A 54,397-nucleotide genomic window follows, 5' to 3' on the forward strand; every position below is an offset into this window, starting at 1 on the left:
CGCACTGGGCATCGCCTCGGGCGTGGTAGCCGGTCTTGTGGCGATCACCCCGGCTGCCGGCACCGTCGGGCCGATGGGCGCCCTGGTGATCGGCCTGGTGGCGGGCGTGATCTGCTACTTCTGCGCCACCAGCCTCAAGCGCAAGCTCGGCTACGACGACTCGCTGGATGCCTTCGGTGTGCACGGCATCGGCGGGATCGTCGGTGCAATCCTCACCGGCGTGTTCGCAGCCCCGGCACTGGGCGGCTTCGGTACCGTCGAAGACATCGGCGCGCAAGTCTGGATTCAGGCCAAGGGCGTCGGCTTTACCGTGATCTACACCGCGATCGTCACCTACGTGATTCTCAAGGTGCTGGATCTGGTCATGGGCCTGCGGGTCAACGAAGAAGAAGAGTCGGTCGGTCTCGACTTGGCGCAACACAACGAGCGCGGCTACAACCTGTAACGTCCTCGAAAAAATCTTGCCCGGCTTGCCGGGCATTTTTTTGCCCGGATTTTGTCCGTTCGTTCAAGCGCAAACGGTTTCTTGCCGAGCTTTGATGGCTGCATGTGGCGTGGGTAGAAAACTTACAGCGTTCAGTGAAATTTAGGCACTTTGCTTTTTCTCTGAGCACGCTAGAATGCGCGCCGAAGGGTGCTGACGAGCTGTCCGCAAACTTCCATACCCTTTGCTAGGCTTGCCAATAAGCGAGTCGATCACGCCAGGGTATGTCGGCGCATTAACGCCGCCCGCTCTTTATTTGTACAGACCTCGCCCGTGACGTGGGGTTTGCCCGGTTCTCGCCATTCGTTGTGGCGCAACCACGGTCTGCGGCCAGTCCGCGGACATTGAATTTTTTCTGGCAGCTGTCGATTTTCGACGTTGCTGGTCTATAACTAATCTGCTTTTCGCAAGTCATGAGGTAGAACATGAGCGACGACGATCTGGAAAATGACGACCTCGAAGTAGGCGACGAAGACGAAACTGATGACGGTCTTGAAGCGGCAGCCGATGATGCGGCTGACGACAGCGGCGACGACAGCCCGGCTCCCGTAGCCAAAGGCAAGTCGAAGTCGGCGGCAGTCTCGGTAGACGACATGCCGAGCATGGAAGCCAAGCAGAAGGAGCGTGATGCCCTGGCCAAGGCCATGGAAGAGTTTCTCTCCCGCGGTGGCAAGGTGCAGGAAGTGGAGGCCAACGTGGTCGCCGATCCGCCCAAGAAGCCGGACAACAAGTACGGTAGCCGCCCTATCTGAGTGGCCCCGTCAGCAAAAAAGCCCGCCGTCGCTGCGGGCTTTTTTGTGTGTGCTGTAGGAGCGGGCTTGCCCCGCGATGCGATGTGGCTGACAGTCCGCAATCGCGGGTCAAGCCCGCTCCCACAGATTTAGCGCCAGCTGTTGAGCAGTTCAGGCAGCTGCGACAGCCGCTGGATCTCGGCGTCAGGGCGGTTCTCAGCCTCCCAGGTCTTGCCCTGGGGGTTGAACCAGATCGCCCGCAGGCCGGCCCGTTGGGCGCCGGCAATGTCATCACCGGGGTGGTCACCGATATGCACCGCCGCATGCGCTTCGACCTCACCCTGACGCAGGGCTTCGAGGAAGGGCTGCGGATCGGGTTTGCCAACGCCTAAGTCTTCGGCGCACAGCGCAAACTTGAAGTAGTCGGCCAGGCCCAGGCGACGCACATCGGCGTTGCCGTTGGTGACCACGCCCAGCGTGTAGCTGTGGCGCAGGATCTCCAGCACCGGCTGCACTTCGGGGAAGATGTCGATCTGGTGGCGGGCATGCAGGAACACTTCGAAGCCTTCGTTGGCCAGCTCACGGGCCTTGTTTTCGCTGTAGCCGACCTCTTCCAGGGCGCGGAACAGCACGCGCCGGCGCAGGGCGCTGATGCGGTGCTTGAGCCCGGGCTCAGCCTGCACCAGGCGCTCACGGATGGCGTACAGGTGCTCCACGGGTACTGCGCCAAGGTCCGGCGCATTGGCGGCCAGCCAGTCGCGCAGGATGGCCTCGGCGCTGACGATCACCGGCGCGGTGTCCCACAGGGTGTCGTCGAGGTCGAAGGTGATCAGCTTGATGCTCATGAGTCACTGCCCTTACTGCGTTTGGCCCGAGGGTGGGCGCTGTCATAAACGGCGGCCAGGTGCTGGAAGTCCAGGTGAGTGTAGATCTGCGTAGTGGCGATGTCGGCATGGCCGAGCATCTCTTGCACGGCGCGCAGGTCCTGGGACGATTCCAGCAGGTGGCTGGCGAAGGAGTGTCGCAACATGTGCGGGTGCAGGTTCTGGCCCAGCTCGCGGGCGCCAGCGGCCTGTACGCGCAGCTGAATGGCCCGTGGGCCGAGGCGTCGGCCCTGCTGGCTGACGAACACCGCGCCGTCCTGCGGGCCGCTGCCGGCGCGCAGGGGCAGCCATTGCTCCAGCGCCTCGCGGGCCTTGCGGCCGACCGGCAGCACGCGGGTCTTGCTGCCCTTGCCATGCACCTGTACCAGGCCGCCTGGCAGGTCGAGCTGGTCGAGATTGAGGCTGGTCAGCTCGGACAGGCGCAGGCCGGAGGAGTAGAACAGCTCGAGCATGGCCTGGTCGCGGCGGGCGAGAAATTCATCTTCGACCGCGCCTTCCAGCAGTTGCAGGGCACGGTCGGTGTCGAGGGTCTTGGGCAGGCGCCGCTCGCCCTTGGGCGCCGACAGGCCGTTGGCCGGATCGTGGCTGCAATGGCCTTCGCGGTTGAGGTAGCGGTAGAAACCACGCACTGCCGAAAGCAGGCGGGCGAGGCTACGTGAAGACTGGCCCTGGTGATGCTGGCGGGCGATCAGTTGGCGCAGATGCTGGATCTGTAGCGCGTTCCAGCTGTCGATACCGCTCTTGGCGCAGAACGCCAGGACACTCTCCAGGTCGCGTCGGTAGGCCAGCTGGGTGTGTTCGGACACCTGGCGCTCGTTGCGCAAGTGCGCGCAGAAGGCCTCCAGCTGGCGTTCCACTAGCGCACCGGACGCAGGGTCTGGGTATGGCGCGGCACTACTCGGCCGAGCACTTCGGCGATGTAGCTGAGGAACAGGGTGCCGACCGTGCTCTTGTAATGCTGCGGGTCGCGGCTACCAATCGCCAGTACGCCGTGCAGGCCCTGATGATTGAGGGTGGCGACGGCGCTGGAGCCGACTTCCTTGCGCTGCTCTTCGCCGAACAGGAAGTCCAGCTCATGATCGCGCAGGTTGCCGCTGACCGTCTTGCCGGCACACAACAGGCCGCCAATGGCTTGCTGGGCGTCGGCGCTGTTGACCCAGCGACCGACCGGCGCGGCGGTTTCGCCGAACAGGATCAGGCTGACGAAGGGCACCTTGAACTCCTGGCGCAGGCTGTCTTCGACGGCCATGACCACGTTTTCCAGGCTGTCGGCATCGAGCAGGTCGAGGATCAGCCGGCGGGTCTTGTCGAACAGCCGGTCGTTGTCGCGGGCCACGTCCATCAGTTGCGAAAGGCGGTGACGCATCTCGATGTTGCGGTCGCGCAGCAGCTTGAGCTGGCGCTCGACCAGCGACACGCTATCGCCACGCTGATGGGGAATGTGCAGTTCGCTGAGCAGCTCGTCGTGCTCGGCAAAGAACGTCGGGTTGTCGCGCAGGTAGGCAACCACGGCCTCAGCCCCGAGGGTGGGCGTCGAGCCCTCGGCACTAAGGTCGCAGGGCTGTTCGGCGGGAGCCTGGGGCTGATCGGTCATGGCTGGTACTCACTCATAGACGAACCTGTCCTTCAAACACGCGTACGGCGGGGCCGGTCATCAGCACCGGTGTGCCCGGGCCTGCCCATTCGATGGACAGGCGCCCACCCGGCAGGTCGATCAACAGCGGTGAATCCATCCAGCCCTGGCTGATCGCCGCCACGGCAGCGGCGCAGGCGCCGGTTCCGCAAGCCTGGGTTTCGCCAGCGCCACGTTCCCACACCCGCAGTTGGGCGCGGTGGCGGTCGATGACCTGGATGAAGCCGACATTGACCCGCTGCGGGAAGCGCGGGTGATGTTCGATCTGCGGGCCCAGCTCGTGCACCGGGGCGGCGTTGATGTCGTCGACCCGCAGTACCGCATGGGGGTTGCCCATCGATACGGCGAAGAGTTCCACGTTGCGCCCGGCGACCTCGAGCGGGTAGCTCAGGGCCTGGGCCGGCGCCTCGAACGGGATCTCGGCCGGCACCAGCCGCGGCGGGCCCATGTCGACGCTGATCTGCCCGTCGTTGCGCACGTCCAGCTCGATGATGCCGCCCTTGGTTTCGACGCGGATGCGTTTTTTAGCGGTCAGGCGCTTGTCCAGCACGAAGCGTGCAAAGCAGCGCGCACCGTTGCCGCACTGTTCGACCTCGGAGCCGTCGGCGTTGAAGATCCGGTAGCGGAAATCCACTTCCGGATTGCTCGGCGCCTCGACGATCAGCAACTGGTCGAAGCCGATACCGGTGTGGCGGTCGCCCCATTGCTTGGCGTGCTTGGGCAAAATGTGCGCATGCTGGCTGACCAGGTCGAGGACCATGAAGTCGTTGCCCAGCCCATGCATCTTGGTAAAACGCAGCAGCATGGGGTTACTCCGGCAGCAGGCTTTCGCCGGCGAACAACTCGGCCACGGTTTCGCGACGACGCACTTCGAAGGCCTGGTCACCATCGACCAGCACTTCGGCACAACGACCACGGGTGTTGTAGTTCGAGCTCATGACAAAACCATAGGCGCCCGCCGAGTGCACCGCCAGCAAATCGCCTTCGGCCAGGTTCAGTTCGCGCTCTTTGGCGAGGAAGTCGCCGGTTTCGCAGATTGGCCCGACGATGTCGTAGGTACGGCCTTCACCGGCACGTGGCTGCACGGCGGTGACGTTCATCCAGGCCTGGTACAGGGCTGGGCGGATCAGGTCGTTCATCGCCGCATCGATGATGGCGAAATCCTTGTGCTCGGTGTGCTTGAGGTACTCGACCTGGGTCAGCAGCACGCCGGCGTTGGCAACGATGTAGCGGCCCGGCTCGAACACCAGGGCCAGGTCGCGATCACCGACCCGCTCGCGGATGGCCTTGATGTAGTCGCCGGCCAGCGGCGGCTCTTCGTCGCGATAGCGCACGCCGAGGCCGCCACCCAGGTCCAGGTGACGCAGGAGGATGCCGCAGTCGCCGAGGCGGTCGATCAGCGCCAGCAGGCGGTCGAGGGCATCGAGGAAGGGTTCCAGGGTGGTCAGCTGCGAACCGATATGGCAATCGACGCCGACCACTTCCAGGTTCGGCAGCTGCGCGGCGCGGATGTACACCTCTTCGGCATCGGCGATGGCGATACCGAACTTGTTTTCTTTCAGGCCCGTGGAGATGTACGGGTGGGTGCCGGCATCGACGTCCGGGTTGACCCGCAACGAAACCGGCGCGCGTACGCCCATTTCGGCAGCCACGACCTGCAGGCGCTCGAGCTCGTCGGTGGATTCGACGTTGAAGCAGTGCACGCCGACTTCCAGGGCGCGGCGCATGTCTTCACGGGTCTTGCCGACGCCGGAGAACACCACGCGATCGGCCCGCCCGCCAGCGGCCAGGACACGCTCCAGCTCACCGCCGGAAACGATGTCGAAACCTGCGCCCAGGCGGGCCAGCAGGTTCAGTACGCCGAGGTTGGAGTTGGCCTTGACGGCGAAGCACACCAGGTGCGAAACACCCTCCAGGGCATCGGCGTAGCTACGGTACTGGGCCTCGATGTGGGCGCGCGAGTAGACGTAGGTCGGCGTGCCGAAACGTTCGGCGATGGCCGACAGGGCCACGCCTTCCGCGAACAGTTCACCGTCGCGGTAGTTGAAAGCGTCCATGGGTTACCCTTACTGGTGCTTGTGCGATTGCGACTTTTGACCGTCTTTGCTGTCGTCTGGCAGGTACAGCGGGCCCTTCTGGCCGCAGGCGGAGACGAGGCAGGCAACCGCGACGAGCGCCGCGAGGGTGGAGATCAGGCGCTTCATGGCGTAATCCTTTGTAATAAGCAGTATTGCGCCCGAGTATACCGAGCGCCCGGCCCCTTGCCTATGCAGGCAGCCCGCCGTCGGGCGGGGTGGTGGCTGCGCTGCCTGGCACAGGTCGGTATCCTTTGCATTCGGCGCGCCGCGCTCGTATCTTGCCCGGCTTGCGTGTGTGCAGACATTTTTGAGGTTCTTGCAATGAGTTTGACCGAAGCGCGTTTTCACGACCTGGTCGACGCGACCCAACAGGCGCTGGAAGACCTGTTCGACGAGACGGACCTGGATCTGGACATGGAGAACTCGGCAGGGGTCCTGACCATCAAGTTCGACAACGGCAGCCAACTGATCTTCAGTCGCCAGGAGCCGCTGCGCCAGCTGTGGCTGGCCGACAGGTCCGGTGGCTTCCACTTCGACTATGACGAGCAGAGCGGCAAGTGGACCTGCGAAAAGACCGAAGAGCTGCTCGGTGAAATGCTCGAGCGCATCGTCTGGGAGCGGGTCGGTGAAAAGCTCGACTTCGACGAAATCTGATGAGCAGTGCAGCCAAGCCGGCCAAGCCGCTCTACAGCAATGTCAGCCCGGCAGTGCCGTCGCCGTGCATCAGCACCTGCCGGCTGGATGAGCACAAGGTCTGCATCGGTTGCTTTCGCCATGTCGAGGACATTCGCCAGTGGCGTGCGGCCGACGATGAGCAGCGCCGGCAGATCTGCCGTGAGGCGCTGGCGCGTCGCCAGCTGGCCGGGTCGGCATAGACCCTGCGGGTATTGTGTATTTACTTGGCTGTGGTAGTGTCGAACCTGTTTCGGCTGTGCCGAATTCCTGCAAACCCCGCCCTTGGGCGGGGTTTTGCTTTATATCGCCCAGAAAAAGGAGTCTGACCGGATCATGAGCACCAAGCCTTCCATTATCGTCACCCGATTGGACGTACAGCGTCTCGAGCGTCTTATCGACAGCCTCGATGAGAAGATGCAGGATTCGCCGGGTGTGCTCGCCTTGCAGGACGAGCTGGACCGCGCCGATCAGGTCGGTCACGAGGAAGTTCCGGCCGGTGTCGTGACCATGAACTCCCGGGTTCATTGCCGCGAAGAAGCCAGCGGCAAGGACTACCACCTGACTTTGGTCTATCCGAAAGACGCCAATGCCGACGAAGGCAAGATCTCCATCCTCGCACCGATCGGCAGTGCACTGCTGGGCCTGTCGGTGGGCGAGAAGATCGACTGGCCGGCGCCGGGTGGCAAGACCCTCAAGCTCGAGCTGCTGGCAGTCGAGTACCAGCCAGAAGCGGCGGGCGACTTCGACCTCTGAGCCTCAAGCCTGCGTCAGGGCCTCGTTGAGCGCCCGCTCCAGTTCACCCTTGTAGCGCAGGTAGAGGATGCTTGAGCCCAGGCCGTCGGCCAGCAGGCCCGACAGGTCCAGGTCGGTGATATAGCAGCGGTAGCGCTCGGCCTCACGGCGCTGCTCGATGATCTCGCGGGCGACCACCGCGTACAGTTGGTCGCCATGCTCGAGCTGGGAAAACTCCCGCTGATTGCAGTACAGCGTCACTTGTACGTCGTCGCTGGCGCCTGCTTGCAAAATCGCCTGCACTTCGTAGTACGGTCGGTCGATGGCCTTGACCTCGACCTGGCGCGCTTCCACCTGGCGGACCTTGCCAGGGCCTGACGGCAACAATTGGTAATAAAGAATATCCAGTGAGCCTTGGGCCTGCAGGCTGTCCAGGGGCAGCCGTGCTTCGCGACGAAACACGATCGATTGCAAAAAGCGCTGCAGGGGCAGCAACAGGCTGTTTTCATCGTGGAACGGCAGGCGTTGCTGCCACAGGGCATTGTGCTCATCGAGCACGTAGACATCGGCGAAGGCCTCTTGCACCCGATAGAACAGCTGGATGCATTGCGGTTGGCCCAAGGGTAGTACCTGCGCCAGGTCCAGCTCCTGCAGGGCGTTGGCGTCCAGGTGCAGGGGGCTGTAATCGCTGCGTTCTTCGCCGAGGTAGCGCAGTACTGCGTCCTGATCGTCGAGGGTCACCAGGTTCACGGCGCCAGGGTGCAGCTCCAGCACATGGGTGTGCTGCTCAACCTGCAACAGGTAGCGGTGGTTGAGGTTCTGCGCCAGCAGCCCCTGAGTGGTGGCGAATACGTCTTCGACCCGCAGGGCAATGGCCTGGGCACGGTTGTGGCAGAAGCAGCGCACCCGCAGCCGAGGGATGTGCTCGCTGCCCAGACCATTGAGGTAATCACGCAGGCAGCGCAACAGCGCATGTTCGCCGTCGTAGCGGTGCACCTGCACTTCGTTCCAGCTGTTGAGCGTGACCTGGTCGAGGGTCAGCACCAGGTTTTCGCGCACCCCGGCATAGCTCAGCGAGTCGGTGCGTTCGGTGGTCATCAGGATGTTCAGGTCGCGGTGGTGTTGCAGCGGGTCGACGCCGACGTTGACCAACAGCAGAATCTCGTCGGCCACACTGGGCTGCAGCAGGCGCTGTTCGCTGACCAGCGACAACGGCAGGGCGACGCTCTGTTGCAGGCTGCCGAGCAGGTTGAACAGCTCGTACTCGCTCAGGTCGCTGCTGCCCGGGTGCAGGGCCAGGCGCGTGCTGCTGTCGATCACGCCGTTGCGGTGGGCCCAGGTCAGGAGCTCAAGCAGCTCGCGGCAACGCTTGATCGGAGCAAAATGCTCCCACTCGTGTACGCCCAGGTTGCCGTTGTACAGGCCCCAGTGGTGTTGCCCGGGCTCCTTGCGGTTGGGTGACTGGACCAGGGTCAGGGTATCTTCGGCCAAGTCCGGGGCGATCCCCGGGTTGATGAACTCGACCTTGCCGGCGCGCCGTTCGAAAGCGGCATACAGGCGCCGGCCGAGCACGCTGAGGTCGCGCTGGTCGATGCGGCTGATGGCGTTCTGGCTGCGGGCGAACTGGCAGAGGAAGCGGTAGCTGTAGTTCAGCTCGGCCACCAGCTCGCGACGCTCAAGCGCCACCTGGCGGACTTTCCACTGGCTGCGGCTGTCGAGCAGCGTCAGTTGACGCTCGTCCCAGCCCCATTCCCGGCTCAGCCGTTGCAGCAGTTCGCGCTGCCAACTGGTGCTGCGCGAGCGGGCCAGGCCGCTGAGCTTCTTGTTGACCTTCAGGTACAGGCTGCGCCGCACCAGTTCCAGCCGCTCACGTTCGCCCCGGCCTTGCAGGTACTGCTCGATGCGCCGGTAGACCATCATGTAGGGGTCGAGCTCGTCGAGGTCGAGGTGATTGCTGAACACCGCCTGCTTGAACTGCAGGCTCAGGCACTGCACCTGTGGGTGTTCACTGGCATAGACCTCGGTCAGCAGCAGCTTGAGCACCGACTTGTAGGGCGATTCGATGCCCTTGAACAGCTGCCAGAGCCCGGCGCCGACGAACTCGCCTGGCGGGATGTGCGCCAGGTGGCCGAGGTCGAGGTTGTCTTCGGCACGCACGAAGCGTTTGCACAGCAGGGTCTCGATGTATTGCCGGTAGCGTGTTTCTTCGTAGACCGGTACCAGCCACCACAAGGGCGTGCGCCCGGCGAGCCAGATGGCGGTGCGGTAGAACTCGTCGAGCAGCAGGTAATGCTGGGTGGTGCCGCAGTCGTCGGAGCTGAGCTGGCCGTCGCGTTCGCCCTGGACGAAGCTTTGCGGCTCGATCAAGAACAGGTGGGCCTCGGCGCCCTGGCTGGCCGCCCAGATTTCCAGCAACAGGCACTTCTTGCGCAGCTCCGCCAGCTCGCTTTCGCTGAGGTCGGCGGCGTGGCAGACCCAGACGTCCATGTCGCTTTGCTCGGCCTGGGCCAGGGTGCCCAGGCTGCCCATCAGGTACAACCCGTGAATCGGCTGGGGCGGGTTGCCGCGCCGGGCCTTGTACGAGAACGAGCGGGTCAGGCGCTGGGCTTCGGCCAGCAGTGGGGCATCAGGCTCGAAATTGGCCACGCCCGCCGGTGTGTTGCCGGATACATAACCGGGCAGCAGCGGGTGATTGACGTGCAAGAACAGCGGCAGCAGGATCAGCACCTGCTGTTGCCGGCTCGACAGCCCGTCCATGGCCCGCCCCAGGCGCCCCTGGTTGAGCGTCAGGAAACGTTGGCGCAGCTGGCTGAGCACCTTGCGGTCAATGCCCTGATCGAGGTCGGGGCGAATTTCGTGGGGGTGGTTCATGGCGAGCTAAAACCGGCCGTCTGGGGAGCAATGGCGAGTTTAAGCTATTTTAATTTTGACGCCATTTTATTAGCGTTGGTGTGGATACGACCGCTAGCAAGGCCAGCCCCCACTGTGGGAGCCGGCGTTGCCGGCGATGGACTGCAAGGCAGTCCCGATCAGGCAGGTTCGACGACATTCAGAATGTTCAGCAACACCTGCACGTTCTCGGCAGCATCGTGACCAAGGCTGGTCAGATAACCGCCATCGGGCTGGTCGGTGAGCTTTTTCTCGTACAGGCGACGCGCAGCGGCGATCACCTCCTTGGAGGCAGTGTTATGGACCTTGATGCCTTCCTGGCTGCTATCCAGGTTGAACAAGGCAAGGACTTCCAGCTCGGCAATCAGTTCGGGGGTAAACGACATAGAGACTCCGACTTCCAGACAAGGAGGGCAGCACCGTCGCCGGTGCCTGGTTTTGCAGTGTAGTCAGGGAAATCCTGCTTTGCTTCAGACCTTTTCCGGCGGCAGCTCGGGCAGAGCGCGCAAGGCGGTTTCGTACCATTCGGTGTTGAACGCGCGGTCGTCTTCGAGCATCGCGTCAATCTCGTAGGCCAGCACATGGGCCATGAGGTTGAGGATGTCGTCACGCTCGTAACCCACCAGGGTCAACTTGTTGAACGTGGCTTTGGCCGCTGGCGGGTTGTCGCTTTCGATCTGGTTCTCGATCGCTTCGATCAGGGTCGACTCGGCGAACTCTTCTTCGTCGTTGTCGATATCGGTTGGTTCGCTCATGGGCGCTTTCCTCTTTTGGGGTGCCCAGTTTGCCATGAGCCGGGCACCGATGCCTTGCTATCGACAAACTCCATGATGCTGGTCAGTACCCGGCACTTGGGTCTATAACAACCCGGCCAACCCCTTTACGGCCTGGAGGCTGTTTCATGCTCAAGCTTCATGGATTTTCGGTCAGCAACTACTACAACATGGCCAAACTGGCGCTGCTGGAAAAGGGCGTGCCGTTTGAAGAAGTGCTGTTTTTCGGCGGCCAGAGCCCCGAAGCGCTGAAGCTCAGCCCGCGCGGCAAGGTGCCGGTGCTGGAGACCGAAGAGGGCTTTATCAGCGAAACCAACCTGATCCTCGACTACATCGAGCGGACCCAGCCGGGCAAGGCGCTATTGCCTGAAGGGGTTTTTGCCCAGGCCAAGGTGCACGAGCTGGCCAAGGAGATCGAGCTGTACATCGAACTGCCTGCCCGCGCCTGCTACCCCGAAGCATTTTTCGGCGCACGGGTCGATGACGCCATCAAGGCCAAGGCCAAGGCCGAATTGCTGGCCGGTATCGCCACCCTCAAGCGCAATGGCAAGTTCAGCCCATTTGTGGCCGGCGACAGCCTGACCCTCGCCGACATGCTGTTCTGCTTTAGCGTCGACCTGGCCTATGCCGTGGGCAAGAAGGTCTTCGCCATCGACGTGCTGGAAGACTTCCCGCAAGCGCGTGAGCTGTTGGAGCGCTTCAAGCACAACCCGAACGTGCAGAAAATTGCCGCCGACAAGGAAGCGCAGATGCCTGCTTTCCTGGAGATGGTGCGCTCAAGCAAGCCTTGAAGGCCAAGTGCTGCCACCCAGTCAGAACTGGCCGGGTAGCAGCACGCGACAGGGCTTAGCGCGCGGCAAGCAGCGCCTTGCCGCGGGCTACGGCAGCGCGTACTTGCGCAGGCGCAGTACCGCCGATGTGGTCACGGGCGTTGACTGACCCTTCGAGGGTCAGGACGGCGAACACGTCCTGTTCGATCTGGTCGCTGAACTGGCGCAGCTCGTCCAGGCTCATTTCCGCCAGGTCCTTGCCGGTATCGACGCCGTACTTCACCGCATGGCCGACGATTTCATGGCAATCACGGAACGGCAGGCCACGGCGTACCAGGTAGTCGGCCAGGTCGGTGGCGGTGCTGAAGCCGCGCAGGGCTGCTTCACGCATGATGGCGTGACGCGGCTTGATCGCCGGGATCATGTCGGCAAAGGCGCGCAGCGAGTCGCGCAGGGTGTCGGCGGCGTCGAACAGCGGCTCCTTGTCTTCCTGGTTGTCCTTGTTGTAGGCCAGTGGCTGGCCTTTCATCAGGGTCAGCAGGCCGGTGAGGGCGCCGAACACGCGGCCGGTCTTGCCGCGCACCAGCTCGGGCACGTCCGGGTTCTTTTTCTGCGGCATGATCGAACTGCCGGTGCAGAAGCGATCAGGCAGGTCGATGAACTGGAACTGGGCGCTGGTCCACAGCACCAACTCTTCGGAGAAGCGCGACAGGTGCATCATCGCCACGCTGGCGGCCGCGCAGAATTCAATGGCGAAGTCACGATCAGAGACACCGTCGAGCGAGTTGCCGGCTACCGCTTCGAAGCCCAGCAGCTGGCAGGTCAGTTCGCGGTCGATCGGGTAGGTGGTGCCGGCCAGCGCGGCGCTGCCCAGGGGCATGCGGTTGGTGCGCTTGCGGCAGTCGACCAGGCGCTCGTAGTCGCGGCTGAGCATTTCGAACCAGGCCAGCAGGTGGTGACCGAAGGTCACCGGCTGGGCGGTCTGCAGGTGGGTGAAGCCGGGCATGACGGTTTCGGCTTCGCGCTCGGCCTGCTCCAGCAGGCCCTGCTGCAGGCGGGTGATCTCGGCCAGGATCAGGTCGATTTCGTCACGCAGCCACAGGCGGATATCGGTTGCGACCTGATCGTTGCGGCTGCGGCCGGTGTGCAGCTTTTTACCGGTGATGCCGATGCGGTCGGTCAGGCGTGCCTCGATGTTCATGTGCACGTCTTCAAGGTCGACGCGCCAGTCGAAGTTGCCGGCCTCGATTTCGCCCTGGATGGTCTTCAGGCCGTCGATGATGGTGTCGCGCTCGGCGTCGGTGAGGACGCCGACCTTCGCCAGCATGGTGGCGTGGGCGATCGAACCCATGATGTCGTGGCGGTACAGGCGCTGGTCGAAATTGACGGAGGCGGTGAAGCGGGCGACGAAGGCGTCGACGGGCTCACTGAAGCGGCCGCCCCAGGACTGATTGGTCTTGTCGGTGCTCATGGATTCACTCGTTGAAGGCGTGAACGGAAAAAGTGCTGCCGATCATAGCAGGATTGGTGGCCCTGCCGGAGTGCGGCGGTCGGCGTAAATGCGGGTTTATGTCGCAGCACAGGCCCGCGACAGCGCGCTTGCAACAGGATATTTATCGATTGAACGGCAGTGTTGCGGCAACCGTCTACAGTTGGACAGAGGCTCGGCATGTTTCCTGCCGAGCCAGTGAATCTTTAGCCATCGTGCGAGTCTGAGCGTGGATCGCCGTGACGGTCGTCACCTCACCTGTCTACGCTATCCTTGTGCGAGACTCACGCAGGAATCCAGCGCAATATGAATGTCCTGATCGTTGATGACGAACCCCAAGCCCGGGAACGCCTGAGCCGACTGCTCGGCGAACTGGAGGGCTATACCGTGCTGGAGCCCAGCGCCACCAATGGCGAAGAGGCTCTGGCCCTGATTGACAGCCTCAAGCCCGAGGTCGTCTTGCTCGACATCCGCATGCCGGGGCTCGATGGCCTGCAGGTCGCTGCGCGGCTGTGCGAGCGCGAAGCACCGCCTGCAGTGGTGTTTTGTACCGGTGACCATGAGTTCACCGTCGAATCGTTCAAGGACAGCACCTTGGGCTATGTGCTCAAGCCGGTGCAGCCCGATAGCCTGCGTGACGCCTTGAAAAGGGCCGAACGCCCCAACCGCGTGCAGTTGGCGGCGCTGACCCGGCCGGCGGCCGAGAGTGGCAGCGGGCCGCGCAGCCATATCAGCGCCCGCACGCGCAAAGGCATTGAACTGATCCCCCTCGACCAGGTGATCTATTTCATCGCCGATCATAAATACGTGACCCTGCGGCACGAATCCGGCGAAGTGCTGCTCGACGAGCCACTCAAGGCCCTGGAAGACGAGTTCGGCGAACGTTTTGTCCGTATTCACCGTAACGCGCTGGTCGCCCGTAACCGCATCGAGCGCTTGCAACGCACGCCGCTTGGGCATTTTCAACTGTTTCTCAAGGGCCTCAATGGCGATGCCCTGATCGTCAGCCGCCGGCATGTGGCCGGTGTCCGCAAAATGATGCAGCAACTGTAAGGACGAAGACTATCGAGCAGTCGAGGGCCAGGGATGGTCGGCACCTAGCATGATTTAGATCTGCTAGCGGTCTGGACTGAGCTGTTATCATCGAGCGAATCTATCTCGTACGGATCGTTCCATGTCCACTCGCGAAATCCGCATTGCCACCCGCAAAAGTGCCCTGGCCCTGTGGCAGGCCGAATATGTCAAAGCCCGTCTGGAACAGGCCCATCCTGGCCTGGTCGTGACCCTGGTGCCGATGGTCAGCCGTGGCGACAAGTTGCTCGACTCGCCGCTGTCGAAAATCGGCGGCAAGGGCCTGTTCGTCAAGGAACTGGAAACCGCGCTGCTGGAGAACCAGGCCGACATCGCCGTGCATTCGATGAAAGACGTGCCGATGGACTTCCCGGCAGGCCTGGGCCTGTTCTGCATCTGTGAACGCGAAGATCCGCGCGATGCCTTTGTTTCCAACACCTTTGACAGCCTCGAGGCGCTGCCGGCCGGCAGTATCGTCGGTACCTCCAGCCTGCGCCGCCAGGCCCAGTTGCTGAGCCGTCGCCCCGACCTCGAAATCCGCTTCTTGCGTGGCAACGTCAACACCCGCCTGGCCAAGCTCGATGCCGGCGAGTACGACGCCATCATCCTCGCCGCCGCCGGCCTGATCCGTCTGGGGTTCGAAGATCGCATCACCTCCAGTATCAGTGTTGACGACAGCCTGCCCGCAGGCGGCCAGGGCGCAGTGGGTATCGAGTGCCGCAGTGCCGACAGCGAAATCCATGCGCTGCTGGCTCCGTTGCATCACGTCGACACCGCTGACCGGGTTACTGCAGAGCGCGCCCTGAACAAGCACCTCAACGGTGGCTGCCAAGTACCGATTGCCTGTTATGCGGTGCTAGAAGGCGATCAGCTCTGGTTGCGCGGGCTGGTGGGCGAGCCCGCCGGTGGCAAGTTGCTCACCGCCCAGGCCCGCGCACCGCGCAAGGATGCCGAAGCGCTTGGCATCAAGGTCGCCGAAGACCTGCTCGGGCAAGGTGCCGAGGATATTCTCAAGGCGGTCTACGGCGAGGCCGGGCATCCGTGAGCCGCTGGCGCCTGCTGCTGACCCGGCCGGCAGAAGAATGCACGGCGCTGGCCCAGACGCTTGCCGAACAGGGGGTGTTCAGCAGCAGCCTGCCGTTGCTGGAAATCGAACCGCTGGCGCTGACGCCAGCGCAGCTTGGCCAGGTGCAAACGCTCGATCAGTACTGCGCGGTGATTGTCGTCAGCAAGCCAGCTGCGCGCTTGGCTATAGAACAGCTGAATGTGCACTGGCCGCAGCCCCCCGCGCAGGCCTGGTTTACCGTCGGCGCAGCCACTGCGCAGATTCTTGACGACCACGGCCTCAACGTCAGTTATCCAGCCCAAGGCGACGACAGCGAAGCATTGCTGCAGCTGCCGGCGTTGAGCGAAGCGATCAGGCGCTCACAGCCACGGGTGTTGATCATCCGCGGCGAGGGGGGGCGTGAATTGCTCGCTGAGCGCTTGGCCGCATTGGGTGCCCGTGTCGATTACCTTGAGTTGTATCGCCGCTACCTGCCGCATTACCCTGAGGCCACCCTGGCCCGGCGTATTGCCGGGGAACGCCTGAATGGCCTGGTGGTCAGCAGTGGGCAGGGTTTTGAACACTTGCGCGAGCTGGCAGGTGCAGACTGGCCGCAGTTGGTGCAACTACCGTTGTTCGTGCCCAGCCCGCGGGTAGCGGAACTCGCCCGCGCCAGTGGCGCACAGAATGTAGTGGATTGCCGTGGTGCAAGCGCCGCGGCTTTGCTGGCAACATTGCAGGAAACTCCTGCACCAGCCCCCTAAGGCGCTAAGCTGATTGGCGACGTGCCGTAAAGCAAAGGATGGATACGTGAGCGAAACTGTCTTGCCCAACGATGAACTGAAGGTCCCAGAGGCTCCTGCACAAACCCCCGTCGAACCTGCCAAGCGGTCCGGCAATGGTCTGGCAATCCTGGCCTTGCTGCTGGGCGCGGCAGGTGTCGCAGTTGGCGGATGGGGCGTATGGCAGGTTCGCCAGCTCCAGAGCGCCGAGCAGGGCCAGGCACAGAACCTGCAGTCCCTGAGCGAGCAAACCCAGGCCCTGCAGCAGCGTGAACAGCAACTTTCTGCGCAGTTGGCCGTTCTGCCGCCCGCTTCCGAACTGGAAGACCGTCGGCGTCTGGTCGCTCAATTGCAGGGTGACCAGCAACGCTTGAGCCAGCGCCTGGAGACTATCCTTGGCGCCAGCCGCAAGGACTGGCGCCTGGCCGAAGCCGAGCATCTGCTGCGCCTGGCCAGCCTGCGGTTGTCCGCCTTGCAGGACATCGTCAGCGCGCGTGAACTGGTCAAGGGCGCTGATGACATCCTCCGTGAACAGAGTGACCCGGGCTCCTTTGCCGCCCGTGAGCAACTGGCCAAGAGCCTGGCTACGCTCAACAGCGTCCAGCAGCCCGACCGCACCGGCTTGTTCCTGAAGCTCGCGGCCCAGCGTGAGCAAGTGCTGCAGCTCAGTGCCCAGACACCGGAATTCAACAGCGATGCCAATGCGCTGGGTGCCCTGACCGCCGATGGCGATGGCGCCAGTCGCTGGTCACAATGGTGGGCGGAGCTGTCCAAGTACTTCCAGATCGAATTTGACGCCGACGAAAACATCCGGCCATTGCTGGCGGGGCAGTCGCTCAACCAGTTGCGCCTGGCCCTGAGCCTGACCATCGAGCAAGCCCAGTGGGCCGCACTCAATGGCGAAGCCAAGGTGTACACCCAGGCCCTGGATGACGCCCGCAGTGTGCTGCTGGCCAACTTCAACGCCGACAACCCACAGAGCAAGGCCATGCTCGATAGCCTCAACGCGCTGGCTGAACAGCCGGTCGCGGTGGTGGTGCCGGACCTGGCGGACAGTATCAGTGCCGTTCAGGCCTACCTGGAGCGCCGGCACTTGCCGGTCGAGGAGGCCAAGCCATGAGGCGCGTTTACCTGCTGGCGGTGGTGGCGATTATCGTTGCCGCCGGGCTCGGGATCGCGATTGCCAAGCACAGCGGCTATGTGCAGATCGCCTACGGCACCTTTCGCTATCAATCGGGCCTGTGGGCAGCGCTGGCGGCCCTGACCGCGATCATCCTGGCCGTGCTGCTGGTGCGCTACCTGGTCGGCCTGGTGCTGACATCCGGCGGGGTGGTAAACCCTTGGTCGCGGCGTAATCGCAGCCGTCGCACCCAACTGGCCATCGAGCAGGGCCAACTGGACCTCGCCGAGGGCCGTTGGGCCAGTGCCCAGCGTCACCTGCACCGGGCTGCCGAAGCCGAGCGTCAACCCTTGCTGTATTACCTCGGTGCCGCGCGTGCAGCCAACGAACTGGGCCGAACCGAAGACAGCGACAACTTGCTCGAGCGCGCCCTGGAGCGTCAGCCCGAGGCGGAGCTGGCCATCGCCCTGAGTCACGCCCAGTTGCAGATGGACCGTGGCGACAGCGATGCGGCCCTGATTACCCTGCAGGCCATGCAAGAGCGCCATCCGCATAACGTTCAGGTACTGCGCCTGTTGCAGCGCCTGTATCGCGAGCGTGGCGACTGGTCGGCGCTGATTCGCCTGCTGCCGGAGCTACGCAAGGACAAGGTGCTGCCGGTGAGTGAACTGGCCGAGTTGGAGCGCCGAGCCTGGGGTGAGAACCTGAGCCTGGCCGCCAGCCGTGAAGGCGATGAACAGACCGCTCGTCAATCCCTCGAGCGCGCCTGGCAGCAGCTTACCGCTGCGCAGCGCCAGGAGCCGCAGTTGGTGCTGGCCTATGCCGAGCAACTGCGCCAGCTGGGTGCAGAGAGCGAAGCCGAGCAGGCCCTGCGCACGGCGCTCAAGCGCCAGTACGAAAGCCATCTGGCTCGGCTTTATGGGCTGGTGCGCGGTGGCGACCTGGCACGGCAGCTGCAAACCGCCGAAGGCTGGCTCAAGGAACATCCCGACGATCCCAGTCTGCTCCTGACCCTGGGCCGGCTAAGCCTGCAGAATCGCCTTTGGGGTAAAGCGCGGGATTATCTGGAAAGCAGCCTGCGGGTGCAGCGCAATCCCGAAGCCTGTGCCGAGCTTGCCCGGTTGTTGGCCAGCTTGGGTGATGCCGAGCGCAGCAATCAGCTATTCCAGGAAGGCCTGGGTATGCTTGATCAGCGGTTGCTGGCGTTGCCACTGCCTGAGGCTATTCGAGCTTGATATACCCATGGGCGCACCGCAAATCGCGCGCTCATGGGCTTGAGTCATCTTTCTGCGCCTTGCTGGTAAGTTTTCCTGCAAATTGCTAAGCATTTTTCTTGTGGCACTCGGGATGCTTCCCTTGTCGATCAGCGACTTGTCCCGACTGTCTTGCCTTGATACAAGCCGCGCCTTTCCTCTACCGTTATCGCCTGTCTATCCCGCTTCTGGACTTGCCATGCTGTTGGCCCGCTTGCGTACATTGTTCTTTCCGGCGTTGCTGGCATCGGTGCTGGTCCAGGCGGCCGCTGTCTATCTGGAATTCGGCTTGGGCCTGGTGCCATGCCCGTTGTGCTACAGCCAGCGCTTGTTTTTGGGGGCCTTTGCCTTGGTCTGCCTGTGTGCGTTGGTGCATTCGCCGGGGCGTCTCGGCACCCGCGTCTATGCCGCCCTGGCGCTGTTCTGTGCAACAGGCGGGGCATTGCTGGCGGCCCGGCATGTCTGGCTGCAGGGCAATCCGGCGTTGTCGAGCATCGAGTGCCAGCCGGCTTTCGATTACGTGATCGAGAGCATGCCCATGGTCCAGGTGATCAAGGTGATGGTGATCGGCAGTGCTGACTGCGTGCCAATCAACTGGAGCTTCCTGGACCTTACCCTGCCCGAGTGGAGCCTGTTGTCCTTCGTGTTGCTGGCGACTTTGCCGATCGTTCGCCTGCTCGGTCGCGGCTGCCCGCTGTTCAGTCGGGCAGGTAAAAGCTGAGGCGGTTTTTTAACGGTGCAAGCGACCGACGGCAAAGAATGGTCGGATTAAACGCTTGTATGAACATTGTCGTCTGCGTACCTTGAAGGCAAGGGCGCACGGGAATAATCTCCCTGCACGCATACCGAAAACACAGCTGCTCGATGCCGCTCTGCTGACTTCACCTTTGCTCTGCACATTTGCGGCGCGGGGGCAGGGGCATTACCCAGAAGGGAAGAGATCGCCATGCTAGATAGTTGTCAGAATGCTCAGGAACGCTGGGGTGGGGTTCATAAGCTCATTGACCGCTGGTTGGACGAGCGTGCAGAGCTGGTGAAGGCTTTCCGCGAGCTGCGTGATGCCAAGCCGGCCTTTGCCGACAAGGACAAGAGCCGGGACTTCTGTGCGGTGCTGATCGACTACGTGTCAGCCTGGCATTTTGAAGTGAGCGAGCAACTGGTCAGCGAAGCCAAGGCGTTTGGCGACACTCGCGGGCTGGAGCTGGCCAAGCAGATCAGCCCTCGCATCGACGCCATCACCGAAATCGCTTCGGCGTTCAACGATCATTGCGACAAGGGCAACTGTAACGACCCTGAACGTTTCGCGGAAAAGCTGGGCAAGCTCGGCAGCTTGTTACATGAGCGTTTCGAACTCGAAGACTGCCTGATCGAAGTGCTGCACACCGCGCACAGCGAAGAAGGCGCGGTCCAGGCCTGATGGTGCTGCCGACCCTCAGTCGGCAACCCCGAGCAACTCGATTTCGAACACCAGTGGCGTATAGGGCGCAATCAGGTCGCCCGCGCCTTCGGCGCCGTAAGCCTGCGCCGAAGGGATCACCAGTCGCCACTTAGATCCTGTCGCCATCTGCGGCAATGCGACTTGCCATCCCTCGATCACACTGTCCAGATTGAACCATTGCGCTTGCTGGTTTTGATCGAACACTGTGCCATCCGGCAACTTGCCAACATAGCGAACCTGGACTTTGCCACCCGCTTTTGGCTTGCTTCCAGTCCCGGCCTGCAACTCGCTGACGAGTATGCCTTCGGCCAGTTCGCGAACTCCGGCTTTAGCCCGTTCAGTGGCCAAGAAACGTTTTTCCGCTGTCAGCAATTGCTCGGTCTGTGCTTGAACCGCAGCGTCGTTGGCCTGGGCATCATGTTCGCCGAGTATTGCCGTCATGCGCTCTTTGCTCAGTGCCAATGGCTTGTTCTGATAAGCCTGGCGCAATCCTTCAATCAAGGCATCGAGTTGCAGTCCGGGCACTTCCGTACGCAGACGCTCACCCAAGCTGGCGCCCAGGCTGTACGCCAGGTCATGGTCGCTGGCAGGTTTGGTTTCAGGCGCTGCAATTAACGATGTCGGCAATAGCAACAGGGTAAGGATTAGATAGCGCGGCACAGGCTCGCTCCTGCTTCAGAGGAAATAAAGTATGCCAGCCTTCGCTCGTCACTTCGTGTAAATATCAGCAACACTTTGTGCAGCATCTACACTTGTTTCCAGCTGCAGCGATAACAACTTTGCCCAGGCATGCAACGCGGCGCATTTAATACTGTCAACATGCCCTAGCGGCGGTAGCAGCAGAAGCATAGTATGAGCCGCAATCTCGTCAGCCAGGAGGTAAACCATGTCGGCCAATAAGAAGCCAGTAAGTACGCCGTTGCACCTGCTCCAGCAACTCTCGGGCAGCCTGCTCGATCATTTGGAAAATGCCTGCTCGCAAGCGCTGGCTGATGCTGAAAAACTGCTCGCCAAGTTGGAAAAACAACGGGGCAAGGCGCAGGAAAAACTGCACAAGTCCCGGCTGAAACTGCAGGATGCGGCCAAGGCTGGCAAAGCCAAGGCACAGGGCAAGGCCAAGGACGCTGTGGCCGAACTGGAAAAGTTGCTCGACAATTTGAAGGACCGTCAATCGCAAACGCGCACCTACATCCTGCAACTCAAGCGTGATGCCCAGGAAAGCCTGAAGCTGGCCCAGGGCGTTGGCAAGGTCAAGGAAGCTGCCGCCAAGGCGCTGACCCTGCGTTCGGCCAAACCTGCCGCCGCCGCTGCGGCCAAGCCCGCCGCCAAACCAGCGGCCAAGGCGCCGGCCAAAGCAGCGAGCAAACCTGCTGCCAAGCCAGCGGCCAAGCCCGCTGCTAAAGCTGCCGCTAAACCTGTGGCCAAGCCTGCGGTTAAAGCTGCCGCCAAACCAGCTGCCAAAGCACCCGCCCGTACCGCTGCCGCCAAACCTGCTGCCAAGCCTGCTGCTGCCAAAGCACCTGCCAAGCCTGCTGCCAAAGCGCCTGCCAAACCAGCCGCTAAAACTGCAGCGGCAAAACCTGCAGCCAAGCCTGCGGCCAAACCGGCAGCAGCGAAAGCGCCAGCCAAACCAGCGGCCAAACCTGCGGCGGCAAAACCCGCTGCCAAGCCAGCGGCCAAGCCTGCTGCTGCGAAAGCACCGGCCAAGCCTGCTGCAAAACCTGCAGCCAAGCCAGCCGCTGCCAAACCAGCGCAGCCTGCGGCCGCCAAGCCTGCGACTCCAGCAGCACCGGCAGCACCAGCCGCCGCCCCGTCGCCTGCACCAGCAGCTTCGGTAGCACCGGCTACTCAGACCCCGTCTTCGGCGTCCTGAGTCGTCAGCATCACGACGCGCAGCGTGTGCAGCGCGTCGTGATGCGCACCGGCGCCTTTGGGTGCCAGCCAGCTTATCCAGTCCAATCCCGTTTCGGGCGTCGCTGCCCAGTCCTTGCAAATACCCTCGAGACGCTCCAGCAGGACGCGTTCAGCCGCTAACTCCAAACCTTTGACCTGCTCTCGCAGACCCGCCAATTGCGAGTCTTGGGATGCCTTGTCGCGCCAGGCCTGGCGCAGCGTGCGTAACGGTTTCACCACATCGGTTTGCCAGGTATCGGCCAATTCAGCGAGCTGTCGTGCCCGCTGTTCGTTCGGGGCTATGCCGCGGGCACTGAGCCACATGCCGCACAGCAGCAGGCAGACGTCGCCACCCAGGTCCTGCCATTGCAGGCAGGCAGCCTCCACGCCTGGTCGGGCGTAAAGCTTCAGGGCAAAATTCCACAGGTCGGTGTGCATGGTCCCACTCGCGCCAGTTGCCGACGAAGCTGGTAGACTCCGCGGCCATTATGATCAGACTATCGAACCTCACTTTACAGCGTGGTCCACAGCGCCTGCTAGAAGGCGCCGAGATGACCCTGCACGCCGGTCATAAAGCCGGCCTGATCGGTGCCAACGGCGCCGGTAAATCCAGCCTGTTTGCCTTGCTGCGTGGCGAGTTGACGCCCGACTCCGGTGACTGTCAGCTGCCGGCGGACTGGCGCATCGCGCACATGCGCCAGGAGGTCGACACCCTCGAGCGCCTGGCGGTTGATTATGTGCTCGACGGTGATGCCCGCTTGCGCAAGGTCCAGGCCGATCTGGCCGCTGCCGAAACCGCCCACGACGGCACCGCACTGGCACGCCTGCACATCGAACTCGACAGCGCCGACGGTTATACCGCCGACGCCCGGGCGCGCAAGTTGCTGGCGGGTCTTGGCTTTACCAACGAGCAGATGGACCGCCGGGTAGGCGACTTCTCCGGTGGCTGGCGGATGCGCCTGAACCTGGCCCAGGCACTGATGTGCCCGTCCGACCTGCTGTTGCTCGATGAACCGACCAACCACCTGGATCTGGACGCCATCCTCTGGCTGGAAGACTGGCTCAAGGGCTACCCGGGCACGCTGCTGCTGATTTCCCACGACCGTGATTTCCTCGATGCCGTGGTCGATCATGTCGCCCACGTCGAGCAGTGCAAGCTGACCCTCTACCGCGGCGGCTACACCGCCTTCGAGCGCACTCGTGCCGAGCGCCTGGCGCAGCAGCAACAGGCCTACGAGAAGCAGCAGGCCCAGCGCGCGCACATGGAAAAATACATCGCCCGGTTCAAGGCCCAGGCCACCAAGGCCCGTCAGGCGCAGAGCCGGATCAAGGCCCTGGAGCGCATGGAAGAGCTGTCGGCGGCCCATGTCGATTCGCCGTTCGACTTCGTCTTCCGCGAGTCGGAGAAAATCTCCAGCCCGCTGCTCGATCTGTCCGAAGGCCGTTTGGGCTATGGCGACAAGACCATCCTCGAGAAGGTCAAGCTGCAGCTCACCCCGGGTGCGCGGATCGGCCTGCTTGGCCCCAACGGTGCCGGCAAGTCGACCCTGATCAAGAACCTCGCCGGTGAACTGGAGCCGCTGAGCGGGCGCCTGGTGCGCGGCGAGAACCTGTCGGTGGGCTACTTCGCCCAGCACCAGCTCGACTCGCTGGACAACAAGGCCAGCCCGTTGCTGCACCTGCAACGCCTGGCACCGACCGAGCGCGAGCAGACCCTGCGTGACTTCCTCGGTGGTTTCGACTTCCGTGGCGGGCGCATTGACGAGCCGGTGGTGAATTTCTCCGGTGGCGAAAAAGCCCGTCTGGCCCTGGCCCTGATTGCCTGGGAACGGCCGAACCTGTTGCTGCTCGACGAACCGACCAACCACCTGGACCTGGAAATGCGCCTGGCGCTGACCATGGCCCTGCAGGAGTTCAGCGGTGCGGTGCTGGTGGTCTCCCACGACCGGCACCTGCTCAAGAGCACCACCGATGATTTCCTCTTGGTAGCCGACGGCAAAGTCGAAACCTTCGACGGCGATCTGGACGATTACACCCGCTGGCTGGTCGAGTACCGTCAGCGCAACGCACCGGTCAGCAGCACCCCGGTCAATGCCGACAAGACCGACAAGAAGGCCCAGCGCCAGGCGGCGGCAGCCCTGCGCCAGCAGTTGGCACCGCACAAGCGCGAAGCCGACAAGCTCGAACGCGAGTTGGGCAGCGTGCATGAGCAACTGGCCAAGGTCGATGCCAGCCTGGGTGACAGCGCCCTGTATGAGGCGGCGCGCAAGGATGAATTGCGTGACTTGCTGGCCCAGCAGGCCAAGCTCAAGGTCCGTGAAGGGGAGCTGGAAGAAGCCTGGATGGCAGCCCTGGAGACGCTCGAGAGCATGCAGGCGGAGCTGGAGGCGATGTCCTGATGGAGTCCTTGCAATGGCCATTGCCGGTGGAATGGATCGCACCCTTCTGGCTGGGTTTGCAGATCCTGCTGATCCTCTCGGCGGCCTTCATCCTGCAGCGCGTGGTTGCACGCTGCCTCAAGCGCCTGGGCGAGCGCTACCCGTTGCCGCCTGAGTTGCTGATGCCGCTGCGTGGTGGCTTGCGCTGGCTGATCATGGGCAGCGCGCTGATCTTCGTGCTCGAGCGCCTGGGTGTTTCTGCCACGGTGCTGTGGACCGCCTTGTCCGGTTTCGTCGCCGTGGCGGCGGTGGCCTTCTTTGCCATGTGGAGCGTGCTGTCGAACCTGCTCTGCGCGGTACTGATCTTTACCGTCGGACCGTTTCGCATCGGTGATGTGGTCGAGTTGGTCGAAACCATCGACAAGCCGGGCGTGAAGGGCCGTGTGGTGGCGATCAACCTGTTGTTCACCACCCTGATCGAGCTGCCGGAAACGGGTGGCGCATTGGTGCAGGTGCCCAACAGCCAGTTCTTCCAGAAGTCGGTACGACGCTGGCGCGGCGCCGAAGTGCTGCCGCTGGTGAGTGAGAGCAAAACCCCGGGCAATTGATCGGTCGCAGAAAAAAATCGTGGTGATTTTTTCGCCAGGGCACTAGCTTAGAGGTTTATAACAAGTCAGTGCCGAGGTGCGCGATGTCATTGGAAACATGGTTGGCATTTTTTGCCGCTTGCTGGGTGATCAGTCTGTCGCCGGGTGCCGGGGCCATTGCCTCGATGTCCTGTGGCCTGCAATACGGTTTCTGGCGCGGCTACTGGAACGCGCTAGGCCTGCAGCTGGGCCTGGTGCTGCAGATTGCGATCATTGCCGCCGGCGTGGGGGCCATCCTCGCGGCTTCGGCCACTGCCTTCCAGGTCATCAAGTGGTTTGGTGTGGCTTACCTGGTCTACCTGGCGGTCAAGCAGTGGCGTGCGCTGCCGGCTGACATCACCGACGATTCCGCCGTACGACCGATCGGCAAGCCGCTGAGCCTGGTACTCCGTGGCTTTCTAATCAACGTCAGCAACCCCAAGGCGCTGATCTTCATGCTCGCGGTGCTGCCGCAGTTCATCAACCCGCATGCCGCGCTGCTGCCGCAGTACCTGATCATTACGCTGACCATGGTCACGGTCGACCTGATGGTCATGGCCGGGTACACCGGGCTCGCTGCCCAGGTGCTGCGCCTGCTGCGTACGCCCAAGCAACAGCGGCGGATGAACCGGACCTTTGCTGGGTTGTTCCTGGGCGCGGCTACATTGCTGGCGAGTATTCGCCGGGCGCCGGTGTAGACGCCTATCGCAGACAAAAAAGGCGACCCGAAGGTCGCCTTTTTTGTGTCTCAACGCAAAATCTGCGCAGGTTCATCGGGCGGCAGGTTGTTGCGCGCTGGCGCACGTTCGTGCCCCGGTACGCTACCACCCAGTTGCTCGGCCATCTGCCGGGCAACGTCCATCCCCAGTTCCTTCGACACCTCACGCACCACCCGTGGGCGGTTCAGGGTCACGCGCACATCCTGGCTGTTGACCAGCTTGGTGTCCTGGCCTTCGCCCATGGCGGTGAACGCCGAGGTGATCTCGTAGGTCTTGGTGTTGATCAGGCTGAAATCGGCCACCAGGCTCAGGCCAAGGATGGCCGAATAGCTGTTGGTGTTGTCCAGCGAGGTAATGTCGCGCTGGAAATCGATATCCGACAAGGTGCCGAACAGCACATAGTCGGCGCCCTTGAAGTTGCCGTTCTTGATGCGCCGGATCACGTCATACACGTCGCCTTTGGCATCGGCGGTGTAGGGCGTGCCCTGAACCAGCTGGAACATCCCGGACTTGAGAATCTCGCCCTTGATGTCGCCAGTGAACTTGCGCAGTTCAGTCTGCTCGATGTAGCTGTCGCGGCTCTCGTACTCGCTGTAGCTCGACGAGCCACTGGCGTGGTACATGCTCGCCTGGCCACTGCTTTGCGCCGAGACCGTGTGGATGTACTGCTCCACACGCTCCTGGTAGGCGAGGTCGGTCACCGCGACCTTGGGGGCCGCTTGCACGCTGAACGCGCAAGCCAGGCCCAGAACGCTCATCCATGCACGCATTGCTTAGCGCTCCGTGGTCTTGCGGATTTCTTTCTCGTCCATCCACTCGGCCAGGCCGCTTTCAACATCGATCAGCTGCAGGCTGAACTTGTAGAACACGTCCTTGTAGTCGCTGCTGCGCTTGACGATCGAGCTGATAGAGCCTTCCAGGCGGTACTTGGCGGCGATCATGTTGCCGGTCTTGGCGACGGTGTTCTTCTTGTACAGGCCGCTCTGGTTCTGCAGCTTGAGCTGGTCGACCTGGCTCTGCATCTGGGTGTTGTCGCTAGCGAAGCGGGCGGTGCCGGACTTCATCAGCTGGGTCTTGATCGAGGTGGTGATCTCGCGGGTATCGATGTACTCGCTGGTCTTGTTCTTCACGTCATAGACCTGCACCACCGGGCGGCCCTGAAGGATGCCGGACTGGGCCAGCGAGCGGGTCATGGATTCGGCGATCATCTGCAGGTCGGTCGAACCGAACTCGTTGGTGACCAGCTCCACGGCCTTGCTGTCGCCATAGCCGATGTTCTTGCCGCCCAGGACCGGCGACGGGGTGCTGCAGCCGCTGACCAGAGCAATGGCGAGGGCGGCGAGGGAGATGCGTGCAATCATGGAAAGGTGCTCCTGCAAAAATGATTACTGAGACTGAACTTCAAGGCGGAAATCGGTGGCCTGCGGCACGGGCGCGATAGCCGGCAACACGCTGGACTGTTTGCCGTACAGGGTCACGGTCTTCCAGCTCTCTTCATCGGCAACCGGGAAACCGTCGTTACCCAGCCAGGCGAAACGGTAGAACAGAGTCTTGTTGCTGGCGCTGGTGTTGTTCAGCGACACCTTGACGGTCAGGAAACCGTTCTCGCGCGCAACGCGCATCGGGCCGGTTTCGATGTTCTTCAGGTTGCCCATCTTCACCACCTTGCTGGCGGCGCTGCCAGGCGCTGGTGGTGGCGGGGTTGCGCAACCGGCCAGCAGGGCAGTGACGAGAACGGCGAGCAGTTTGATTCGCATGACGCTTCCTTAAGGTTGTTTGAGGCTGGCGACGGCCTGGCCAGTGGCTTTCGGCTCCACATGCAGGGCAGGGCCGCCGGCGAAGACCTGGTTGCCGACCACGCGCAGGGTGACGACCTGGAACGGCCGGTCGATCTTCACGCTGACCTGACTGCCGCCCAGGCTCGATGGCAGGCTCAGTTGGTGCTCGCCCTGGCGCAGGCGCACACGGGCAACCTGGGTTTCATCGGGCAGGGTGCGCCAGGTGCGGGTGTCGGCGCCTTCGGTGACAGTCGAAGCAATACCCACGGCGAGGCCCGCCAGCGGGTTGACGTCGTTCAGCTGCTTCTGCGCCACGCCACGGGAGATGGCCCGTACGCTGGTGCGCAGGATGATCCCCGGCATGTCGTCACGCAGGGCGCGGCGGGACATGGCGGTGGTGCTGTTGAGGGCGGTCAGCTTCAGCTCGCGGTCGTTCAGGTAGATCTCGCTGAAGTGCGCGGTGGAGGTGTCTTCCTTGATTACCGGGAACGACAGCGGAGTGATCACCAGGTTGCCGCTGATAGGCAACGGCAACGGGATGCGCACGGAGTCGCGGGCCGGGGCCAGGCCACTCTGGATCACGATCAGCACGTCGCTGTCGGTGGTTTTCGCCGCTGGCTTGTCCAGCTCGAGCAGGGCCTGTTCCAGCAGCGGGGTGTTCGGGCGCAGCTCGGCGGCCTTGCGGTAACCCGGTGCAGCCAGACCTTTTTCGCCCAGGGCTTCATACACGTAACCGGACAGGTAGTGGCTGAACGCACTCTGGTAGCTGTTCTTCAAGCCGACCACTTCCGGGGCGTCGAGGGCGGCCACGGGGTAGCCCTGAAGGTCCTTGTACTCGGTCTTGACCCCTTCTTTCTCGGCTTCTTCCTCGCGCTTGAGGTATTCCTTGTCGCGCAGCTCGGCGATGACCGCTTCGCGCTCGTGGGTCTTCTTGATCTCGGTACGGGCGCCGTCGAAGTCGTTCTGGGCCAGCAGGTTGAGGGCCATCTGCGTGGTCAGCATGACTTTTTCGTAGTCATAGCCTTCGTAGCGACGCACCTTGTCGTTGACCAGGTAGCTGCCGAACTGGCTCAGGTACTTGTCGGTGTCGAGCTTGACCGACTCTTCCCATTTGAACACCACGTCATCGGCACTGCGCCAGGCCAGCTGGCTGCCGGCCAGGTCGCCCTTGGAGCGCAGCAGTTCGCCCTTCTCGAAGTAGTAGAGAAGGTCTTTGTCCTCACCCTTGTTGTTTTTTTCCAGCAGTTGCAGGGCAGCATCGACGTTGCCGCTGCTCAGGTGCTGGTTGGTTTCCTGAAGCTCGCTGTCGTAACTGCGAAAGGCCGAGCAACCAGCCAGTTGGACGGCCGCGACCAGGGTCGCGACGGTGAGGACACGGGATGCCATCTGAATTCTTCTTCCCTGAATTGGTGAGAGGCCTGGGGGCGAGACGGCGAGTATCCCTTTGGCATATATCGCCAAATCCTATTAAAACAGGAGCCTAAATTCTTAACCGCTATATAACGGCGCGGCATTATAAACGCATTTGCTGGCTAATTAATGGCGTTTTGCTTTTGGATTTTGTCGTTGTGCCAGCATTCACGTATCGGCCGACGAACGGTTTAGCTTTAATCGGCGGGATGCCCAGGATATTTGTCACAAAATTTTTCAACGATTGCGCCGGCAAACCTTGAGCGAACCTCAGTGGAAGTGAACAATGCTTTACCTCGTATTTTCATTTGAGAGTCGCTCATGATTCCCCGTTCCCGCTTACTTGCCTGGCTGCTCTGGCCGGTGCTGGCGCTGAGCAGTGCCACACTGCTGGCCGACAGCGTCGATGGCGCCGCCAAGGCCCTGCACTTGCTCGATTACATCGGTGCCGACTACCCGGCGACCGTCGAGGCGGGCAAGGTCATCGACGAGGGGGAATACCGCGAGCAGCTCGAGTTCATCGAGGTGCTGCAGGGCCTGATCATCGCCTTGCCAGCCCGCCAGGAGCGCCAGGCCCTGGAGCAGGGCGTGGTCAACTTGCGCCAGGCGATCAGCCAGCGTCAGGACGGCCCTGGCGTCGCCCGTCAGGCCCGTCTGCTCGGCGCACAACTGGCGGTGGCCTATGAAGTCAGCCAGGCGCCGATCATTACCCCGGACCCGAGCCGCGGTGCGCCGCTGTACGCCCAGCATTGTTCGGTGTGCCACGGCGATAGCGGTGCCGGTGATGGCCCGGCAGGTCTGGGCCTGACCCCGCCGCCGGCGAACCTGCGCAGCGCCGAACGGCTCGACCGCTTGAGCTTGTTCGACCTGTACAACACCCTTGGCCTGGGCATCGAAGGCACTGACATGCCGTCGTTCGCCGACCAGCTCGATGAGCGCCAGCGCTGGGACCTGGCGACCTATGTCGCCAGCTTCACCGCCGATCCGGCCAAGGCCAAGGGCGACAAGACCTACAACCTGGCCGACCTGGCCCGCCGGACGCCCGCCGAAGTCGAAGCCGGTGAAGGGCCTGAAGCGCTTGCCCAGTTCCGCGCCCAGCGAGCGCAGCCGCCGCAGGTCCAGCGTGGCCCGGGGCAACTGCTGGACTACACCGCCAGCACCCTGGACAAGAGCCTGGCGGCTTACCAGGCAGGCGATCATGAGCAAGCCTATGACCTGTCGGTAGCGGCCTACCTGGAAGGCTTCGAGCTGGTCGAAAGCTCGCTGGACAACGTCGATGCCAACGTCCGCAAAGACACCGAAAAGTCGTTGATGGCGTACCGTCAGTCATTGCAGGACGGCTTGCCGCTTGAGCACGTGCAGCAGCGCCTGAGTGCGGCCAAGGCCAAGCTCAAGGATGCCGCCGAGCTGCTCGGCGGCGATGGCCTGAGCTGGTCGCTGAGCTACATCTCCGGTTTGTTGATCCTGCTGCGCGAGGGCCTGGAGGCAATCCTGGTGTTGGCGGCGATTCTGGCCTTCCTGCGCAATACCGGCCAGCAGTCGGCGGTGCGCAGTGTCAACGTCGGCTGGGGCCTGGCGCTGCTCGCCGGGCTCGCTACCTGGGCGATGGCGGCGTATGTCATCGACGTCAGCGGCGCCCAGCGCGAATTGCTTGAAGGTTGCACGGCGCTGTTTGCCAGCGTCATGGTGCTCTGGCTCGGCGTGTGGATGCACGATCGCCGTCATGCGGCGGCCTGGCAGGACTACATCAAGAGCAGCCTGGTCGGTGGCGGCGGGCGCTTCGGTTTTGCCGTGCTGGCGTTTTTCTCGGTATACCGCGAGCTGTTCGAAGTGATCCTGTTCTACGAAACCCTTTGGCTGCAGGCCGGCCCTGCTGGCCACAACGCGGTGCTGGCGGGTGGCGCCACGGCGCTGGTGCTGCTGGTGGGGCTGGCCTGGGTGATCCTGCGCGGCTCGGCCAAGCTGCCGCTGGCCCTGTTCTTCAGCATCAATGCGGCGCTGCTGTGCGCCTTGTCGGTGGTGTTTGCCGGGCACGGGGTCAAGGCGCTGCAGGAAGCCGGGGTGTTCGGTACGCGGCCGGTGGCGTTCTTCGACTTCGACTGGCTGGGTATTCACGCCGACGCCTATTCACTGGCCGCGCAAGTAGTGGCCTTGCTGGCCATTGCGATCCTTTACGGGCGCAGCCGCCTGGCCGAGCAGCGTCGCCAACCGGCGGGCTGATTTGAAGCAAAACGGGCGAGCAGGGATACTGTTTGCCCGTTTTTGTTGGAAATCTGTGCCATGCGTGTGTGGATCGATGCCGACGCCTGCCCCAAGGCGGCCAAGGATCAACTGGTCAAGTTTGCCCTCAAGCGTCAGCTGGAAGTGGTGCTGGTGGCTGGCCAGAGCCAGATCAAGCCGGCCTTTGCCTGCGTCAGGCTGATCGTCGTGCCCAGTGGGCCGGATGCCGCCGACGACTACCTGGTCGAACACGCGGTACCGGGCGAGCTGGTGATCTGCAGCGACGTGCCACTGGCCGATCGCCTGGTCAAGAAGGGCGTTGCCTGCCTCGACCCGCGCGGCAAGGAATTTGACGAGCGCAACATGGGTGAACGCCTGGCGGTGCGCAACCTGTTCACCGACCTGCGCGAGCAGGGGCAGGTCGGTGGTGGCCAGGCGCCTTATGGCGACCGCGAAAAGCAGGCGTTTGCCAACGCCCTGGACCGGATCCTGACCCGCCTGGCGCGCCAGGTGCCATAGTCGCTGGCTTGGCCGGCTCCCACAGTGGATCTGTGCCTCACTCCAGTGTTCAATCATTCTCGTGGGTCAGTTCCAGCACCCGGTCGATCAGCTTGTAGATGCCGCCCGCGGCTTCGCTGATGCTTTTTGCCAGCATGTAGGCCGGGGTGCTGACCAGCTTGCGCTGGGTGTCTTCGACGATGTCATGAACATCGCATTCCTCGTGGGTGCCGCCCATCTTGACGATGGCCGCGCTGGTACCGGCGTCGGAGCCGATGGTGCAGACCACGCCGGGCCCGTAGATCTTTGCCGCCAGGGCGGGTGAGATGCAGATCAGGCCGACCGGCTTGCCGGCTTCGGCGAAGGCTTCGGCCAGGGCCAGTACGTCCGGGTGCACGCTGCAGCCCGCACCTTCAACGGCAAAGTTCGAGAGGTTTTTCGCCGCGCCAAAGCCGCCCGGCACGATCAGCGCGTCGAAGTCCTTGACGTCGGCCTCGCGCAGGTCCTTGACCTCGCCGCGGGCGATCCGCGCCGATTCCACCAGCACGTTGCGGGTCTCGGGCATTGCTTCGCCGGTCAAGTGATTGATCACATGCATCTGGGCAATGTTGGGCGCAAAACACTGCACTTTTGCGCCGCGCTGGTCCAGGCGCAGCAGGGTGATCACGCTTTCGTGGATTTCGGCGCCGTCGTACACGCCACAGCCGGAAAGAATCACAGCAACTTTTTTCTGGGTCATGCTCACTACTCCCGATTCGAGGCGCTAAATGTCCTCTAGTTTGGCAGATGTCGCCATAGGGTTTGTGCCATTCCCGGCCTAATCTTGCGGGATAGCCTGGAGATGGATGACCCATGGACCTGATCCTGTTGGCGGTACCGTTTTTCTTCGTTCTGATTGTGGTCGAACTGCTCGCGGATTACTTGCGGGGCATGCGTACCTATCGTCTGGCCGATGCGATCAACAGCCTCAGCGCCGGCGTGCTGTCGACCACCACCGGCCTGCTGACCAAGGGTGTGGGCCTGGTTACCTATGCCCTGGCCTGGGAGCACCTGGCGTTGTTCAAGCTGCCGGGCGAGGCGCTGTGGGTGTGGGTACTGGCGTTTGTCTTCTATGACTTCTGCTATTACTGGCTGCACCGTATGGGCCACGAGCGCAACATCCTCTGGGCCGCCCACTCAGTGCATCACCAGAGCGAGGATTACAACCTGTCCACAGCCCTGCGCCAGACCAGCAGCGGCTTCCTGCTGTCATGGATCTTCTACTTGCCGATGGCTGTGCTGGGCGTGCCACCGCTGGTGTTCATCACTGTCGCGGCGTTGAACCTTTTGTACCAGTTCTGGGTGCACACCCGGCACATTCCGAAGCTGGGCTGGTTCGAATGGCTGTTCATTACCCCGTCCAATCATCGCGTCCACCATGCGCAGAACCCTCTGTACTTGGATCGCAACTACGGCGGGGTGTTCATTGTCTGGGATCGTCTATTCGGCACCTTCCAGGAAGAGGACGATAACGAGCCGGTGATTTTTGGCGTGACCACGCCGCTGGCCAGCTGGAACCCGCTGTGGGCCAATCTGCAGTTCTATGCCCAGTTGTGGAGTGATGCGCGACGGGCCGAACGCGGGTGGGACAAGCTGCGCATCTGGTTCATGCCCACCGGTTGGCGCCCTGATGACGTGGCCCGGCGGTACCCGCAGGCCAAGCAGGACCTGAGCCGTTTCGAGAAGTTCGAGGTCCCCCTGGCCTGGCCGCAGCAGCTCTACGTCGCGTTGCAGTTCGCGGTGTATGTGGGGTTGGGCAGTTACTTGATGGAGCGCGCCGAACAGCTGCCGGTCGCGGCCTTGCTGTTGGGCTGGGGCTTGATGGCTTGGGGCTTGTTCGTGCTGGGTACGGCGCTGGAGAACCGGCCGTGGGCCTTGAGGCTGGAGTTGCTGCGCCTGGCGGTGAATGTCCCGGCCATGATGCTGGCCGGGTTCACTGGCTTATGGCCGGTCACTGCCCTGGGTTGGATCTTGCTGCTTGGCTATAGCTTGCTCAGCCTGTTCGGCCTCTACGGCAGCCGCTTCCTTGCGCGCAATGCGCGCGGCCTTGAAGCGCCGACGCAGCCACAGGCAGCCGCCGAGCATCAGCAGGCCGCCGAGCACCCATAGCTCGTACTTCTTCACGTTGCCCAGCAGGCCTTCAAGGATGGCGCCGAAGTGATAGGCGGCGGCGCCCAGGGCCAGGGCCCAGATGGCCGCGCCAATGCCGTTGAGCAGCAGGTAACGGCGTGGCGGATAACCGGACAGGCCAATGGCCACCGGCATGACCGTGCGCAGGCCGTAAACGAAGCGGAAACTCAGGACCCAGATGTCCGGGTGGCGACGAATGTGCTCCAGCGCACGGTCGCCCATCATCTGCCAGCGCGGTTTGCGCGCCAGCAGCTTGCGCCCGTGGCGGCGCCCCATGAAGTACCACAGCTGGTCGCCGGCGTAGCTGCCGAAGAAGGCCACCACGACCACCAGGTTGATATCCATATATCCGCGGAACGCAAGGAAGCCTGCGAGAACCAGGATGGTCTCACCTTCGAAAAACGTACCGAGAAAAAGGGCAAAGTAGCCGAAATCCTGCAGGAATTGTTGGAGCATTTTCTGGGTGCTGGCGAAATGAACGCGCAGCCTAACCCTTCGTGGCCTTTGGGGAAAGTGTCCAAATGTGTCTCGACGTGAACATTTCCTACAAGGACAATGGCTGCGTCCTCAAGTCGCAGGGTTGCCCTTGGCTGTCATACAGGCGTCATAATGGCCGCTTATAACTGTCGCGCTCGCCCGCCTGCGCGGGCTCAGGAGTCTGCCGTGAGCTTTACCCCCGCTAACCGTTTGTTTCCTGCCACCCGTCTGCGTCGCAACCGTCGTGACGACTTTACCCGTCGTCTGGTTCGCGAAAATGTTCTGACTGTCGATGACCTGATCCTCCCGGTGTTTGTCCTCGATGGCGTAAACCGCCGCGAAGAGGTCGCCTCGATGCCGGGCGTCGAGCGTTTGTCCATCGACCTGTTGCTGGAAGCTGCGCAAGAGTGGGTAAACCTCGGGATTCCGGCCCTGGCCCTGTTCCCGGTGACCCCGGTAGAGAAGAAGTCCCTGGATGGCGCCGAAGCCTGGAACCCCGACGGTATCGCCCAGCGTGCCACCCGTGCCCTGCGTGAGCGGTTCCCGGAACTGGGGGTGATCACCGACGTTGCCCTGGACCCGTTCACCACCCACGGCCAGGACGGCATTCTCGACGAAGAAGGCTACGTACAAAACGACATCACCGTCGATGCCCTGGTGCGCCAAGCGCTGTCCCATGCCGACGCCGGTGCCCAGGTGGTTGCGCCGTCGGACATGATGGACGGTCGCATCCAGGCCATCCGTGAAGCCCTGGAGCTGGCCGGTCACGTCAACGTGCGGATCATGGCCTACTCGGCCAAATACGCCAGTGCCTACTACGGCCCGTTCCGCGATGCCGTCGGCTCGGCGCTGAACCTGGGCAAGGCCAACAAGGCCTCGTACCAGATGGACCCGGCCAACAGTAACGAAGCCCTGCACGAAGTGGCCGCCGATCTGTCGGAAGGTGCCGATATGGTCATGGTCAAACCGGGTATGCCGTACCTGGATATCCTGCACCGGGTCAAAGACCAGTTCAAAGTGCCGACCTTCGTTTACCAGGTCAGTGGCGAGTACGCCATGCACATGGCGGCGATTCAGAACGGCTGGCTCAGTGAAGGGGTTATCCTTGAGTCCCTCACCGCTTTCAAACGGGCGGGCGCCGATGGCATCCTCACCTATTTCGCTGTTCGCGCTGCTCAATTGATGAGAGGGCAGTAACGCCCTTCAGGAACGCTAGATGAATAACGAAGCACTTACCGACGTTGCAGTGAAAGACGCCCAGCCTGTGCCCGAGCAGATGATCGAGACCCCGCCGCAGCCGCCTGCGGTTGTGGAACCGGTGGTCGAGGCCCCGGCGCCGGCGCCGGTCGTTGCGCCTGCGATCGTCATCCCCGGTCTGGACGACAGCAGCCTGTACATTCACCGCGAATTGTCCCAGCTGCAGTTCAACATCCGCGTGCTGGAACAGGCACTGGATGAGTCCTATCCGCTGCTGGAGCGGCTGAAGTTCCTGCTGATCTTCTCCAGCAACCTGGATGAGTTCTTCGAAATTCGTGTGGCGGGCCTGAAGAAGCAGATCACCTTCGCCCGTGAACAGGCCGGCGCCGACGGCTTGCAGCCGCACCAGGCGCTGGCGCGGATCAGCGAGCTGGTGCACGGCGAAGTCGATCGCCAGTACGCGATCCTCAATGACGTGCTGCTGCCGGAGCTGGAAAAACACCAGATCCGTTTCATCCGCCGGCGGCACTGGAACACCAAGCTCAAGACCTGGGTGCGGCGTTTCTTCCGTGACGAGATTGCCCCGATCATCACCCCGATCGGCCTTGACCCGACCCACCCGTTCCCGTTGCTGGTGAACAAGAGCCTGAACTTCATCGTCGAGCTTGAGGGTGTCGATGCCTTCGGCCGCGATTCGGGCCTGGCGATCATCCCGGCGCCGCGCTTGCTGCCGCGGGTGATCAAGGTGCCGGAAGAGGTCGGTGGGCCTGGCGACAACTATGTGTTCCTGTCGTCGATGATCCACGCCCACGCCGATGACCTGTTCCAGGGCATGAAGGTCAAGGGCTGCTACCAGTTCCGCCTGACCCGTAACGCCGACCTGGCGCTGGACTCCGAAGATGTCGAAGACCTGGCCCGGGCCCTGCGCGGCGAGCTGTTCTCGCGCCGGTATGGTGATGCGGTGCGCCTGGAAGTGGCCGACACCTGTCCCAAACAACTCTCCGACTACCTGCTCAAGCAGTTCAGCCTGAGCGAGAGCGAGCTGTACCAGGTCAACGGCCCGGTCAACCTGACCCGGCTGTTCAGTATCACCAGCCTGGACAGCCATCCGGAGCTGCAATACACGCCGTTCACCCCGGCGATCCCCAAGCTGTTGCAGAACAGCGAGAACATTTTCAGCGTGGTCAGCAAGCAGGACATCCTGCTGATGCACCCCTTCGAGTCGTTCACCCCGGTGGTCGACCTGCTGCGCCAGGCCGCCAAGGACCCGCACGTCCTGGCTGTGCGCCAGACCCTGTACCGCAGCGGTGCCAACTCGGAGATCGTCGACGCACTGGTCGACGCCGCGCGTAACGGCAAGGAGGTCACTGCGGTGATCGAATTGCGTGCGCGTTTCGACGAAGAGTCCAACCTGCAGATGGCCAGCCGCCTGCAGGCCGCCGGTGCGGTGGTGATCTACGGCGTGGTCGGCTTCAAGACCCACGCCAAGATGATGCTGATCCTGCGCCGCGAAGCCGGCGAGATCGTCCGCTATGCGCACCTGGGGACCGGTAACTACCACGCCGGTAATGCCCGTCTGTACACCGACTACAGCCTGCTGACCTCTGATGACGCCCTGTGTGAGGACGTCGGCAAGCTGTTCAGCCAGCTGATCGGCATGGGCAAGACCTTGCGCATGAAGAAGCTGCTGCACGCGCCGTTCACCCTGAAAAAGGGCATGCTCGACATGATCGCGCGCGAAACCCAGTTCGCCCTCGACGGCAAACCTGCGCACATCATCGCCAAGTTCAACTCGCTGACCGATCCGAAGATCATCCGCGCGCTGTACAAGGCCAGCCAGTCAGGGGTGCGTATCGACCTGGTGGTGCGCGGCATGTGCTGCCTGCGCCCGGGTATTGCCGGGGTGTCGCACAACATTCAGGTGCGTTCGATCATCGGCCGCTTCCTCGAGCACACGCGGGTGTTCTACTTCCTCAATGGCGGTGAAGAGCAGATGTTCCTCTCCAGTGCCGACTGGATGGAGCGCAACCTCGACAAGCGCGTTGAGACCTGCTTCCCGGTCGAGGGCAAGAAGCTGATCCTGCGGGTGAAGAAGGAACTGGAAGGGTACCTGACCGATAACACCCACGCCTGGATCCTGCAGCCGGATGGCCGCTACGTACGCAGCACGCCAACCGGCAACCAGAACCCGCGCAGTGCCCAGGCGGCACTGCTCGAGCGCCTGAGCAACCCGGTGCTTATCGTACGCTGAGGACGAAGCCGACCCGGGCCAGCCATTCTGCCTCCAGGCCGAAATCGGCCTGGGTCAGCTGGTTTTCGTCCAGCCAGCCGGCAGGAAACTCGACGTCCAGACTGTCGCCCTTGGCGTGCAGGGTCACCGTGGGCATCTGCTGGGTGCCACGGATGTGGTGGAACAGGATCGCGAAGCGCAGCAAGACGCACAGGCGGATCAGCTTGACGGCATCGTCGCCAAACTCGGCGAACTTGTCCTTGGGAATGTTGCGTCGATGGCCGCGCACCAGCAGCGCCAGCATCAGTTGGTCTTCACGGGAGAAGCCGGCAAGGTCGGAGTGCTCGATCAGGTAGGCGCCGTGCTTGTGGTAATGATAGTGAGCGATGTCCAGGCCCACTTCATGCACCTTGGCCGCCCAGCCCAGCAGTTCGCGCCAGATCCCGTCTTCCAGGTCCCAGTCCTTGGCCACCTGGTCGAAGGCATGCAGGGCCTTGCGCTCGACCCGTGCCGCTTGCCCCTGGTCAACGTGGTAGCGCTCCATCAGCGAGGTCAGGGTGCGTTCACGCACGTCTTCGTGGTGGTGGCGGCCGAGCAGGTCGTAGAGCACGCCTTCGCGCAGGGCGCCGTCGCAGTGGTCCATGCGCTGCAGCTCAAGGGCGTCGAAAATCGCTTCGAGAATCGCCAGGCCCGCCGGGAAGATCGCCCGGCGGTCGGGTTTGACCCCGTCGAAGTCGATCTTGTCGGTTTCCCCCAGCTTGAACAGCTTGCGCTTGAGCCAGGCCAGGCCTTCGGCATTGACCTCGCCGCTGCCCATGCCACCGGACTTGAGCGCCAGGCCGATGGCACGGATGGTCCCCGAGGAGCCGATGGCTTCGTCCCAGGTCAGGCGGTGCAGGGCGTTCTCGATGCTCATCAGTTCAAGGCGCGCGGCGGTGTAGGCCTGGGCGTAGCGCGCCGGGGTGATCTTGCCATCGCGGAAATAGCGCTGGGTGTAGCTGACGCAACCCATTTGCAGGCTTTCGCGCAGCAGCGGCTCGAAACGCTGGCCAATGATGAACTCGGTACTGCCGCCGCCAATGTCGGCGACCAGGCGCTTGCCCGGGGTGTCAGCCAGGGTGTGCGAGACACCGAGGTAGATCAGGCGGGCTTCTTCACGGCCTGAGATGACCTCCACCGGATGGCCGAGAATGGCCTCGGCACGGCGGATGAATTCGCCACGGTTGCGCGCCTCGCGCAGGGCGTTGGTGCCGACGATGCGCACGGCGCCATCGGGCAGGCCGTTGATCAGCTGGGCAAAGCGCTTGAGGCAGTCCAGGCCGCGTTGCATGGACTCTTCACTGAGCAGGCGCTCCTCGTTGATGCCGGCGGCCAGCTGAACCTTTTCGCCGAGCCGCTCTAGGATGCGGATCTCGCTATGGTGGGCCTTGGCGACCACCATGTGAAAACTGTTGGAGCCCAGGTCTATGGCAGCGATCAAGGACAGATTCTTGGCTGTGGTTTGCGGCATGGTCATGGGTTCTCGGTCGATAACCCGGCAATCCTGCCACGATCCGGCGCTGGCGCCAACGCGCAGCGTATCAAGGCTTGATATGGGGCAGGTTGTGCGGGAAATATGACTTTCCCGTGACAGCAGCGATATGCGCGGTCATGCACAACTATAGTTACACTCAATCGTTCCCGGCTTCCTGTAGTGAGCCGGTGCGGCTATGATGGGCCACGTTTTTTTGCTTACGACCTTGGAGACTTCCATGAGCAGCGATCTTATCAAACACGTCACCGACGCCACCTTCGAAGCCGAAGTCCTGAAGGCTGAAGGCCCGGTGCTGGTCGACTACTGGGCTGAATGGTGCGGCCCTTGCAAAATGATCGCGCCGGTTCTGGACGACATCGCCGCTACCTACCAGGGCAAACTGATCGTCGCCAAGCTGAACATCGACGACAACCAGGAAACCCCGGCCAAGCATGGCGTACGTGGCATCCCGACGCTGATGCTGTTCAAGAACGGCAACGTCGAGGCCACCAAGGTCGGTGCACTGTCGAAATCTCAGCTGGCAGCCTTCCTGGACGCCAATATCTGAGTCAAAAAAGCCCCGCATTCGTCGGGGCTTTTCTTTATCTGGTGACTAGACGCCAGAAAAAGCAGGTGTTACATTCGGCCTCGCACTGTTTCTTCGGTGCCCTCTGCACGCCGTCGCCGACGCATCCCTAATTCGAATCAGTACGCGATCCTGTCGCCTTCTTTGCGGCGCGGCTTCATTAAGCCAGAAGCTTAATTCCCCCTTCTTACATGATTACGTCACTCCCCTTATGAACCTGACTGAACTCAAGCAAAAGCCGATTACCGATCTGCTCGAAATGGCCGAACAGATGGGCATAGAAAATATGGCCCGTTCGCGCAAGCAAGATGTGATTTTCTCCCTGTTGAAAAAGCATGCGAAAAGCGGCGAGGAAATCTCCGGTGACGGCGTGCTGGAGATTCTCCAGGACGGCTTCGGCTTCCTGCGCTCGGCCGATGCCTCGTACCTGGCCGGCCCGGACGACATCTACGTGTCGCCAAGCCAGATCCGCCGTTTCAACTTGCGTACCGGCGACACCATCGTCGGTAAGATCCGCCCGCCAAAAGAAGGCGAGCGTTACTTCGCCCTGCTGAAAGTCGACACCATCAACTTCGACCGGCCGGAAAACGCGAAGAACAAGATCCTGTTCGAAAACCTGACGCCGCTGTTCCCCAACGAGCGCCTGAAGATGGAAGCCGGCAACGGCTCCACCGAAGACCTCACCGGCCGGGTTATCGATCTCTGCGCCCCGATCGGCAAAGGCCAGCGCGGCTTGATCGTCGCTCCGCCAAAAGCGGGCAAGACCATCATGCTGCAGAATATCGCGGCCAACATCACCCGTAACAACCCCGAGTGCCACCTGATCGTCCTGCTGATCGACGAGCGCCCGGAAGAAGTGACCGAAATGCAGCGCACCGTGCGCGGCGAAGTGGTTGCCTCGACCTTCGACGAGCCGCCAACCCGCCACGTGCAGGTTGCCGAAATGGTCATCGAGAAGGCCAAGCGCCTGGTTGAACACAAGAAAGACGTGGTCATCCTGCTCGACTCCATCACCCGTCTGGCCCGTGCCTACAACACCGTGATCCCGAGCTCCGGCAAGGTCCTCACCGGTGGTGTCGATGCCCACGCCCTGGAGAAGCCGAAGCGTTTCTTCGGTGCCGCGCGTAACATCGAAGAAGGCGGTTCGCTGACCATCATCGCCACCGCGCTGGTTGAAACCGGCTCGAAGATGGACGAAGTGATCTACGAAGAGTTCAAGGGCACCGGCAACATGGAACTGCCGCTGGACCGCAAGATCGCCGAGAAGCGTGTATTCCCGGCCATCAACATCAACCGTTCGGGTACCCGTCGCGAAGAGCTGCTGACCGCCGACGACGAGCTGCAGCGCATGTGGATCCTGCGCAAGCTGCTGCACCCGATGGATGAAGTCGCCGCCATCGAGTTCCTGGTCGACAAGCTCAAGCAGACCAAGACCAACGACGAGTTCTTCCTGTCGATGAAGCGCAAGTAAACTGTTGCGCTGGGCAAGAGCCGGGGCGACCCGGCTTTTTGCTATCTGTACTTTGGCTATTCTGAGCAGCCGAGTTCGGCGCTACACTCTGCAGCCCGACCGCTACGGCAGCCAATACGAGGCTTTTGCATGCAGTATCGCGATTTGCGCGACTTTATCCGTGGCCTGGAACAGCGCGGCGAACTCAAGCGCATCCAGGTGCCGATCTCTCCAGTCTTGGAAATGACCGAAGTCTGTGACCGCACCCTGCGCGCCAAAGGCCCGGCCCTGTTGTTCGAAAAGCCTACCGGCTTCGACATTCCAGTGCTTGGCAACTTGTTCGGCACCCCGGAACGGGTGGCCATGGGCATGGGCGCCGAGTCGGTCAGCGAACTGCGTGAAATCGGCAAGCTGCTGGCCTTCCTCAAGGAGCCCGAGCCGCCGAAAGGCCTCAAGGACGCCTGGTCGAAGCTGCCGATCTTCAAGAAGGTGGTGTCCATGGCGCCAAAGGTGGTCAAGGATGCGCCATGCCACGAAGTGGTCATCGAAGGCGACGATGTCGACCTCGGCCTGCTGCCGGTGCAGCACTGCTGGCCGGGCGATGTTGCGCCGCTGATCACCTGGGGCCTGACGGTTACCCGCGGGCCGAACAAGGACCGCCAGAACCTGGGCATCTATCGTCAGCAGGTGATCGGCCGTAACAAGGTCATCATGCGCTGGTTGAGCCACCGCGGCGGTGCCCTGGACTATCGCGAATGGTGTGAAAAGCACCCTGGCCAACCCTTCCCGGTGGCCGTGGCCCTGGGCGCGGACCCGGCGACCATCCTCGGCGCTGTGACGCCGGTGCCCGACACCCTCTCCGAGTACGCCTTTGCCGGCCTGCTGCGCGGTAACCGTACTGAGCTGGTCAAGTGCCGTGGCAGCGACCTGCAGGTGCCGGCCACTGCCGAAATCATCCTCGAAGGCGTAATCCATCCGGGCGAAATGGCCCCGGAAGGCCCGTACGGCGACCATACGGGTTACTACAACGAAGTCGACAGCTTCCCGGTGTTCACTGTCGAGCGCATCACTCACCGCAGCAAGCCGATCTACCACAGCACCTACACCGGCCGTCCGCCGGATGAGCCAGCGATTCTCGGGGTTGCCTTGAACGAAGTGTTCGTGCCGATCCTGCAGAAGCAGTTCCCGGAGATCACCGACTTCTACCTGCCGCCTGAGGGGTGTTCGTACCGCATGGCGGTGGTGACCATGAAAAAGCAGTATCCAGGCCACGCCAAGCGCGTGATGCTGGGTGTCTGGTCGTTTTTGCGACAGTTCATGTACACCAAGTTCGTTATCGTTACCGACGACGATATCAATGCACGGGACTGGAACGATGTGATCTGGGCGATCACCACGCGCATGGACCCCAAGCGCGATACGGTGATGATCGACAACACGCCGATCGATTACCTGGATTTCGCCTCGCCCGTGTCCGGGCTGGGTTCGAAAATGGGCCTGGACGCCACCCACAAGTGGCCGGGTGAAACCACGCGCGAGTGGGGGCGGGTCATCGTCAAGGATGAAGCCGTCACCCGGCGGATCGATGAGCTGTGGCATCAGTTGGGAATAGACTAAATGCAGGTAACCTTGCAGCCGTCCGGGGCCGTACTGGCGCTACAACCCGGGGAAAGGATTCTCGATGCGGCGCGGCGCCTGGGCTACGACTGCCCGCAGAGCTGCCGCAACGGTAACTGCCATGTCTGTGCCGCGCTGCTGGTTGAAGGCCGGGTGCGCCAGGATGGCGTCGAACGTGATCACGGCGAACTGTTCACCTGTATCGCCGAGCCCCTGGAGGACTGTGTCTTGTTGTGGGATGGCGTGCTGGCCCTGGGCGAGCTGCCGGTACGGACACTGGCCTGCCAGCTCAGCGAATGCGTTGAAGTCGGCGGCGATGTCTGGCGCGTGCGCCTGCGTGCGCCAGCCGGCAAGCCACCGCGCTACCACGCTGGCCAGTACTTGATGATCGAGCGTGACAGCGGCGACAAGGCCGCTTTCTCGCTGGCCTCGGCGCCGCACAGTGGCCGCGACCTCGAGCTGCATGTGCTGGCCCGTGAGAACAGCGCCCTGGAGCTGATTGCCCAGTTGCAGCGCACACGCATGGCGCGAATCGAAATGCCCTTTGGTGACACCCACCTGGCGCAATTGCCTGACGGCCCGCTGGTGCTGATCGCTGCCGGTACCGGCATGGCGCAGATGCACAGCCTGATCGAGCACTGCCGCGCCCGTGGTTTCAAGCACCCGGTGCACTTGTACTGGGGCGTACGCCTGCCGGATGACTTCTACCAGATCGAACACTGGGCCGAATGGCAGCACCTGCCCAACTTGTTCCTGCACAAGGTGGTCAGTGACCTGTGTGGCTGGGAGGGGCGTTGCGGCCTGCTGCACGAGGCCGTCTGTGAGGACATCAGCGATCTGGCGGGTGTGCATGTCTATGCCAGCGGCTCGCCGAACATGATCTATGCCACCCTCGATGCCCTGGTCGATGCCGGCATGGATGCGCATCAAATGCGCGCCGATGTATTTGCTTATGCGCCGCGCAATTGAATGAAGGAATAAGGCACGCTGCAGCAGCGTGCCGGTTTAAATAACTGTCGGTACTGCCGTCGGTTATAAGCCACTCATTATTGCCAACGCCGAAAATAACTTTCGCTACACTTACAACCGTGCATCTGTTATCGCACCTGTCCGGCCATTATTGCCGCCGCAGGGCACCCGGGGCTTGTATTCCGGCGCTTATCTGCCGTACGGTAACTCTGTGCACAGTGCTTTGCCTTTATAGTGCAGAGCGTTGTTAATTCATGGGGAAGTGTGGCGACAGCTATGTCGGCGATCGAAACGGTATCTTTGAATGTGACCTATCCGCCGTTGCTTGATTTCGGCGAGCAATTAACCCGCGAGCAACTTGTACATTCGGTCCAGCACACCATGTCCCGGCATCAGGGTGGCCCGGTGTGGTTGTTTGCCTACGGTTCGTTGATCTGGCGTCCGGAGTGCAATGCCGTTGAGCGGCGGCGGGCACGGGTGCATGGTTATCATCGCGGGTTGTATTTGTGGTCCCATGAACATCGCGGCACGCCGGAGTGCCCGGGCCTGGTGTTCGGCCTGGATCGCGGCGGTTCGTGCAGTGGCTTTGCCTACCGCTTGCCGGACGACTGCCTGGAAGAATCGCTGCTGGCCTTGTGGCAACGGGAGATGCCTTACCCGGCCTATCGTCCGCACTGGCTCAATTGTCGTCTTGAGGATGGCAGCAAGGTCCAGGCCCTGGGCTTCGTACTCGAACGCCACTTGCCGTGCTACGCCGGCAACTTGCCGGACACCTTGCTCAGTCAGATCTTTGCCAGTGCCAAGGGCCGTTATGGCACTACCCGCGACTATGTCGAGCAGACCCTCGATGCCCTGCGCAGCCACGCCATGCCGGATCGCAACCTTGAGGCGCGCTTTCGGCGTTGTCATTCCAGGTAGGAGCGGGCTTGCCCCGCGATGAGGTCGGTAATGTGGGAGGCATCGCGGGGCAAGCCCGCTCTCACAGGTTCAGCTGTTTAGGCCATGGTCACCACCAGCTTGCCCACTGCCTTGCGCTGGCCAAGCATTTCGATAGCTACACCGGCTTTAGCCAGCGGGAAGGTCTGCGATACCAGCGGCTTGAGTTTGCCCTCGGCGAACCAGGCAAACAGCTGCTGGAAGTTCGCCGCATTGTCAGCCGGCTGGCGCTGGGCAAAGGCGCCCCAGAACACCCCGAGCACCGCCGCGCCCTTGAGCAGCGCCAGGTTTACCGGCAGCTCTGGAATACGCCCGCTGGCAAAGCCGACTACCAGCAAGCGACCATTCCAGGCGATACCGCGTACCGCTTGATCAAACAAGTCACCACCCACCGGGTCGTAGATCACATCAACGCCGTTACCGCCCGTCAGGCGTTTGATCTCGTCCTTGAGGCTGGCTTGGCCGTAGTTGATCAGCTCGTCGGCGCCGGCGGCCTTGGCTACGGCCAGCTTCTCGGCGCTGCTGGCAGCGGCGATCACCCGCGCGCCCATGGCCTTGCCGATTTCTACCGCCGCCAGGCCCACGCCGCCGGAGGCACCCAGTACCAGCAGGGTTTCCCCGGCCTTGAGCTGGCCGCGCTGGCTCAGGGCATGCATCGACGTGCCGTAGGTCATGCCGAAGGCCGCGGCGGTGGTGAAGTCCATCTGCGCCGGGATCGGCAGCACGTTATAGGCCGGCACCGCTACCTGTTCGGCAAAACTGCCCCAGCCGGTCAGGGCCATGACCCGATCGCCAACCTTCAGGTTGCCGGCCTTTTCACCCACGGCACTGACCACGCCGGCGGCTTCGCCTCCGGGCGAGAACGGCAGCGGTGGCTGGAACTGGTACTTGCCTTCGATGATCAGGGTGTCGGGAAAGTTGACCCCGGCGGCCTGCACGTCGAGCAGGATCTCATTCTTCTTCGGCACGGGGCTGGCGACGTCTTCCAGAACCAGGTTTTGCGCCGGACCAAGGGCTTTGCACAACACTGCTTTCATCGGGACTATTCCTTTGCGCGTAGTGGCCGATAAGTGTAGGTGGGCGAGGTGCCGGGTCAACGAGCATGGCCCGCCCTGATAGGCCGGCATAAGCCCGGGCTTGGGTTTGACCGGTGCGCTGGGTATGCTGGCGCCAACTGTATGAGGAGCGAATTCGTGAAAGCGTGGATCTTGATGGTACTGGCGCTGATGCTGCCGATGGCGGCCCAGGCCGAGGAAGCCAAGGAAGGGGAGCCGAAGGTCTCCTACATTTCCCTTACCCCGCCTTTTGTCGGCAACTACGCCCTGGATGGCGGGCCGAAACTGCGCGTGTACAAGGCCGACGTGGCCCTGCGGGTCAACAGCGATGCCGCCGCCGCAGCGGTGCGTCATCACGAGCCGCTGATTCGCAATCAGCTGGTGGCCTTGTTCACCCAGCAGAACCTCGAGAGCATGAGTAATGTCGAGGCCAAGGAAAAACTGCGTCAGGAAGCCCTGAAGCAAGTCCAGCAGGTGCTCGAAAACGAAGAAGGCAAGCCGACCGTCGACGACTTGCTGTTCAACAACCTGATCGTTCAGTAATCAGGACGTCAGGCTGCGGCGAAAGCGCGCCAGGGCAATAGCGAAGAAGGCCAGGCCGATGGCGGCAAGTGCCGCAAGGTCTGGCCAGACTACTTCCAGCCCGGCGTCACGGAACAGGATGGCTGCACTGAGGCTGACGAAGTGGGTCGAGGGCGAGCCCTGCATCACCCACTGCAGCCACTGCGGCATGCTGTCCAGTGGCGTGCTGCCGCCCGAGAGCAACAGCATCGGGATGATCACCGGGATCGCCAGCAGGCCGAACTGCGGGGTCGAGCGCGCCAGGGTGGCGAGGAAGATCCCCAGTGCCGTGCTGGCGAACAGGTAGAGTGCGGTCACCGCCAAAAACAGCCCCAGCGACCCTGCCAGCGGCACCCCCAGCGCCCCTTTGACGATCACTTCCAGCGACACCCAGGTGCACAGCACCACCACCAGGGCGTTGCTGCCGATCTTCGCCAGCATGATTTCCAGGGCGGTCAGCGGCAGCACCAGGAGGTGATCGAGGGTGCCGTGTTCACGCTCGCGCAGCAGTGCCGTGCCGGTCAGGACGATGGCCAGGATAGTGATGTTGTTGACGATCTGGATCACCGCCAGGAACCAGCCACCCTCAAGGTTGGGGTTGAACAGCGCCCGGGCGCTGAGCAGGGCCGGGTTGCCGGCAGTCGCCGAGCCCTGGTTGGCGTAGTCGAGCAGCTCGCGCTCGACGATCCTGCCGATGTAGCCGGCACCCATGAACGCCTGGCTCATGGCCGTGGCGTCGACATTGACCTGCAGCTCTGGTGAGCGCCCGGCCAGCAGGTCGGTCTGGAAGTTCACCGGCACGTTGATCACGAAGGTGTACTGGCCGCTGTCCATGGTCTGATCGAGCTGGTTGTAGGCCAGTGGCACGGCGCGCTGGAACTCCGGCGGTTGCAGGGCTTCGGTGAGCTTGCGCGATACGAGGCTATGGTCTTCGTCGATCACCGCGACGCTGGCGTTGTGCACGCCGATCACCGAACCCGCTGCCGGCATGTAGATCGCCACGCTGAAGGCGTACAGCAAAAACAGCAGCAATACGCTGTCATGGCGCAGGCTGGTCAGCTCCTTCAAACCCAGGCGCAGGGTGTGTGCCAGACGATGCATCAGACCTCCTGCTTCTTCAGCATGGCCAGGCTCAGGCCGGTGAAACCAATAAAGAACCCCAGCAGCGCCAGGCACTGAGGCCAGAGTTCGCGCAGGTCCAGGGCCTTGGTGAAGGTGCCGACGGCGATATCGAGAAAATACCCGGCCGGGAACAACTGGCCCATCAATGCCGCAGCGCCCTCGAGCGAAGAGCGCGGTACGATCAGCCCGGAGAACTGGATGGTCGGCAGGCTGGTGATGATCATGGTGCCGAGGATCGCGGCGATCTGGGTGCGGGTGAACGCCGAGATCAGCAGGCCCAGGCTGGTGGTCGCCAGCAGGTACAGCAAGCCGCCGCAGGCCAGGGCCAGGGCGCTGCCTTTGAACGGCACGCCGAACAGCCAGCGGTTCATCGCCACCAGCAGCGCCAGGTTGATCAGGCTCACCGCCAGGTACGGCGCCTGCTTGCCGAGCAGGAACTCCAAGCGCGTCAGCGGCGTGGCGTAGAAGTTGGTGATCGAGCCCAGTTCCTTCTCGCGCACGATACCCAGCGCGGTGAGCATCGCCGGAATGAAGGCAAGTATCAGCGCCATTACCCCGGGGCCGATGGCGTTCACGCTGACCACATCCTGGTTGTAGCGAAAGCGGGTTTCCAGGCGCACCGGGCTTTGCCCTGGCTGGGCCTTGCTGCTCAGCGCCGCCCATTGCTCAAGGTTGGCCTGGTGCACGGCCTCGACATAGTTGCGGCTGGTTTCGGCGCGAAACGGCATGCCGCCATCCAGCCAGGCCGCCACTACTGGCTGACGCCCGGCGTGCAGGTCGCGGCCGAAGCCTGGCGGAATCTCCAGGGCCAGTTTGATTTCCGAGCGCTGCAGGCGTTTGTGCAACTGCGCGGCATCGCCGATCGGCGTCTGCTCGGCGAAGTAGCGCGAGCCGCGAAAGGCCTCCAGATAGGCGCGGCTTTGCGGGCTCTGGTCCTGGTCATACACGGCGAAGGCGAGGTTTTCCACGTCCAGGGAAATGCCATAGCCGAAGATCACCATCATGAACAGGGCGCCGAGCAGGGCAAACGCCAGGCGTACTTTGTCACGCAGCAGTTCCTTGCCTTCGCGGCTGGCGACGGCGAACAGGCGCTTGAGGCTAAAACCCCGGCGCATGTGCAACGGCGTCGCATGGGCTGGCGTGTCGAGCTGCGCGCTGGCAGTTGGCGCTTCGCTCGCGCCCTGCGCCTGTTCCAGGCAGGTGACGAAGGCGTCTTCCAGGGTCTGGCCGGCGAATTGCTGTTGCAGCGCCGCCGGGGTGTCGCAGGCCAGGACCTTGCCGGCATGCATCAGGGAGATCCGGTCGCAGCGCAGGGCTTCGTTCATGAAGTGGGTGGAGAGGAAAATCGTCACCCCCTGATCCCGCGACAGCTCGATCAGCAGGCGCCAGAAGTCGTCGCGGGCGGCCGGGTCGACGCCTGAGGTGGGTTCGTCGAGGATCAGCACTTCCGGGCGGTGCAACACCGCCACTGCCAATGACAGGCGCTGGCGCAGGCCCAGGGGCAGGGCGCCGGACTGCTGGTCGGCGCTGGCGCCAAGATCGAAGCGCTCGATCAATTCGGCGATACGCGGGCTGCTCTCGACCTTGGGCAGGTCGAACAACCGTGCGTGCAGTTCCAGGTTCTGCCGCACGCTGAGTTCGCCATACAACGAGAAACTCTGCGACATGAAGCCGACCCGCTTGCGCGTCGCCAGGTCCTTGGCGTTCACCGGGCGGCCGAGTAGCGTGGCGCTGCCTTCGCTGGCCGGCATCAGGCCGGTGAGCACCTTCATGGTGGTGGTCTTGCCGCAGCCGTTGGAGCCGAGAAAACCGAAGATTTCGCCTCGGCCGATGGCGAAGCTGACCTTGTTCACGGCGGTGAAATCACCGAAGCGCAGGGTCAGTTCGTGGGCTTCGATGGCGATCTCGGCATCGCCGTTATCATGGGGTGGTATCACCAAGGGTTGTTGGCTGCGCTGGCGGTTGCCCTGGAAGTGGGTGAAGGCGTCATCGAGCTTGTGGCTGGCGGTGGCGGCGGCCAGCGCTTCGCTCAAGCCCGCAGCGATCAGTTGGCCGCGATCGAGCATCAGGCAGTGCTCGAACTGTTCGGCTTCTTCCATGTAGGCGGTTGCCACCAGCAAGGTCAGTTGCGGGCGCTCCTGGCGCACCTGTTCGACCAGCTCCCAGAAGCGTCGACGCGAGAGCGGGTCGACGCCGGTAGTGGGTTCGTCGAGGATCAGCAAGTCCGGTTCGTGGATCAGCGCGCAACACAGCCCGAGCTTCTGCTTCATGCCGCCAGACAATTTGCCCGCCGGGCGTTCGGCAAAACGCAGCAGGTCGGTGGCCAGCAGCAGGTTGTGCATGCGCTGCTCGCACTCCTTGGCGCCAAGGCCGAACAGGGTGGCGAAGAAGCGGATGTTCTCGCTGATCGACAGCTCGGGGTACAAGTTGTTGCCCAGCCCTTGGGGCATGAAGGCGATGCGCGGGTACAGGCTGTTACGGTGGCGGCGCTGGCGGATCGAGCCGCCGAGCACCTGCAGCTCGCCGCTCTGCAGCTTCTTCACCCCGGCGATCAGCCCGAGCAGGCTCGACTTGCCGGCGCCGTCCGGGCCGATCAGGCCGCAGCGGGTGCCCGCCGGCAGGCTGAAAGCGATGTCCTGCAGGGCACTCAGCCCAGCGTAGCGGTGGCTGATGCCCTCGGCTTGCAGCGCCTGCGCGCTCATTGCAGGTTGGCCGGCCAGTCCACTTTAGCGGTGCGCACATAGCCTGCGCCCGGCATGCCGGGTTTGGCCTGGGGCACAGCGCTCGGTTCGGTCAGGCGCAGCTTGACCCGGAACACCAGCTTCTGGCGCTCGTCACGGGTTTCCACCTGTTTGGGGGTGAACTGCGCCTTGGCTGCGACGAAGGCGATCTTCGCAGGCATTGCCTGGTCGGGCAGGGCGTCGAGCACGATGCGCGCCTGGTCGCCAACGGTCAGGCGGCCGGTGGTGGAGGCGGGCAGGTAGAGGTTCATGTACTGATCGCTGGGGTCGATCAGCATCAGTACACGACCGCCGGCGCCGAGCACTTCACCCGGTTCGGCCAGGCGTAGCTGGATCACGCCGTTGATCGGCGCGCGCAGGCTGCTGTCGTCGATCTCGCTGGTCAGTTGCGCGACCTGGGCTTCGGCGGCGCCGATGGCGGCCTTGATCGCGGCCAGTTGTGCGCGGGCGGCAACGACTGCGGAGTTGCTGGTGTCGTAACGGGCCTGTTGCTGGTCGAGCAGTTGCTGGCTGGCGTATTTGCGCTGGAAGATTTCGCGCACGCGCTTGAGCTCCTGGCTGGCCAGCAGTTGCTCACTCTGGCGCAGTTGCACGGTGGCCTGGGCGGCGGAGTAGTTTTCCCGGGCGCGCAGCACTTCGGCTTCGGCCTGGCTGCGTTGGGCTTCGAGGGTGCGGGTGTCGATGCGGGCAAGCAACTGGCCTTGTTCGACCGTGTCGCCTTCGTCGACCAGCACTTCGGCCAGGCGCCCGGGGATCTTGCTGGCGATTTGCACTTCGGTGGCTTCGAGCCGGCCATTGCCCATGCTCAAGCCTTCGGGCAGGCGGTCATGCAGGGATTTCCAGTAGCCCAGGCCGCCAGCGGCCAGGAGCAGGGCGATCAAGGCGCCGGCGAAGAGTTTGGGCGTGTGTTGGCTCATCGACATGGTTGGGCATCCTGCTGCATTAACGTCAAATTGTGACGTCGCACCGGTCCTGGTGCGTTGATGTTCGTCAAATGAGCGGCAATCCTACCCTCTTTAACGCAGTGCGAGTACCGCTGCCCATTGTTCGGCGGTTACCGGCATCACCGACAAGCGGCTGCCTTTCTGTACCAGCGGCAGTTCGGCCAGGGCGGTTTGTTGCTTGAGGTAACCCAGTTGCAGGACCTTGCCGAAGGTTTCGAGGTGGGCAACGTCCACGGCGCTCCAGGGGTTTTTCTCGTCGTTGGCCTTGGCGTCGAAGTAATGGCTTTGCGGGTCAAGCGCGGTAGGGTCCGGGTAGGCCGCGGCGCTGATCCGGGCGATGCCGGCAATGCCCGGTTCCGGGCAGCTGGAATGGTAGAAAAAGAACTGGTCACCGACCGCCATGGTGCGCAAGAAGTTACGCGCCTGGTAGTTGCGCACGCCATCCCAGCGGGCTTCGCCCAGCCGCGCGAGGTCCTTGATCGAGAGTTCGTCGGGCTCGGATTTCATCAGCCAGTAGGCCATGGGTGGTGCTCCAGACAATGTTTGAAATAACCTGTTTCAGGAAACCGACGGTCGGTTGGCGTCAACGTTTGCGTGTCGCCTCAGGTTGTCGGAGAATGCGCGCATTTTAAGCTTGACGCTGCTGCAACAACAAAATCGTTGCTGACAACGTGATCAGTTTGCCTGAGGGGGGCAATCGATGAATCGCAAACCGGATTTGCTCTGGATTCTGGTGTTTCTGTTCGGTTTGGGTGTTGTCACTACCGGTTATGCGCAAAGCCTTTGGGAACGCAAACTCGACGCCCCCTACGAAATACCGGTCAATCCGCAACAGCGTTGATTGCTTTGCTGGCGCCCATCACGCGGGTGCCAGGTACCAGCCACGGTCCGAGACCGTTCCCTGCAGCGGCACATCCCAACTGGCTTGCGCCAGTCGCTCAACCTTCTGGCATTCATGCGCCAGGCCCAGCAGCAAGGGCTTTTTCCAGGCTTGGCGGCGAGCCTGATAGGCCAGGCTGCGGTCATAGAAGCCGCCGCCCATGCCCAGCCGGCCACCCACTTCGTCAAACCCCACCAGCGGCAGCAGGATCAGGTCCAGCGCCCAGATCGGCCGTTGCCGGGCCAGGCTGATGTGCGGCTCGGGGATGCGGAAACGGTTGGGCCGCAGCTTCTCGCCGGCGTTGATGCGCTGAAAGACCATCTTGGTTTTTGGCCAGGCGTGCAGCACCGGTAGATAGGTGTGCTTGCCGCGGCGCTGAGCTTCGCGCATCAACAGACGTGGGTCGATCTCGCAATCGTTGGGCAGGTACAGGGCAATATGTCTGGCCCGGCGAAACAGCGGGTGCTGCGCGAGCTGGCGGTACAGGCCACGGGCTGCCTGACGTTGCTCGGCCGGCGTCAAGGCGCGGCGGGCGTCACGTAGCAGGCGGCGAAGTTGGGGGCGGGTAAGCGGCGCGGTGTCGGTCATGGCACGGGCGGTCCCAGAGAGGGCTGCCACCTGTGGGTGACAGCTCGATTGCCCGCGCAGAAGGGCGGGCAAAGAATTCAGGCTCCCCGACGAACCGCTGTCGGTGTAGCCCTTGAACCCGAAAGTTCAAGGTGGAGATTGCAGGAGGCGTTAAGGCTTTCCGTCAAGCGGACATGCACACCGGCCCCACGTGCAACCCCCGTGGTTGTGCGTATCGGCTCAGGGACATGACCGACTGGCAAGCACTCCAGGGAGTGGCGCAAGTATACCGACACTCAACCCTTTTTTGAATCTTGATCGTCGGCCAATGCCTGATCGACCCGTTCGAGCAGGTCGCGCACCTGTTCACGGGTGGCACCGCCAGCCGGCACATCCGGACGTTCCTGGTTGTGCAGCAGGTCGTGGGTGATGTTCAGCGCGGCCATCACGGCAATCCGGTCGGCGCCGATGACTTTGCCGCTGCTGCGGATCTCGCGCATCTTGCCGTCCAGGTAGCGCGCGGCGCTGACCAGGTTGCTGCGTTCTTCCGGCGGACAGATGATCGAATACTCTTTGTCGAGGATCTGAACGGTGACGCTATTGCTTGAGCTCATGAGTCTTGCTCCAGGGCCTTGAGTCGCAAAATCATCGATTCGACCTTACGCCGGGCGATTTCATTTTTTTCGATGAGGTGGGCGCGCTCTTCGCGCCAGGATTTTTCCTGAGCTAATAAGAGTGCGTTTTGCCGTTTTAGTTGCTCGACCCGCTCAATCAGCAGTTCGAATCGGCCCATCAGCGCTTGCAGATCGTTCTCTTGCATTGGTTGCCACTCGATTCGGTCTTGCGGGTGGTTGCCCGGTTTATGCCCTGGCCGGCCCGGAGTTGGCCGCGTCGATGGTCTTGGCGCGCCTGCCGGTGCTAGGATACAAGGTCTTCATTCTAGTCATTGCGCCGTCTGGCGCCTAGTTGCCCATGCCCAATACCAATTCGCCGTACACCGCTTTCGCCAAACTGCTCAGCAGCAACGGGCATCCTGTTTCCCCTGCCGAACTGCACGGGCTGTTGCTCGGGCGCAGTTGCGCCGGTGCCGGCTTCGATGCCGAGGCATGGTTGGCCGATGCTGCGCACCTGCTGGAAAACGATCCGGCAGACAACGTTCGTAACGCTTTGATCGGCCTGCAGGAGATGGTCAAGGGCGAACTCGCCGGTGACGATATCACTGTCGTGTTGCTGCTGCCGGGTGATGAAGCGCCATTGGCCGAGCGGGCTGCTGCCCTGGGCGAGTGGTGCAAGGGCTTCCTGTACGGCTTCGGCTTGAACTCGGCTGGCCTGACCCTGAGCGGTGAAGCCAAGGAAGTCCTGCAGGACCTGGATGCGATCTCCCAGGTTCAGGACGCCCTGGAAGAATCCGAAGACGGCGAAAACGACTATATGGAAGTCATGGAATACCTGCGCGTCGCCCCGCTGCTGCTTTTTACAGAGCTGGCAAAACAGCCGGTCGAGCCTGCGGTCAAACCTTCGCTGCACTGAGCAACCAGGACTGCCACTGCCCATGAGCCACATCCCCAAGTCGGAATACGCCCGTCGACGCAAGGCGCTGATGGCGCAGATGGAACCCAACAGCATCGCCATCCTGCCCGCCGCCGCGGTTGCCATCCGCAACCGCGACGTCGAGCATGTGTACCGCCAGGACAGCGACTTTCAGTACCTGAGCGGCTTCCCCGAGCCCGAGGCGGTGATCGCCCTGATCCCCGGGCGCGAGCACGGTGAGTACGTGTTGTTCTGCCGCGAGCGCAATCCCGAGCGCGAGCTCTGGGATGGTCTGCGCGCCGGCCAGGAAGGGGCGATCCGCGACTTTGGCGCTGATGACGCCTTCCCCATCACCGATATCGACGACATCCTCCCCGGCCTGATCGAAGGCCGTGACCGGGTGTATTCGGCCATGGGCAGCAACCCCGAGTTCGACCGCCACCTGATGGAGTGGATCAACGTGATCCGTTCCAAGGCGCGCCTC

57 protein-coding genes, 1 other RNA gene and 2 pseudogenes (2 of these 60 running past the window's edge) are annotated in these 54,397 nt (G+C 62.7%); 32 read left to right on the top strand and 28 right to left on the bottom strand.

Annotated elements, in window-relative coordinates; genetic code table 11:
• Both NLX68_RS01365 and sutA read left to right on the top strand, forming a co-directional pair.
• A protein-coding gene (locus tag NLX68_RS01365) for an ammonium transporter (RefSeq protein ID WP_010221118.1) crosses the window boundary here: on the top strand, positions 1-445 show its 3' portion. It extends 887 nt beyond the left edge of the window; the window shows 445 of its 1,332 coding nt (coding positions 888-1,332); its start codon lies beyond the left edge, outside the window; its stop codon occupies positions 443-445.
• 464 nt (positions 446-909) lie between these two features.
• Positions 910-1,236, top strand: a complete 327-nt coding sequence (gene sutA, locus NLX68_RS01370) for a transcriptional regulator SutA (RefSeq protein WP_254282308.1) — start codon at positions 910-912, stop codon at positions 1,234-1,236.
• Positions 1,237-1,364: 128 nt separating this feature from the next.
• Here sutA and NLX68_RS01375 read toward each other — a convergent pair whose 3' ends face one another.
• Genes NLX68_RS01375 through NLX68_RS01400 form a run of 6 tightly spaced genes read right to left on the bottom strand, consistent with a single transcriptional unit; the run spans position 1,365 to position 5,936 of the window.
• A complete protein-coding gene (locus tag NLX68_RS01375; protein WP_254282310.1) occupies positions 1,365-2,060 on the bottom strand; it encodes an HAD family hydrolase in 696 nt (231 codons plus the stop codon).
• Positions 2,057-2,956, bottom strand: a complete 900-nt coding sequence (gene xerC / locus NLX68_RS01380) for a tyrosine recombinase XerC (RefSeq protein ID WP_254282312.1) — start codon at positions 2,954-2,956, stop codon at positions 2,057-2,059. The genes NLX68_RS01375 and xerC overlap by 4 nt, the downstream gene beginning before the upstream one ends.
• The gene (locus NLX68_RS01385) at positions 2,956-3,693 is read right to left on the bottom strand and encodes a DUF484 family protein (RefSeq protein WP_010221122.1); all 738 of its coding nucleotides are present in this window, start codon (positions 3,691-3,693) and stop codon (positions 2,956-2,958) included. Before NLX68_RS01385 ends, xerC begins: the two co-directional genes overlap by 1 nt.
• A 13-nt stretch (positions 3,694-3,706) precedes the next feature.
• Positions 3,707-4,537 carry a diaminopimelate epimerase gene (dapF, locus tag NLX68_RS01390; protein WP_010221123.1) on the bottom strand — a complete coding sequence of 277 codons (831 nt, stop codon included), beginning with the start codon at positions 4,535-4,537 and terminating at the stop codon, positions 3,707-3,709.
• Between the two features lie 4 nt (positions 4,538-4,541).
• On the bottom strand, positions 4,542-5,789 hold the full coding sequence (lysA, locus tag NLX68_RS01395) for a diaminopimelate decarboxylase (RefSeq protein ID WP_254282313.1): 1,248 nt from the start codon (positions 5,787-5,789) through the stop codon (positions 4,542-4,544).
• 9 nt (positions 5,790-5,798) lie between these two features.
• On the bottom strand, positions 5,799-5,936 hold the full coding sequence (locus NLX68_RS01400; RefSeq protein WP_010221125.1) for a lipoprotein: 138 nt from the start codon (positions 5,934-5,936) through the stop codon (positions 5,799-5,801).
• 195 nt (positions 5,937-6,131) lie between these two features.
• Between NLX68_RS01400 and cyaY the strand changes: the two genes are divergently transcribed.
• The 3 genes from cyaY to rnk all read left to right on the top strand — a co-directional run bounded on the left by cyaY (position 6,132) and on the right by rnk (position 7,238).
• A complete protein-coding gene (cyaY, locus tag NLX68_RS01405; RefSeq protein WP_254282314.1) occupies positions 6,132-6,464 on the top strand; it encodes an iron donor protein CyaY in 333 nt (110 codons plus the stop codon).
• Complete coding sequence (locus tag NLX68_RS01410) at positions 6,464-6,685, top strand: DUF1289 domain-containing protein (protein WP_010221127.1); 222 nt, start codon at positions 6,464-6,466, stop codon at positions 6,683-6,685. Before cyaY ends, NLX68_RS01410 begins: the two co-directional genes overlap by 1 nt.
• Positions 6,686-6,818: 133 nt before the next feature.
• On the top strand, positions 6,819-7,238 hold the full coding sequence (gene rnk, locus NLX68_RS01415; RefSeq protein WP_254282315.1) for a nucleoside diphosphate kinase regulator: 420 nt from the start codon (positions 6,819-6,821) through the stop codon (positions 7,236-7,238).
• Positions 7,239-7,241: 3 nt separating this feature from the next.
• On the opposite strand, the gene NLX68_RS01420 is transcribed toward rnk, so the two are convergent.
• The 3 genes from NLX68_RS01420 to NLX68_RS01430 form a co-directional block, all read right to left on the bottom strand.
• A complete protein-coding gene (locus NLX68_RS01420) occupies positions 7,242-10,088 on the bottom strand; it encodes a class I adenylate cyclase (RefSeq protein WP_254282316.1) in 2,847 nt (948 codons plus the stop codon).
• 158 nt (positions 10,089-10,246) lie between these two features.
• Positions 10,247-10,492 carry a TIGR02647 family protein gene (locus NLX68_RS01425; protein WP_045200993.1) on the bottom strand — a complete coding sequence of 82 codons (246 nt, stop codon included), beginning with the start codon at positions 10,490-10,492 and terminating at the stop codon, positions 10,247-10,249.
• 84 nt (positions 10,493-10,576) lie between these two features.
• The gene (locus NLX68_RS01430; protein ID WP_213570251.1) at positions 10,577-10,861 is read right to left on the bottom strand and encodes a hypothetical protein; all 285 of its coding nucleotides are present in this window, start codon (positions 10,859-10,861) and stop codon (positions 10,577-10,579) included.
• A 146-nt stretch (positions 10,862-11,007) separates the two neighbouring features.
• On the opposite strand from NLX68_RS01430, the gene NLX68_RS01435 reads away from it, so the two are divergent.
• Positions 11,008-11,670 (top strand): glutathione S-transferase, encoded by a 663-nt coding sequence (locus NLX68_RS01435; protein ID WP_036994881.1) that lies wholly within the window; start codon positions 11,008-11,010, stop codon positions 11,668-11,670.
• 55 nt (positions 11,671-11,725) lie between these two features.
• Here the strand turns inward: NLX68_RS01435 and argH are convergent, their stop codons facing one another.
• The gene (gene argH, locus NLX68_RS01440) at positions 11,726-13,120 is read right to left on the bottom strand and encodes an argininosuccinate lyase (RefSeq protein WP_115084735.1); all 1,395 of its coding nucleotides are present in this window, start codon (positions 13,118-13,120) and stop codon (positions 11,726-11,728) included.
• 220 nt (positions 13,121-13,340) lie between these two features.
• Between argH and NLX68_RS01445 the strand changes: the two are divergent.
• The 8 genes and pseudogenes from NLX68_RS01445 to NLX68_RS01480 form a co-directional block, all read left to right on the top strand.
• Positions 13,341-13,448, top strand: a pseudogene (locus NLX68_RS01445) (sensor histidine kinase); the annotation flags it as partial.
• On the top strand, positions 13,445-14,191 hold the full coding sequence (locus NLX68_RS01450; RefSeq protein ID WP_010221134.1) for a LytTR family DNA-binding domain-containing protein: 747 nt from the start codon (positions 13,445-13,447) through the stop codon (positions 14,189-14,191). The pseudogene NLX68_RS01445 and the gene NLX68_RS01450, both read left to right, overlap by 4 nt.
• Before the next feature lie 121 nt (positions 14,192-14,312).
• Positions 14,313-15,254: a hydroxymethylbilane synthase gene (gene hemC / locus NLX68_RS01455; protein ID WP_100781849.1), complete on the top strand. Its 942-nt coding sequence runs from the start codon at positions 14,313-14,315 to the stop codon at positions 15,252-15,254.
• The gene (locus NLX68_RS01460; protein ID WP_010221136.1) at positions 15,251-16,018 is read left to right on the top strand and encodes a uroporphyrinogen-III synthase; all 768 of its coding nucleotides are present in this window, start codon (positions 15,251-15,253) and stop codon (positions 16,016-16,018) included. Before hemC ends, NLX68_RS01460 begins: the two co-directional genes overlap by 4 nt.
• Before the next feature lie 46 nt (positions 16,019-16,064).
• On the top strand, positions 16,065-17,156 hold the full coding sequence (locus tag NLX68_RS01465) for a uroporphyrinogen-III C-methyltransferase (RefSeq protein ID WP_254282317.1): 1,092 nt from the start codon (positions 16,065-16,067) through the stop codon (positions 17,154-17,156).
• Entirely contained in the window at positions 17,153-18,391 is a 1,239-nt protein-coding gene (locus tag NLX68_RS01470) for a heme biosynthesis protein HemY (RefSeq protein ID WP_254282319.1), read from the top strand. The genes NLX68_RS01465 and NLX68_RS01470 overlap by 4 nt, the downstream gene beginning before the upstream one ends.
• Before the next feature lie 217 nt (positions 18,392-18,608).
• Positions 18,609-19,130, top strand: a complete 522-nt coding sequence (locus NLX68_RS01475) for a disulfide bond formation protein B (RefSeq protein WP_254282321.1) — start codon at positions 18,609-18,611, stop codon at positions 19,128-19,130.
• A gap of 225 nt (positions 19,131-19,355) precedes the next feature.
• Positions 19,356-19,826 (top strand): Rsd/AlgQ family anti-sigma factor, encoded by a 471-nt coding sequence (locus NLX68_RS01480; RefSeq protein ID WP_010221140.1) that lies wholly within the window; start codon positions 19,356-19,358, stop codon positions 19,824-19,826.
• 15 nt (positions 19,827-19,841) lie between these two features.
• Here NLX68_RS01480 and NLX68_RS01485 read toward each other — a convergent pair whose 3' ends face one another.
• On the bottom strand, positions 19,842-20,507 hold the full coding sequence (locus NLX68_RS01485) for an FKBP-type peptidyl-prolyl cis-trans isomerase (RefSeq protein WP_254282323.1): 666 nt from the start codon (positions 20,505-20,507) through the stop codon (positions 19,842-19,844).
• A gap of 226 nt (positions 20,508-20,733) precedes the next feature.
• On the opposite strand from NLX68_RS01485, the gene NLX68_RS01490 reads away from it, so the two are divergent.
• Positions 20,734-21,720, top strand: coding sequence for an AlgP family protein (locus NLX68_RS01490; RefSeq protein ID WP_254282325.1), 987 nt, complete (start codon positions 20,734-20,736; stop codon positions 21,718-21,720).
• Here the strand turns inward: NLX68_RS01490 and NLX68_RS01495 are convergent.
• Entirely contained in the window at positions 21,696-22,178 is a 483-nt protein-coding gene (locus NLX68_RS01495; RefSeq protein WP_254282327.1) for a TIGR02444 family protein, read from the bottom strand. The two genes, NLX68_RS01490 and NLX68_RS01495, sit on opposite strands and share 25 nt — an antisense overlap.
• A gap of 50 nt (positions 22,179-22,228) precedes the next feature.
• On the opposite strand from NLX68_RS01495, the gene NLX68_RS01500 reads away from it, so the two are divergent.
• The 3 genes from NLX68_RS01500 to NLX68_RS01510 all read left to right on the top strand — a co-directional run bounded on the left by NLX68_RS01500 (position 22,229) and on the right by NLX68_RS01510 (position 25,442).
• Positions 22,229-24,139 (top strand): ATP-binding cassette domain-containing protein, encoded by a 1,911-nt coding sequence (locus NLX68_RS01500; protein WP_254282329.1) that lies wholly within the window; start codon positions 22,229-22,231, stop codon positions 24,137-24,139.
• Positions 24,139-24,726 (top strand): mechanosensitive ion channel family protein, encoded by a 588-nt coding sequence (locus tag NLX68_RS01505; RefSeq protein ID WP_010221144.1) that lies wholly within the window; start codon positions 24,139-24,141, stop codon positions 24,724-24,726. The genes NLX68_RS01500 and NLX68_RS01505 overlap by 1 nt, the downstream gene beginning before the upstream one ends.
• 83 nt (positions 24,727-24,809) lie before the next feature.
• Complete coding sequence (locus tag NLX68_RS01510; protein ID WP_254282332.1) at positions 24,810-25,442, top strand: LysE family transporter; 633 nt, start codon at positions 24,810-24,812, stop codon at positions 25,440-25,442.
• Positions 25,443-25,492: 50 nt separating this feature from the next.
• Here NLX68_RS01510 and NLX68_RS01515 read toward each other — a convergent pair whose 3' ends face one another.
• Genes NLX68_RS01515 through NLX68_RS01530 form a run of 4 tightly spaced genes read right to left on the bottom strand, consistent with a single transcriptional unit; the run spans position 25,493 to position 28,627 of the window.
• Entirely contained in the window at positions 25,493-26,233 is a 741-nt protein-coding gene (locus NLX68_RS01515) for a penicillin-binding protein activator LpoB (RefSeq protein ID WP_254282333.1), read from the bottom strand.
• Between the two features lie 3 nt (positions 26,234-26,236).
• A complete protein-coding gene (gene lpoB / locus NLX68_RS01520; protein ID WP_010221147.1) occupies positions 26,237-26,824 on the bottom strand; it encodes a penicillin-binding protein activator LpoB in 588 nt (195 codons plus the stop codon).
• 24 nt (positions 26,825-26,848) lie between these two features.
• Positions 26,849-27,220 (bottom strand): YcfL family protein, encoded by a 372-nt coding sequence (locus NLX68_RS01525; protein WP_010221148.1) that lies wholly within the window; start codon positions 27,218-27,220, stop codon positions 26,849-26,851.
• Positions 27,221-27,229: 9 nt separating this feature from the next.
• A complete protein-coding gene (locus NLX68_RS01530; RefSeq protein WP_254282335.1) occupies positions 27,230-28,627 on the bottom strand; it encodes a COG3014 family protein in 1,398 nt (465 codons plus the stop codon).
• A 345-nt stretch (positions 28,628-28,972) separates the two neighbouring features.
• On the opposite strand from NLX68_RS01530, the gene NLX68_RS01535 reads away from it, so the two are divergent.
• Both NLX68_RS01535 and NLX68_RS01540 read left to right on the top strand, forming a co-directional pair.
• The gene (locus NLX68_RS01535) at positions 28,973-30,871 is read left to right on the top strand and encodes a cytochrome c/FTR1 family iron permease (RefSeq protein WP_254282337.1); all 1,899 of its coding nucleotides are present in this window, start codon (positions 28,973-28,975) and stop codon (positions 30,869-30,871) included.
• A 60-nt stretch (positions 30,872-30,931) separates the two neighbouring features.
• Positions 30,932-31,390 carry a YaiI/YqxD family protein gene (locus NLX68_RS01540; RefSeq protein WP_010221151.1) on the top strand — a complete coding sequence of 153 codons (459 nt, stop codon included), beginning with the start codon at positions 30,932-30,934 and terminating at the stop codon, positions 31,388-31,390.
• Between the two features lie 49 nt (positions 31,391-31,439).
• Here the strand turns inward: NLX68_RS01540 and elbB are convergent, their stop codons facing one another.
• Positions 31,440-32,108 (bottom strand): isoprenoid biosynthesis glyoxalase ElbB, encoded by a 669-nt coding sequence (elbB, locus tag NLX68_RS01545; RefSeq protein ID WP_254282339.1) that lies wholly within the window; start codon positions 32,106-32,108, stop codon positions 31,440-31,442.
• Between the two features lie 191 nt (positions 32,109-32,299).
• Between elbB and NLX68_RS26415 the strand changes: the two are divergent.
• A pseudogene (locus tag NLX68_RS26415) lies at positions 32,300-32,848 on the top strand (sterol desaturase family protein); the annotation flags it as partial.
• Between the two features lie 501 nt (positions 32,849-33,349).
• On the opposite strand, the gene NLX68_RS01555 reads toward NLX68_RS26415, so the two are convergent.
• The gene (locus tag NLX68_RS01555) at positions 33,350-33,994 is read right to left on the bottom strand and encodes a DedA family protein (protein ID WP_254282340.1); all 645 of its coding nucleotides are present in this window, start codon (positions 33,992-33,994) and stop codon (positions 33,350-33,352) included.
• 207 nt (positions 33,995-34,201) lie between these two features.
• Here NLX68_RS01555 and hemB point away from each other — a divergent pair, with 207 nt between their 5' ends.
• Both hemB and ppk1 read left to right on the top strand, forming a co-directional pair.
• Positions 34,202-35,212: a porphobilinogen synthase gene (hemB, locus tag NLX68_RS01560; RefSeq protein WP_010221155.1), complete on the top strand. Its 1,011-nt coding sequence runs from the start codon at positions 34,202-34,204 to the stop codon at positions 35,210-35,212.
• Positions 35,213-35,231: 19 nt separating this feature from the next.
• A complete protein-coding gene (ppk1, locus tag NLX68_RS01565) occupies positions 35,232-37,463 on the top strand; it encodes a polyphosphate kinase 1 (RefSeq protein ID WP_254282342.1) in 2,232 nt (743 codons plus the stop codon).
• Here ppk1 and ppx read toward each other — a convergent pair.
• Positions 37,450-38,952, bottom strand: coding sequence for an exopolyphosphatase (ppx, locus tag NLX68_RS01570; RefSeq protein WP_254282646.1), 1,503 nt, complete (start codon positions 38,950-38,952; stop codon positions 37,450-37,452). The two genes, ppk1 and ppx, sit on opposite strands and share 14 nt — an antisense overlap.
• A 241-nt stretch (positions 38,953-39,193) precedes the next feature.
• On the opposite strand from ppx, the gene trxA reads away from it, so the two are divergent.
• The 5 genes from trxA to NLX68_RS01595 all read left to right on the top strand — a co-directional run bounded on the left by trxA (position 39,194) and on the right by NLX68_RS01595 (position 44,495).
• The gene (gene trxA, locus NLX68_RS01575; RefSeq protein WP_010221158.1) at positions 39,194-39,523 is read left to right on the top strand and encodes a thioredoxin TrxA; all 330 of its coding nucleotides are present in this window, start codon (positions 39,194-39,196) and stop codon (positions 39,521-39,523) included.
• 229 nt (positions 39,524-39,752) lie between these two features.
• Entirely contained in the window at positions 39,753-41,012 is a 1,260-nt protein-coding gene (gene rho, locus NLX68_RS01580; protein WP_010221159.1) for a transcription termination factor Rho, read from the top strand.
• Between the two features lie 129 nt (positions 41,013-41,141).
• Positions 41,142-42,608 (top strand): 4-hydroxy-3-polyprenylbenzoate decarboxylase, encoded by a 1,467-nt coding sequence (gene ubiD / locus NLX68_RS01585; protein ID WP_010221160.1) that lies wholly within the window; start codon positions 41,142-41,144, stop codon positions 42,606-42,608.
• Positions 42,609-43,577: a CDP-6-deoxy-delta-3,4-glucoseen reductase gene (locus tag NLX68_RS01590; RefSeq protein WP_254282344.1), complete on the top strand. Its 969-nt coding sequence runs from the start codon at positions 42,609-42,611 to the stop codon at positions 43,575-43,577.
• 276 nt (positions 43,578-43,853) lie between these two features.
• Complete coding sequence (locus tag NLX68_RS01595; protein ID WP_100781842.1) at positions 43,854-44,495, top strand: gamma-glutamylcyclotransferase; 642 nt, start codon at positions 43,854-43,856, stop codon at positions 44,493-44,495.
• 77 nt (positions 44,496-44,572) lie between these two features.
• Here NLX68_RS01595 and NLX68_RS01600 read toward each other — a convergent pair whose 3' ends face one another.
• The gene (locus NLX68_RS01600; RefSeq protein WP_254282346.1) at positions 44,573-45,550 is read right to left on the bottom strand and encodes an NADPH:quinone oxidoreductase family protein; all 978 of its coding nucleotides are present in this window, start codon (positions 45,548-45,550) and stop codon (positions 44,573-44,575) included.
• A gap of 156 nt (positions 45,551-45,706) precedes the next feature.
• On the opposite strand from NLX68_RS01600, the gene NLX68_RS01605 reads away from it, so the two are divergent.
• Entirely contained in the window at positions 45,707-46,111 is a 405-nt protein-coding gene (locus NLX68_RS01605; protein ID WP_010221164.1) for a flagellar basal body-associated protein FliL, read from the top strand.
• Here the strand turns inward: NLX68_RS01605 and NLX68_RS01610 are convergent, their stop codons facing one another.
• The 4 genes from NLX68_RS01610 to NLX68_RS01625 all read right to left on the bottom strand — a co-directional run bounded on the left by NLX68_RS01610 (position 46,112) and on the right by NLX68_RS01625 (position 51,458).
• Entirely contained in the window at positions 46,112-47,230 is a 1,119-nt protein-coding gene (locus tag NLX68_RS01610; RefSeq protein WP_254282347.1) for an ABC transporter permease, read from the bottom strand.
• The gene (gene rbbA / locus NLX68_RS01615) at positions 47,230-49,953 is read right to left on the bottom strand and encodes a ribosome-associated ATPase/putative transporter RbbA (RefSeq protein ID WP_254282348.1); all 2,724 of its coding nucleotides are present in this window, start codon (positions 49,951-49,953) and stop codon (positions 47,230-47,232) included. The genes NLX68_RS01610 and rbbA overlap by 1 nt, the downstream gene beginning before the upstream one ends.
• Positions 49,950-50,909, bottom strand: coding sequence for an HlyD family secretion protein (locus NLX68_RS01620; RefSeq protein WP_010221167.1), 960 nt, complete (start codon positions 50,907-50,909; stop codon positions 49,950-49,952). Before NLX68_RS01620 ends, rbbA begins: the two co-directional genes overlap by 4 nt.
• 99 nt (positions 50,910-51,008) lie before the next feature.
• Positions 51,009-51,458: an EVE domain-containing protein gene (locus tag NLX68_RS01625; RefSeq protein WP_254282349.1), complete on the bottom strand. Its 450-nt coding sequence runs from the start codon at positions 51,456-51,458 to the stop codon at positions 51,009-51,011.
• A gap of 178 nt (positions 51,459-51,636) precedes the next feature.
• Here NLX68_RS01625 and NLX68_RS01630 point away from each other — a divergent pair, with 178 nt between their 5' ends.
• Positions 51,637-51,777, top strand: a complete 141-nt coding sequence (locus NLX68_RS01630; RefSeq protein WP_203479019.1) for a hypothetical protein — start codon at positions 51,637-51,639, stop codon at positions 51,775-51,777.
• Between the two features lie 18 nt (positions 51,778-51,795).
• Here NLX68_RS01630 and NLX68_RS01635 read toward each other — a convergent pair whose 3' ends face one another.
• The 4 genes from NLX68_RS01635 to NLX68_RS01650 form a co-directional block, all read right to left on the bottom strand.
• The gene (locus NLX68_RS01635) at positions 51,796-52,404 is read right to left on the bottom strand and encodes a 5-formyltetrahydrofolate cyclo-ligase (protein WP_254282350.1); all 609 of its coding nucleotides are present in this window, start codon (positions 52,402-52,404) and stop codon (positions 51,796-51,798) included.
• Positions 52,405-52,483: 79 nt separating this feature from the next.
• A non-coding RNA gene (ssrS, locus tag NLX68_RS01640) (6S RNA) lies at positions 52,484-52,661 on the bottom strand.
• 18 nt (positions 52,662-52,679) lie between these two features.
• Complete coding sequence (locus tag NLX68_RS01645; RefSeq protein ID WP_010221171.1) at positions 52,680-52,997, bottom strand: cell division protein ZapA; 318 nt, start codon at positions 52,995-52,997, stop codon at positions 52,680-52,682.
• Positions 52,994-53,203 (bottom strand): TIGR02449 family protein, encoded by a 210-nt coding sequence (locus NLX68_RS01650; RefSeq protein WP_010221172.1) that lies wholly within the window; start codon positions 53,201-53,203, stop codon positions 52,994-52,996. Before NLX68_RS01650 ends, NLX68_RS01645 begins: the two co-directional genes overlap by 4 nt.
• A 152-nt stretch (positions 53,204-53,355) precedes the next feature.
• Here NLX68_RS01650 and NLX68_RS01655 point away from each other — a divergent pair, with 152 nt between their 5' ends.
• Together NLX68_RS01655 and pepP are read left to right on the top strand one after the other, a co-directional pair.
• The gene (locus NLX68_RS01655; RefSeq protein ID WP_254282351.1) at positions 53,356-53,913 is read left to right on the top strand and encodes a YecA family protein; all 558 of its coding nucleotides are present in this window, start codon (positions 53,356-53,358) and stop codon (positions 53,911-53,913) included.
• A 22-nt stretch (positions 53,914-53,935) separates the two neighbouring features.
• Positions 53,936-54,397: the 5' end (the start) of a Xaa-Pro aminopeptidase gene (pepP, locus tag NLX68_RS01660; protein ID WP_254282353.1), read on the top strand. Its footprint extends 873 nt past the window's final position; 462 of the gene's 1,335 nt are visible here — the first part of the coding sequence; it begins with the start codon at positions 53,936-53,938; its stop codon lies off the right edge, out of view.

The sequence above is a fragment of the Pseudomonas sp. SBB6 genome (genome assembly GCF_024213215.1).
GTDB classification, from domain to species: domain Bacteria; phylum Pseudomonadota; class Gammaproteobacteria; order Pseudomonadales; family Pseudomonadaceae; genus Aquipseudomonas; species Aquipseudomonas donghuensis.

Bases quoted from the DNA above. Each gene is read 5' to 3' on its own strand.
- sutA (WP_254282308.1), top strand. From the start codon at position 910: ATGAGCGACGACGATCTGGAAAATGACGACCTCGAAGTAGGCGACGAA.
- NLX68_RS01375 (WP_254282310.1), bottom strand. From the start codon at position 2,060: ATGAGCATCAAGCTGATCACCTTCGACCTCGACGACACCCTGTGGGAC.
- NLX68_RS01385 (WP_010221122.1), bottom strand. From the start codon at position 3,693: ATGACCGATCAGCCCCAGGCTCCCGCCGAACAGCCCTGCGACCTTAGT.
- dapF (WP_010221123.1), bottom strand. From the start codon at position 4,537: ATGCTGCTGCGTTTTACCAAGATGCATGGGCTGGGCAACGACTTCATG.
- lysA (WP_254282313.1), bottom strand. From the start codon at position 5,789: ATGGACGCTTTCAACTACCGCGACGGTGAACTGTTCGCGGAAGGCGTG.
- NLX68_RS01400 (WP_010221125.1), bottom strand. From the start codon at position 5,936: ATGAAGCGCCTGATCTCCACCCTCGCGGCGCTCGTCGCGGTTGCCTGC.
- cyaY (WP_254282314.1), top strand. From the start codon at position 6,132: ATGAGTTTGACCGAAGCGCGTTTTCACGACCTGGTCGACGCGACCCAA.
- NLX68_RS01410 (WP_010221127.1), top strand. From the start codon at position 6,464: ATGAGCAGTGCAGCCAAGCCGGCCAAGCCGCTCTACAGCAATGTCAGC.
- rnk (WP_254282315.1), top strand. From the start codon at position 6,819: ATGAGCACCAAGCCTTCCATTATCGTCACCCGATTGGACGTACAGCGT.
- NLX68_RS01420 (WP_254282316.1), bottom strand. From the start codon at position 10,088: ATGAACCACCCCCACGAAATTCGCCCCGACCTCGATCAGGGCATTGAC.
- NLX68_RS01425 (WP_045200993.1), bottom strand. From the start codon at position 10,492: ATGTCGTTTACCCCCGAACTGATTGCCGAGCTGGAAGTCCTTGCCTTG.
- NLX68_RS01430 (WP_213570251.1), bottom strand. From the start codon at position 10,861: ATGAGCGAACCAACCGATATCGACAACGACGAAGAAGAGTTCGCCGAG.
- NLX68_RS01435 (WP_036994881.1), top strand. From the start codon at position 11,008: ATGCTCAAGCTTCATGGATTTTCGGTCAGCAACTACTACAACATGGCC.
- argH (WP_115084735.1), bottom strand. From the start codon at position 13,120: ATGAGCACCGACAAGACCAATCAGTCCTGGGGCGGCCGCTTCAGTGAG.
- NLX68_RS01450 (WP_010221134.1), top strand. From the start codon at position 13,445: ATGAATGTCCTGATCGTTGATGACGAACCCCAAGCCCGGGAACGCCTG.
- hemC (WP_100781849.1), top strand. From the start codon at position 14,313: ATGTCCACTCGCGAAATCCGCATTGCCACCCGCAAAAGTGCCCTGGCC.
- NLX68_RS01470 (WP_254282319.1), top strand. From the start codon at position 17,153: ATGAGGCGCGTTTACCTGCTGGCGGTGGTGGCGATTATCGTTGCCGCC.
- NLX68_RS01475 (WP_254282321.1), top strand. From the start codon at position 18,609: ATGCTGTTGGCCCGCTTGCGTACATTGTTCTTTCCGGCGTTGCTGGCA.
- NLX68_RS01480 (WP_010221140.1), top strand. From the start codon at position 19,356: ATGCTAGATAGTTGTCAGAATGCTCAGGAACGCTGGGGTGGGGTTCAT.
- NLX68_RS01490 (WP_254282325.1), top strand. From the start codon at position 20,734: ATGTCGGCCAATAAGAAGCCAGTAAGTACGCCGTTGCACCTGCTCCAG.
- NLX68_RS01495 (WP_254282327.1), bottom strand. From the start codon at position 22,178: ATGCACACCGACCTGTGGAATTTTGCCCTGAAGCTTTACGCCCGACCA.
- NLX68_RS01500 (WP_254282329.1), top strand. From the start codon at position 22,229: ATGATCAGACTATCGAACCTCACTTTACAGCGTGGTCCACAGCGCCTG.
- NLX68_RS01505 (WP_010221144.1), top strand. From the start codon at position 24,139: ATGGAGTCCTTGCAATGGCCATTGCCGGTGGAATGGATCGCACCCTTC.
- NLX68_RS01510 (WP_254282332.1), top strand. From the start codon at position 24,810: ATGTCATTGGAAACATGGTTGGCATTTTTTGCCGCTTGCTGGGTGATC.
- NLX68_RS01515 (WP_254282333.1), bottom strand. From the start codon at position 26,233: ATGCGTGCATGGATGAGCGTTCTGGGCCTGGCTTGCGCGTTCAGCGTG.
- lpoB (WP_010221147.1), bottom strand. From the start codon at position 26,824: ATGATTGCACGCATCTCCCTCGCCGCCCTCGCCATTGCTCTGGTCAGC.
- NLX68_RS01525 (WP_010221148.1), bottom strand. From the start codon at position 27,220: ATGCGAATCAAACTGCTCGCCGTTCTCGTCACTGCCCTGCTGGCCGGT.
- NLX68_RS01530 (WP_254282335.1), bottom strand. From the start codon at position 28,627: ATGGCATCCCGTGTCCTCACCGTCGCGACCCTGGTCGCGGCCGTCCAA.
- NLX68_RS01535 (WP_254282337.1), top strand. From the start codon at position 28,973: ATGATTCCCCGTTCCCGCTTACTTGCCTGGCTGCTCTGGCCGGTGCTG.
- NLX68_RS01540 (WP_010221151.1), top strand. From the start codon at position 30,932: ATGCGTGTGTGGATCGATGCCGACGCCTGCCCCAAGGCGGCCAAGGAT.
- elbB (WP_254282339.1), bottom strand. From the start codon at position 32,108: ATGACCCAGAAAAAAGTTGCTGTGATTCTTTCCGGCTGTGGCGTGTAC.
- NLX68_RS01555 (WP_254282340.1), bottom strand. From the start codon at position 33,994: ATGCTCCAACAATTCCTGCAGGATTTCGGCTACTTTGCCCTTTTTCTC.
- ppk1 (WP_254282342.1), top strand. From the start codon at position 35,232: ATGAATAACGAAGCACTTACCGACGTTGCAGTGAAAGACGCCCAGCCT.
- ppx (WP_254282646.1), bottom strand. From the start codon at position 38,952: ATGCCGCAAACCACAGCCAAGAATCTGTCCTTGATCGCTGCCATAGAC.
- trxA (WP_010221158.1), top strand. From the start codon at position 39,194: ATGAGCAGCGATCTTATCAAACACGTCACCGACGCCACCTTCGAAGCC.
- rho (WP_010221159.1), top strand. From the start codon at position 39,753: ATGAACCTGACTGAACTCAAGCAAAAGCCGATTACCGATCTGCTCGAA.
- ubiD (WP_010221160.1), top strand. From the start codon at position 41,142: ATGCAGTATCGCGATTTGCGCGACTTTATCCGTGGCCTGGAACAGCGC.
- NLX68_RS01590 (WP_254282344.1), top strand. From the start codon at position 42,609: ATGCAGGTAACCTTGCAGCCGTCCGGGGCCGTACTGGCGCTACAACCC.
- NLX68_RS01595 (WP_100781842.1), top strand. From the start codon at position 43,854: ATGTCGGCGATCGAAACGGTATCTTTGAATGTGACCTATCCGCCGTTG.
- NLX68_RS01600 (WP_254282346.1), bottom strand. From the start codon at position 45,550: ATGAAAGCAGTGTTGTGCAAAGCCCTTGGTCCGGCGCAAAACCTGGTT.
- NLX68_RS01610 (WP_254282347.1), bottom strand. From the start codon at position 47,230: ATGCATCGTCTGGCACACACCCTGCGCCTGGGTTTGAAGGAGCTGACC.
- rbbA (WP_254282348.1), bottom strand. From the start codon at position 49,953: ATGAGCGCGCAGGCGCTGCAAGCCGAGGGCATCAGCCACCGCTACGCT.
- NLX68_RS01620 (WP_010221167.1), bottom strand. From the start codon at position 50,909: ATGAGCCAACACACGCCCAAACTCTTCGCCGGCGCCTTGATCGCCCTG.
- NLX68_RS01625 (WP_254282349.1), bottom strand. From the start codon at position 51,458: ATGGCCTACTGGCTGATGAAATCCGAGCCCGACGAACTCTCGATCAAG.
- NLX68_RS01630 (WP_203479019.1), top strand. From the start codon at position 51,637: ATGAATCGCAAACCGGATTTGCTCTGGATTCTGGTGTTTCTGTTCGGT.
- NLX68_RS01635 (WP_254282350.1), bottom strand. From the start codon at position 52,404: ATGACCGACACCGCGCCGCTTACCCGCCCCCAACTTCGCCGCCTGCTA.
- NLX68_RS01645 (WP_010221171.1), bottom strand. From the start codon at position 52,997: ATGAGCTCAAGCAATAGCGTCACCGTTCAGATCCTCGACAAAGAGTAT.
- NLX68_RS01650 (WP_010221172.1), bottom strand. From the start codon at position 53,203: ATGCAAGAGAACGATCTGCAAGCGCTGATGGGCCGATTCGAACTGCTG.
- NLX68_RS01655 (WP_254282351.1), top strand. From the start codon at position 53,356: ATGCCCAATACCAATTCGCCGTACACCGCTTTCGCCAAACTGCTCAGC.